53 protein-coding genes, 1 pseudogene and 1 CRISPR repeat array (2 of these 55 cut by a window edge) are annotated in these 57,671 nt (G+C 39.2%); of the genes and pseudogenes, 39 read left to right on the plus strand and 15 right to left on the minus strand.

What is annotated here, in order from left to right; translation table 11 throughout:
• A protein-coding gene (locus H6G73_RS06115) for an ABC1 kinase family protein (RefSeq protein ID WP_190602288.1) crosses the window boundary here: on the minus strand, nt 1-438 show its 5' end (the start). Its footprint begins 1,206 nt before the window's first position; only the first 438 of its 1,644 coding nucleotides appear in the window; the start codon lies at nt 436-438; its stop codon lies beyond the left edge, outside the window.
• Nucleotides 439-895: 457 nt separating this feature from the next.
• Nucleotides 896-1,960, minus strand: a complete 1,065-nt coding sequence (locus tag H6G73_RS06120) for a mannose-1-phosphate guanylyltransferase (protein ID WP_190602290.1) — start codon at nt 1,958-1,960, stop codon at nt 896-898.
• Between the two features lie 116 nt (nt 1,961-2,076).
• On the opposite strand from H6G73_RS06120, the gene H6G73_RS06125 reads away from it, so the two are divergent.
• The 5 genes from H6G73_RS06125 to cysK all read left to right on the plus strand — a co-directional run bounded on the left by H6G73_RS06125 (nt 2,077) and on the right by cysK (nt 8,431).
• Nucleotides 2,077-3,606: an LCP family protein gene (locus tag H6G73_RS06125; protein WP_190602292.1), complete on the plus strand. Its 1,530-nt coding sequence runs from the start codon at nt 2,077-2,079 to the stop codon at nt 3,604-3,606.
• Nucleotides 3,607-3,676: 70 nt separating this feature from the next.
• Entirely contained in the window at nt 3,677-4,183 is a 507-nt protein-coding gene (locus H6G73_RS06130; RefSeq protein WP_190602293.1) for a pentapeptide repeat-containing protein, read from the plus strand.
• A 493-nt stretch (nt 4,184-4,676) separates the two neighbouring features.
• The gene (gene murJ / locus H6G73_RS06135) at nt 4,677-6,287 is read left to right on the plus strand and encodes a murein biosynthesis integral membrane protein MurJ (protein WP_190602295.1); all 1,611 of its coding nucleotides are present in this window, start codon (nt 4,677-4,679) and stop codon (nt 6,285-6,287) included.
• A gap of 677 nt (nt 6,288-6,964) precedes the next feature.
• Nucleotides 6,965-7,450 carry an RrF2 family transcriptional regulator gene (locus H6G73_RS06140; protein ID WP_190602297.1) on the plus strand — a complete coding sequence of 162 codons (486 nt, stop codon included), beginning with the start codon at nt 6,965-6,967 and terminating at the stop codon, nt 7,448-7,450.
• Between the two features lie 18 nt (nt 7,451-7,468).
• Entirely contained in the window at nt 7,469-8,431 is a 963-nt protein-coding gene (cysK, locus tag H6G73_RS06145; RefSeq protein ID WP_190602299.1) for a cysteine synthase A, read from the plus strand.
• Nucleotides 8,432-8,453: 22 nt separating this feature from the next.
• Here the strand turns inward: cysK and H6G73_RS06150 are convergent, their stop codons facing one another.
• Nucleotides 8,454-9,128, minus strand: a complete 675-nt coding sequence (locus H6G73_RS06150) for a cadmium resistance transporter (RefSeq protein ID WP_190602301.1) — start codon at nt 9,126-9,128, stop codon at nt 8,454-8,456.
• An 80-nt stretch (nt 9,129-9,208) separates the two neighbouring features.
• Here H6G73_RS06150 and H6G73_RS06155 point away from each other — a divergent pair, with 80 nt between their 5' ends.
• A complete protein-coding gene (locus H6G73_RS06155; protein ID WP_190602303.1) occupies nt 9,209-9,874 on the plus strand; it encodes a cadmium resistance transporter in 666 nt (221 codons plus the stop codon).
• A gap of 22 nt (nt 9,875-9,896) precedes the next feature.
• On the opposite strand, the gene H6G73_RS06160 is transcribed toward H6G73_RS06155, so the two are convergent.
• Nucleotides 9,897-10,694 carry a sulfite exporter TauE/SafE family protein gene (locus H6G73_RS06160; protein WP_190602305.1) on the minus strand — a complete coding sequence of 266 codons (798 nt, stop codon included), beginning with the start codon at nt 10,692-10,694 and terminating at the stop codon, nt 9,897-9,899.
• A 473-nt stretch (nt 10,695-11,167) separates the two neighbouring features.
• Between H6G73_RS06160 and H6G73_RS24275 the strand changes: the two genes are divergently transcribed.
• From H6G73_RS24275 to H6G73_RS06185, 5 genes are all read left to right on the plus strand, one after another.
• Nucleotides 11,168-11,323: a hypothetical protein gene (locus H6G73_RS24275; RefSeq protein ID WP_206756230.1), complete on the plus strand. Its 156-nt coding sequence runs from the start codon at nt 11,168-11,170 to the stop codon at nt 11,321-11,323.
• An 80-nt stretch (nt 11,324-11,403) separates the two neighbouring features.
• The gene (locus H6G73_RS06170; protein WP_190602309.1) at nt 11,404-12,684 is read left to right on the plus strand and encodes a M16 family metallopeptidase; all 1,281 of its coding nucleotides are present in this window, start codon (nt 11,404-11,406) and stop codon (nt 12,682-12,684) included.
• A gap of 63 nt (nt 12,685-12,747) precedes the next feature.
• Entirely contained in the window at nt 12,748-13,614 is an 867-nt protein-coding gene (locus H6G73_RS06175; protein ID WP_190602310.1) for a fructosamine kinase family protein, read from the plus strand.
• A 29-nt stretch (nt 13,615-13,643) separates the two neighbouring features.
• Nucleotides 13,644-13,970: a DUF433 domain-containing protein gene (locus H6G73_RS06180; RefSeq protein ID WP_190602312.1), complete on the plus strand. Its 327-nt coding sequence runs from the start codon at nt 13,644-13,646 to the stop codon at nt 13,968-13,970.
• The gene (locus tag H6G73_RS06185) at nt 13,963-14,352 is read left to right on the plus strand and encodes a DUF5615 family PIN-like protein (RefSeq protein ID WP_190602314.1); all 390 of its coding nucleotides are present in this window, start codon (nt 13,963-13,965) and stop codon (nt 14,350-14,352) included. Before H6G73_RS06180 ends, H6G73_RS06185 begins: the two co-directional genes overlap by 8 nt.
• Nucleotides 14,353-14,402: 50 nt before the next feature.
• On the opposite strand, the gene H6G73_RS06190 is transcribed toward H6G73_RS06185, so the two are convergent.
• Nucleotides 14,403-15,269 (minus strand): transcriptional regulator, encoded by an 867-nt coding sequence (locus H6G73_RS06190; RefSeq protein WP_190602316.1) that lies wholly within the window; start codon nt 15,267-15,269, stop codon nt 14,403-14,405.
• Between the two features lie 202 nt (nt 15,270-15,471).
• Here H6G73_RS06190 and cas3 point away from each other — a divergent pair, with 202 nt between their 5' ends.
• The 8 genes from cas3 to cas5d all read left to right on the plus strand — a co-directional run bounded on the left by cas3 (nt 15,472) and on the right by cas5d (nt 24,854).
• Nucleotides 15,472-17,649 carry a type I-D CRISPR-associated helicase Cas3' gene (gene cas3 / locus H6G73_RS06195; RefSeq protein ID WP_190602317.1) on the plus strand — a complete coding sequence of 726 codons (2,178 nt, stop codon included), beginning with the start codon at nt 15,472-15,474 and terminating at the stop codon, nt 17,647-17,649.
• A 262-nt stretch (nt 17,650-17,911) separates the two neighbouring features.
• Nucleotides 17,912-18,226, plus strand: coding sequence for a hypothetical protein (locus tag H6G73_RS06200; protein WP_190602319.1), 315 nt, complete (start codon nt 17,912-17,914; stop codon nt 18,224-18,226).
• A gap of 228 nt (nt 18,227-18,454) precedes the next feature.
• Nucleotides 18,455-18,691: a hypothetical protein gene (locus H6G73_RS06205; RefSeq protein ID WP_190602321.1), complete on the plus strand. Its 237-nt coding sequence runs from the start codon at nt 18,455-18,457 to the stop codon at nt 18,689-18,691.
• Between the two features lie 128 nt (nt 18,692-18,819).
• Nucleotides 18,820-19,272, plus strand: coding sequence for a type VII toxin-antitoxin system MntA family adenylyltransferase antitoxin (gene mntA / locus H6G73_RS06210; RefSeq protein WP_190602323.1), 453 nt, complete (start codon nt 18,820-18,822; stop codon nt 19,270-19,272).
• Nucleotides 19,269-19,721, plus strand: a complete 453-nt coding sequence (gene hepT / locus H6G73_RS06215) for a type VII toxin-antitoxin system HepT family RNase toxin (protein ID WP_190602326.1) — start codon at nt 19,269-19,271, stop codon at nt 19,719-19,721. Before mntA ends, hepT begins: the two co-directional genes overlap by 4 nt.
• Entirely contained in the window at nt 19,705-23,055 is a 3,351-nt protein-coding gene (cas10d, locus tag H6G73_RS06220) for a type I-D CRISPR-associated protein Cas10d/Csc3 (protein ID WP_190602327.1), read from the plus strand. Before hepT ends, cas10d begins: the two co-directional genes overlap by 17 nt.
• Nucleotides 23,056-23,130: 75 nt before the next feature.
• Nucleotides 23,131-24,141, plus strand: coding sequence for a type I-D CRISPR-associated protein Cas7/Csc2 (cas7d, locus tag H6G73_RS06225; protein WP_190602329.1), 1,011 nt, complete (start codon nt 23,131-23,133; stop codon nt 24,139-24,141).
• Nucleotides 24,142-24,146: 5 nt separating this feature from the next.
• Nucleotides 24,147-24,854 (plus strand): type I-D CRISPR-associated protein Cas5/Csc1, encoded by a 708-nt coding sequence (cas5d, locus tag H6G73_RS06230; RefSeq protein ID WP_190602331.1) that lies wholly within the window; start codon nt 24,147-24,149, stop codon nt 24,852-24,854.
• Here the strand turns inward: cas5d and H6G73_RS06235 are convergent, their stop codons facing one another.
• The gene (locus tag H6G73_RS06235; protein ID WP_190602332.1) at nt 24,855-25,274 is read right to left on the minus strand and encodes a hypothetical protein; all 420 of its coding nucleotides are present in this window, start codon (nt 25,272-25,274) and stop codon (nt 24,855-24,857) included.
• Between the two features lie 90 nt (nt 25,275-25,364).
• Here H6G73_RS06235 and H6G73_RS06240 point away from each other — a divergent pair, with 90 nt between their 5' ends.
• The 6 genes and pseudogenes from H6G73_RS06240 (at nt 25,365) to cas2 (ending at nt 29,515) form a co-directional block, all read left to right on the plus strand.
• Nucleotides 25,365-25,976 carry a 2OG-Fe(II) oxygenase gene (locus H6G73_RS06240; RefSeq protein ID WP_190602334.1) on the plus strand — a complete coding sequence of 204 codons (612 nt, stop codon included), beginning with the start codon at nt 25,365-25,367 and terminating at the stop codon, nt 25,974-25,976.
• Between the two features lie 51 nt (nt 25,977-26,027).
• Nucleotides 26,028-26,858 carry a CRISPR-associated endoribonuclease Cas6 gene (cas6, locus tag H6G73_RS06245; RefSeq protein WP_190602336.1) on the plus strand — a complete coding sequence of 277 codons (831 nt, stop codon included), beginning with the start codon at nt 26,028-26,030 and terminating at the stop codon, nt 26,856-26,858.
• A 131-nt stretch (nt 26,859-26,989) separates the two neighbouring features.
• Nucleotides 26,990-27,310, plus strand: coding sequence for a four helix bundle protein (locus H6G73_RS06250; protein WP_190602338.1), 321 nt, complete (start codon nt 26,990-26,992; stop codon nt 27,308-27,310).
• Nucleotides 27,311-27,455: 145 nt separating this feature from the next.
• A pseudogene (gene cas4 / locus H6G73_RS06255) lies at nt 27,456-28,105 on the plus strand (CRISPR-associated protein Cas4).
• 10 nt (nt 28,106-28,115) lie between these two features.
• Nucleotides 28,116-29,120: a type I-D CRISPR-associated endonuclease Cas1d gene (cas1d, locus tag H6G73_RS06260; protein ID WP_190602340.1), complete on the plus strand. Its 1,005-nt coding sequence runs from the start codon at nt 28,116-28,118 to the stop codon at nt 29,118-29,120.
• Nucleotides 29,121-29,242: 122 nt separating this feature from the next.
• The gene (cas2, locus tag H6G73_RS06265; protein ID WP_190602342.1) at nt 29,243-29,515 is read left to right on the plus strand and encodes a CRISPR-associated endonuclease Cas2; all 273 of its coding nucleotides are present in this window, start codon (nt 29,243-29,245) and stop codon (nt 29,513-29,515) included.
• Nucleotides 29,516-29,797: 282 nt separating this feature from the next.
• Nucleotides 29,798-32,877: direct repeats of the CRISPR family, unit length 37 nt; unit sequence GTTTTAAAACTATATAATCCCTATTAGGGATTGAAAC.
• 378 nt (nt 32,878-33,255) lie between these two features.
• Here cas2 and H6G73_RS06270 read toward each other — a convergent pair.
• Together H6G73_RS06270 and H6G73_RS06275 are read right to left on the minus strand one after the other, a co-directional pair.
• The gene (locus tag H6G73_RS06270; RefSeq protein ID WP_190602344.1) at nt 33,256-33,972 is read right to left on the minus strand and encodes a pirin family protein; all 717 of its coding nucleotides are present in this window, start codon (nt 33,970-33,972) and stop codon (nt 33,256-33,258) included.
• 253 nt (nt 33,973-34,225) lie between these two features.
• On the minus strand, nt 34,226-35,137 hold the full coding sequence (locus H6G73_RS06275) for a helix-turn-helix domain-containing protein (protein WP_190602346.1): 912 nt from the start codon (nt 35,135-35,137) through the stop codon (nt 34,226-34,228).
• Between the two features lie 327 nt (nt 35,138-35,464).
• On the opposite strand from H6G73_RS06275, the gene H6G73_RS06280 reads away from it, so the two are divergent.
• The 3 genes from H6G73_RS06280 (at nt 35,465) to H6G73_RS06290 (ending at nt 37,740) form a co-directional block, all read left to right on the plus strand.
• Nucleotides 35,465-36,028, plus strand: coding sequence for a leucine zipper domain-containing protein (locus H6G73_RS06280; protein ID WP_190602348.1), 564 nt, complete (start codon nt 35,465-35,467; stop codon nt 36,026-36,028).
• Between the two features lie 88 nt (nt 36,029-36,116).
• On the plus strand, nt 36,117-36,509 hold the full coding sequence (locus H6G73_RS06285) for a DUF2358 domain-containing protein (RefSeq protein WP_190602350.1): 393 nt from the start codon (nt 36,117-36,119) through the stop codon (nt 36,507-36,509).
• Between the two features lie 43 nt (nt 36,510-36,552).
• Nucleotides 36,553-37,740 (plus strand): TRC40/GET3/ArsA family transport-energizing ATPase, encoded by a 1,188-nt coding sequence (locus H6G73_RS06290; protein WP_190602352.1) that lies wholly within the window; start codon nt 36,553-36,555, stop codon nt 37,738-37,740.
• Between the two features lie 165 nt (nt 37,741-37,905).
• On the opposite strand, the gene mtnA is transcribed toward H6G73_RS06290, so the two are convergent.
• Together mtnA and dnaG are read right to left on the minus strand one after the other, a co-directional pair.
• Nucleotides 37,906-38,952: an S-methyl-5-thioribose-1-phosphate isomerase gene (gene mtnA, locus H6G73_RS06295; RefSeq protein ID WP_190602354.1), complete on the minus strand. Its 1,047-nt coding sequence runs from the start codon at nt 38,950-38,952 to the stop codon at nt 37,906-37,908.
• Nucleotides 38,953-39,169: 217 nt separating this feature from the next.
• Nucleotides 39,170-41,077 carry a DNA primase gene (dnaG, locus tag H6G73_RS06300; RefSeq protein WP_190602356.1) on the minus strand — a complete coding sequence of 636 codons (1,908 nt, stop codon included), beginning with the start codon at nt 41,075-41,077 and terminating at the stop codon, nt 39,170-39,172.
• A 122-nt stretch (nt 41,078-41,199) separates the two neighbouring features.
• On the opposite strand from dnaG, the gene H6G73_RS06305 reads away from it, so the two are divergent.
• The 4 genes from H6G73_RS06305 (at nt 41,200) to H6G73_RS06320 (ending at nt 45,097) form a co-directional block, all read left to right on the plus strand.
• Entirely contained in the window at nt 41,200-41,403 is a 204-nt protein-coding gene (locus H6G73_RS06305) for a hypothetical protein (RefSeq protein ID WP_190602357.1), read from the plus strand.
• 46 nt (nt 41,404-41,449) lie between these two features.
• Nucleotides 41,450-42,805 (plus strand): hormogonium tapered terminus morphoprotein TftA, encoded by a 1,356-nt coding sequence (gene tftA / locus H6G73_RS06310; RefSeq protein WP_190602359.1) that lies wholly within the window; start codon nt 41,450-41,452, stop codon nt 42,803-42,805.
• Nucleotides 42,806-42,947: 142 nt separating this feature from the next.
• A complete protein-coding gene (locus tag H6G73_RS06315) occupies nt 42,948-43,640 on the plus strand; it encodes a conjugal transfer protein TrbI (RefSeq protein WP_190602361.1) in 693 nt (230 codons plus the stop codon).
• A 209-nt stretch (nt 43,641-43,849) separates the two neighbouring features.
• Nucleotides 43,850-45,097 carry an S-layer homology domain-containing protein gene (locus tag H6G73_RS06320; RefSeq protein WP_190602363.1) on the plus strand — a complete coding sequence of 416 codons (1,248 nt, stop codon included), beginning with the start codon at nt 43,850-43,852 and terminating at the stop codon, nt 45,095-45,097.
• Nucleotides 45,098-45,368: 271 nt separating this feature from the next.
• Here H6G73_RS06320 and H6G73_RS06325 read toward each other — a convergent pair whose 3' ends face one another.
• A complete protein-coding gene (locus tag H6G73_RS06325; protein WP_190602365.1) occupies nt 45,369-46,733 on the minus strand; it encodes a sensor histidine kinase in 1,365 nt (454 codons plus the stop codon).
• A 291-nt stretch (nt 46,734-47,024) separates the two neighbouring features.
• Between H6G73_RS06325 and H6G73_RS06330 the strand changes: the two genes are divergently transcribed.
• Entirely contained in the window at nt 47,025-47,342 is a 318-nt protein-coding gene (locus H6G73_RS06330; protein WP_190602560.1) for a DUF3155 domain-containing protein, read from the plus strand.
• Between the two features lie 441 nt (nt 47,343-47,783).
• Here H6G73_RS06330 and H6G73_RS06335 read toward each other — a convergent pair whose 3' ends face one another.
• On the minus strand, nt 47,784-48,314 hold the full coding sequence (locus H6G73_RS06335; protein ID WP_190602366.1) for a cofactor assembly of complex C subunit B: 531 nt from the start codon (nt 48,312-48,314) through the stop codon (nt 47,784-47,786).
• A 277-nt stretch (nt 48,315-48,591) separates the two neighbouring features.
• Between H6G73_RS06335 and H6G73_RS06340 the strand changes: the two genes are divergently transcribed.
• Nucleotides 48,592-49,161: a DUF3611 family protein gene (locus H6G73_RS06340; protein WP_190602368.1), complete on the plus strand. Its 570-nt coding sequence runs from the start codon at nt 48,592-48,594 to the stop codon at nt 49,159-49,161.
• Nucleotides 49,162-49,198: 37 nt separating this feature from the next.
• Here H6G73_RS06340 and H6G73_RS06345 read toward each other — a convergent pair whose 3' ends face one another.
• Complete coding sequence (locus tag H6G73_RS06345) at nt 49,199-50,245, minus strand: CsgG/HfaB family protein (protein ID WP_242034127.1); 1,047 nt, start codon at nt 50,243-50,245, stop codon at nt 49,199-49,201.
• Nucleotides 50,246-50,650: 405 nt separating this feature from the next.
• Here H6G73_RS06345 and serS point away from each other — a divergent pair, with 405 nt between their 5' ends.
• Together serS and H6G73_RS06355 are read left to right on the plus strand one after the other, a co-directional pair.
• Nucleotides 50,651-51,931, plus strand: coding sequence for a serine--tRNA ligase (gene serS, locus H6G73_RS06350; protein ID WP_190602370.1), 1,281 nt, complete (start codon nt 50,651-50,653; stop codon nt 51,929-51,931).
• Between the two features lie 116 nt (nt 51,932-52,047).
• Complete coding sequence (locus H6G73_RS06355) at nt 52,048-53,727, plus strand: RluA family pseudouridine synthase (protein ID WP_190602372.1); 1,680 nt, start codon at nt 52,048-52,050, stop codon at nt 53,725-53,727.
• 1 nt (nt 53,728) lies between these two features.
• Here the strand turns inward: H6G73_RS06355 and H6G73_RS06360 are convergent, their stop codons facing one another.
• Entirely contained in the window at nt 53,729-54,820 is a 1,092-nt protein-coding gene (locus tag H6G73_RS06360; protein ID WP_190602374.1) for a nucleotidyltransferase domain-containing protein, read from the minus strand.
• Nucleotides 54,821-55,187: 367 nt separating this feature from the next.
• Between H6G73_RS06360 and rplU the strand changes: the two genes are divergently transcribed.
• Both rplU and rpmA read left to right on the plus strand, forming a co-directional pair.
• A complete protein-coding gene (rplU, locus tag H6G73_RS06365) occupies nt 55,188-55,586 on the plus strand; it encodes a 50S ribosomal protein L21 (RefSeq protein ID WP_190602376.1) in 399 nt (132 codons plus the stop codon).
• Nucleotides 55,587-55,631: 45 nt separating this feature from the next.
• Nucleotides 55,632-55,907, plus strand: a complete 276-nt coding sequence (gene rpmA / locus H6G73_RS06370) for a 50S ribosomal protein L27 (protein WP_190602378.1) — start codon at nt 55,632-55,634, stop codon at nt 55,905-55,907.
• A 64-nt stretch (nt 55,908-55,971) separates the two neighbouring features.
• Here rpmA and H6G73_RS06375 read toward each other — a convergent pair whose 3' ends face one another.
• Entirely contained in the window at nt 55,972-56,397 is a 426-nt protein-coding gene (locus H6G73_RS06375; protein WP_190602380.1) for a hypothetical protein, read from the minus strand.
• A gap of 380 nt (nt 56,398-56,777) precedes the next feature.
• On the opposite strand from H6G73_RS06375, the gene cruF reads away from it, so the two are divergent.
• Nucleotides 56,778-57,671 carry the 5' portion of a gamma-carotene 1'-hydroxylase CruF gene (gene cruF / locus H6G73_RS06380; RefSeq protein ID WP_190602382.1) on the plus strand. Its footprint extends 18 nt past the window's final position, so the window shows 894 of its 912 coding nt (coding positions 1-894); it begins with the start codon at nt 56,778-56,780; the stop codon falls past the right edge of the window.

Genomic DNA, 57,671 nt, shown 5'->3' on the forward strand with positions numbered 1-57,671 from the left:
ATCAATTCCTGGACGTTGTACCTTTAGGGCTACTTCCCGACCATCAGCTAATGTGGCTCGATGGGTTTGAGCAATTGATCCCGCAGCCACAGGTACGGGATTAATGGTGATGAATGTTTCCTCTAAGGGGCGTTTTAGTTGTTGACGAATTAATATTTCTATATCTGTCCAAGGTACTGGTGGGACTTCATCTTGGAGCGTTGACAATTCCTCAATATAGGCAGCACTAAGTAAGTCTGGACGGGTGGAAAGTAGCTGACCCAGTTTGACATAGACCGGCCCTAAGTTGACCAAGATATTTTTGAGTACCGCTGGTGGAGGTAATTGGGGTTCATCGGCATTACCACCAGTTAATAACCTCCGCATATAGTCCCAGCCATTGCGAAGGACTACTTCAATAATTTCTCGTTGTCGGGGAACGGTTTGAGTGAGGAACATTGTGATGAATTATGGGTGACCAGTTATACCAATTAAAAATTAATTAAAAATTCACAATCCAGATTTATTCAGGTTTTTTGGGTCAAATTGGCTGGTAAAGTTGCGAAGAATTACTGTAATATAGGTCACTTTAAGTTTAAACCAAATCCGCAATAAGTATGGGTATCTGAGCAAAATGGGATAGTTAGTAAGGGAATTTTGAATTTTTGAATTTAAATATCGAAAATTTGCTGCTCTTTTCTCACCCTTGCATATGATTAATTTAGATAGAGCCAGTTAGAGAAAGTGAAGGAGAGCAACGGAATCGTCCAGCCTAAACCATGAAAGACTATTCCAGATGCTTCCTGTTCCCTATCACTTGTTACCTTTACCCTGGTACAACTGTCACATAATACGGTAGACAGTCTAGTTATAATAGAGATCAACTCCGTTGAGCCTCTACCAAGGGTTTAAACTTTTACAGTAAATCAGTAAATCGGGGATCGCTTTGCAGGGTTTTGAGGATTTGTTTAATTTCCTGGGTGCGTTCAGCTTTGACTATCAGGGTAACATTGCGATCGCGCACAATCACCACATCCTGTAAACCGATGGTAACAACTACATCATCTGGATTGGAAGCATAAATAATTGCTCCTTGGGTGTCTAGTCCTACATGGGTAGCCAGTTCAATATTCGGGTTATTTTCTTGTTTTAATAATCGAGCGATCGCATTCCAGTCGCCTAAATCATCCCAACCAAATGCCACCGGTAAAACGTATGCTAAACTTGTCTTTTCCATCAGAGCATAATCTATACTCTTTTTAGGCAATTGGGGATAAACATCACTACCTTGTTTTTCTAAAGGCTCGATAATCTCAGGTGCATGGGCATGTAGTTCCTCCAGAACCACCCCAGCCCGAAAGACAAACATACCACTATTCCAGCTAAAACTTCCCGTGGATAGAAAAGTTTCTGCTGTTTCCCGGTTGGGCTTTTCAGTAAAGCGGTTGACATGATAAGCTGGCAGGTCATTAAAGCTACCTATTTTTTCACCTTGTTCAATGTAGCCATAGCCAGTTGAAGGGAAAGTCGGCTTAATACCCAAAGTGACAATAGCGTCTTTACTACTCGCTAACTGGATAGCCGCATCTAAAGTGTGTGCAAACACTTCTTGATCAGCAATCCAATGGTCAGCAGGAAAAAAGCCAATTATAGCGTCTTCTCCATAACGCTTTTTAATTTCTAAACTTGTCCAAGCAACGGCAGCGGCAGTGTCTCTACCCTGTGATTCAATCAGCAAATTTGTCTCTGGTAGCTCTGGTAGTTGTTCTCTCACCCCTTGAGCAATAGGACTAGAGGTAATTACCCATAGATCAGCCCAACCACCTCCGAGATTTAACAGTCGATCGGCGGTTGCTTGTAGTAGGCTTCTAGAACTACCATCAAGGCAAAGAAACTGCTTAGGTCGGTCTTGTCGGCTGAGAGGCCAAAAACGTTCACCTTTACCGCCGGCTAAAATTACAGGAAAAAATAAATTATTCATGTTGTCATACACACCTACTAGAAGAACAATACAAGTGTACAGTGAGCTTTTCCTCTGGCAAGACTTGGAACTTGCTTTGAAAAACCTTTAGGGAGTGGTTGAGTGGGGAGAAAATTGTGATTAAACAAGTTCAATGGTCAGATAATCAAGTTGCACCTCAACAAATGCCTACACCAGAGCAAGAGGTGAGGCCGCAACCAATACAACCAACTGAAAAACCAACAGAAAAATCAACAGATAACCAGTTAACACCGCAAAAAGTCCCAGTCAAGCGGGAAAAAGAAAAACCAACCGACCTCATTAACAATCCTCGGGATGTAGTTGGCAAAATTGGTACCTTGCCTAACGAACTTTACGACCGATTAGGCTTAGTCATGCCTCGTTGGTTGTTGTGGATATTAACTTTTGTTGTGGGAATGATTCTTTCCAGCTTATTAGTATCCGCCTTGGCACTGTGGACTCCCCTGTGGAGTAACTTAGATCAAGCCAACGATGAAGACTTCAGTTCCAACACCAAAGACCAAGTTAAAGTCCCAGGAGACCTATGGACTAAACTTTCTCAGTATCAATTATCACGTCCCATGAATATTTTAATCATGGGTATTGAACCAGTGAAAGGTACTGTAGATGGTTCACCCGAAAGTTTTGCGGGCAAAAGCGATTCCATGTTACTGGTCAGGCTCAATCCCAGTGATAAAACCATCCGGGTGCTATCAATTCCCAAAGACACCATGATTGCCATTCCCGAACAGGGTTTAACCAGGGCATCGGAAGCTAACGCTAAAGGTGGCCCCGTTTTGGCAGCCAGGGTAGTCAGCCGCGCTTTAAACAATGCTCCCATCGATCGCTATATTCGCATCTCCACCAGTGGATTTAGACAATTAGTTGATCAATTAGGCGGTGTAGAAGTATTTGTACCTAAAGCCATGGACTATCAAGACAAAGCTGGTGGCTTGTCCATGAATTTAGTCAGCGGTTGGCAAACGCTCAGTGGTGAACAAGCAGAACAATTTGCCAGATATCGGGAAGAAGGCTTGGGTGATTTACCACGAGTGCAAAGACAACAAGCCCTGATTGCTGCCTTAATGCAACGTCTCAACAGTCCTACCGTTTTACCCAGGTTGCCCCAATTAACTCGCATCATGCGAAAGTATTTTGATACCAACCTGAAAATGGAAGAAATGATGGCATTGGCTAATTTCTCCCTGAACGTAGAACAGGATAAATTCCAAATGGCTATGTTACCTGGAACATTTAGCCGCTTTAGCCAAGACCCCAATAGCTATTGGTTAAATTTAGCTGGTCGAGAAAGTTTGTTAACTGATTATGCTGGTGTCAATTTAACTAATATTAAGCCTGATAATCGTTCAGTTTCTCAGCTAAGAATTGCTATTCAAAACGCTTCCAATCAACCGCAATTAACTGATAAAGTTGTTAGCTATCTCAAAGGAAAAGGATTTACCAAAATCTACACTGTTCCTGATTGGCCCGATACCCAACGCCAAACACAGATTATTGTCCAAAAAGTCTCTAGAGGGACAGGAATGGAACTGCAAAAAGTCTTGGGTTTGGGTCAAGTTGAAGTATCAGCAACCGGAGATTTAGAATCTGACATTACTATTCGGATTGGTAAAGATTGGAAATAGTCAGTTAGTCAGTGGTCAGTAAAATTCAACACCTGACAACTGACATCACCAAACTGATAAATCAGAAGTTATGAAAAAATTTTTGACGCGGATTTTGACTTTAATTGTGATTTTCCTATTGGCTTGGTTTTGGTTAATCATCAATCCCAAGCCAGTTTTTGCTCAACTTAACAGCATTAATTACAGTAGTACAAACTTAGAAAATCGGGATTTTTCCTACGCTGATTTAAAAGGTGGAACTTTTGTCGCAGCAGAAATGCGAGGTACCAATTTTCAAGGAGCAGATTTAACAAATGCTATTTTAACTAAAGGAGTTTTACTCAAGGCTAATTTAGAAGGTGCAAATTTAACAGGTGCTTTGGTTGATAGAGTGACTTTGGATAGTGCTAATCTTAAAAATGCTATTTTCACAGAAGCAACTTTAACCCGTAGCCGTTTTTATGATGCGGACATCACAGGTGCAGATTTTAGTGATGCCTTAATCGACCGTTATCAAGTATCGCTATTGTGTGAAAGGGCTGATGGTGTTAACCCTGTCACTGGTGTGGCAACAAGGGATAGTTTGGGGTGTAAGTAGGATAGTTACAGCTATTTTCAGGTAAATAACCCAAACTTTAATGAAAGTTTCGCGCAAAGACACAAAGGCGCAAAGTAGAAAATAGATTGATTTAGGTTGTAGTCTAAATACATGAAAACTGCTGTAAATTTGACTTCCAGCTAACATCTCTAGCTTGTGCAATTATTAGACAGATTTATTATTAGATAATCTGGATTTCTGTTCATGGAAGATAGATTGAAAATAATTGATCTTATCTTGTATAGATTCTGTATGAATATTATTGGCTAGATAAAACATAGCCAAATGTAATGCTTTGAGTTTAATACTAGCAAGAGAACATAAAACTTTATTGATTACTAAAGGTATCTCTTGTATTAAATCAATACTTTTCTTACAAACTATATTCATCTGGGTTAACAAACCATTTCTTCAAAATTTCCCTAACAGATGTTAAGATTTCAGGTTAAATGTTTTCAAATATGCGCTCTGCAAGAGGTTTCGGGTATTATTCGTGACTGAACAACAAGAAAATCAAAAACCCTCTCGTTCTTTCGCTGGTATTGCTGGTATTGTTGCCGTAGCAACTTTAATTAGTAAAGTATTCGGTTTAATTAGACAGCAAGCTATAGCAGCTGCTTTTGGTGTAGGCCCTGCCGCTACAGCATATAGTTACGCCTATATTATCCCTGGCTTTCTCCTCATTTTGCTAGGGGGTGTCAATGGGCCGTTACATAGTGCTGTTGTTAGTGTTTTAGCCAAGCGTAAAGACGAAGAAGCTGCACCACTGGTAGAAACGGTCACAACCTTAGTGGGTGGTTTGCTGTTGGTGGTGACAGTAGCGCAAATTTTCTTAGCAGCACCAGTAATTGATTTGGTTGGTCATGGTTTAGAACCAACTACTAGAGAAATTGCGATTCGGCAGTTGCAAATAATGGCTCCTATGGCCTTATTTTCTGGTCTAATTGGTATTGGTTTTGGCACGCTGAATGCAGCTAATCAATATTGGTTACTCTCCATCAGTCCTTTATTATCTAGTGTGACTGTTGTCATTGGGATTGGTGTTTTAGCTTTGCAATATGGCAAAGAAATTATTAAACCAGAATTTGCCTTTATTGGTGGAATGGTGTTAGCTTGGGGCACTTTAGCTGGGGCAACTCTGCAATGGGCTGTCCAATTAATTGTGCAATGGCGGTTAGGTTTAGGTTCATTACGGTTGAGATTTGATTTTAAATCTCCGGCTGTAAAGGAAGTAATAGAAATTATGACTCCGGCAACTATTTCTTCAGGAATGATGCCGATAAATGTGGCTACAGATTTATATTTTGCTAGTCCTATTCCTGGTGCTGCGGCTGGTTTTAATTATGCAAATTTGTTAGTCCAAACGCCCTTAGGAATTATTTCTAATATTATTTTATTGCCTTTATTACCTATATTTGCTAAGTTGGCTGAACCAGAAAATTGGCCAGATTTAAAATTACGTATTCGTCAAGGATTGTTATTAACTGCGGTGACAATGCTACCTTTAGGGGCGTTAATGGTAGCTTTATCAGTACCCATTGTGCAGGTAGTGTATGAACGGGGGGCTTTTAAACAAGAAGCAACCCAGTTGGTATCTTCTCTATTAATTGCCTATGGAATTGGCATGTTTGCCTATTTAGGGCGTGATGTTTTGGTGCGGGTGTTTTATGCTTTGGGTGATGGGAAAACACCATTTAAAATCAGCATTTTTAATATTTTACTCAATGCAGCTTTAGATTTTATTCTTGTAAAACCCTTTGGTGCACCTGGTTTGGTATTAGCTACAGTTGGGGTAAATTGTAGTTCAATTTTGATGCTGTTGTGGTTCTTAAATCGCAAGTTGAATGGTTTACCTTTGCGAGAATGGAGTGTACCAATTTTTGGTTTAACTGTGGGTAGTGTGGTTGCTGGGGTTGCGAGTTATGGTACTTTGGTTGCTTGTCGGCAGGTGTTGGGAAATCAGGGTTTAGTTATTTTAATAGTTGAGTTGTGTGTTGCTGGTGCAGTGGGAATTGGGGTGTTTACGGTTATTGCAGGGATGATGAGAATACCGGAGGTTAATGGTTTTGTGGTGAAGATGCGGCAGAAGTTTTTGAAGAGGTAAATCAAGGAATATCACGATTATTTTTTACCCAATCAACAAAATTCATTATAGATGTTTCAGTAGGTTGGGTTAATACCAATTTAAAAAATGATTGTTACAGATGTAGGTTGGGTTGAGGTACGAAACCCAACACTCTAAAACCTTGTAAACGTTGGGTTTCACCTTGTTCAACCCAACCTACGCATCTGTCGCATTCTTTTATGGAATTGGTATAAGTCCTACAACATTAGACATCTGGCATAAATATTTTTTTTGTTTCACCTAGAGTCGCTTCAGAAGAGAACCCAAAGAAGGACTTTTGCAAGAGGCCTATTTTTGATGAAGAAATTCGCCTCAAACACTTGCGGGGTAAGGGAAATAAAACAAAAGCCCTAAAATGCCTGAAACCATGAGGAAATCAAGATTAAGCAGAAAATATTGACAGAGATAATAAAAACGGATGCTGTCGGTATCAGGTTGGATGAGTTTAGCTAGAGGCGCACCCATCCCATCTTTTCATACGGAGACCATTGTATCAATCCGTGATTCCGGTGCAAAATCAAGCAACTTTAAGAATTATTACCTAAATACACCAGCAAGCCGATAGATTTATGATATTTTGTAAGTAATAAGTGAGATGCTATTACATCTGACACTTTAAATAAACTACCTGCGGATAAGAAACGTTAAACCTATCAATGTACAGTAGTATTTTAAATACAGACTTGAATAATAGCCAAAGCTACGCTCTTCTCGATCTATCTGCCAAGGTGGAATATGCGCTCTTAGCACTCTTAGAACTAGCCATCCACCATGACCAAAAAGTCCCTCTGACGATGAATGAGATTGCAGCCAAGCAACCCATCCCAGAGCGATATCTAGAACAAATTCTCACTCACCTGCGTCGTGCTGGTGTTGTGCAGAGTCAACGAGGTTCCAAAGGTGGTTTTTTGCTATTGCGTGAACCCTGGCAGATTACCTTGCTAGAAATAGTTACCTTGGTAGAAGGGGAACGTAAAGAAAAAGAGAGTGCAGAAACTCGAACCATCGAAAAAACTTTGGTGTTGGAAATTTGGGAACAAGCTAACGCTTCGGCAATTGAAGTATTGCGCGGTTATACGCTCCAAGATTTGTGTCAGGAAATAGAAACTCGCACTCAAAACAATCCCATGTATTACATTTAATCACCCAGAGGTATAGTCATGCGAATAGCAAAAAATATTACTGAATTAGTAGGTAGAACACCCTTAGTACAGTTGAATAAAATTCCCCAAAGCATTGGTGCAGTAGCGCGAATTGCGGTCAAACTAGAAAGTATGAATCCCGCAGCTTCTGTGAAAGACAGAATTGGTGTGAGCATGGTGGAAGCCGCAGAAGCAAAAGGGTTAATTTTCCCAGGAAAAACCACCTTAGTTGAGCCGACTTCGGGCAATACAGGAATTGCTTTAGCCATGGTTGCAGCAGCTAAAGGTTACCGCCTAATTTTAACCATGCCGGATACCATGAGCCAAGAAAGAAGACTGATGCTGAGGGCTTATGGAGCGCATCTAGAGTTAACACCAGGGGTGGAAGGAATGCGGGGAGCGATCGCTAGAGCTACAGAAATCGTAGCTAGAACCCCCAATGCTTATATGTTGCAACAGTTTAGTAATGCTGCCAACCCCCAAATTCATGCTCGGACTACAGCCGAAGAAATTTGGAATGACACCGATGGAGAAATTGATATCCTCATTGCTGGAGTTGGCACTGGAGGAACAATTACAGGGGTTTCTGAAGTAATTAAACAGCGTAAACCCAGCTTTCGAGCGGTGGCAGTCGAACCAGTGAATAGCCCCGTTTTAGGTGGAGGAAAACCAGGCCCCCATAAAATTCAAGGTATCGGCCCCGGCTTTATTCCCGCTATTTACCGTTCAGAATTGGTAGATGAAATCATTCAAGTTACAGATGAGCAATCTATTTCCTATAGTCGTCGGTTAGCAAAGGAAGAAGGACTATTGTCAGGGATTTCCACTGGCGCGGCTTTATATGCAGCCCTACAAGTTGCCAAGCGTCCAGAAAATGCCGATAAATTAATAGTCATGGTACAACCCAGCTTTGGTGAACGCTACCTCAGCACACCACTCTTTAAAGACCCAGAAGAAAGCGAATGGTTGACGCAAGTTTAAAAGTTGATTCCTTCATAATTAATCAACTTTTCTTCACCAATACCAGCAAACAAATACAACTAGCCAGGAGCTTAATCGGACTCAAAGCTTGACTTTTCCACACAATTACCAATCCTAAACCCATCAGTACGAAAGGTACAAGATAATTACCATACTTGGTGAAAAAATCAGCTATTTTCCTCTGGTGGGTTAATTTATAGGCTGCATAACACCAAATTGCTAATAAACAAAAGAATACAAATATAATTAAAATAAAACCTGCTAAATTTGTACTAGAAAATAAAGGTATATAAATACTAATATTATCGCTGCCATTAGCAATAGTCACTAGGGCAACAGTGTAGATTTGTGGTGAGAGAAAATGCTCACTAATTGATGTTTTAGATAATGTTATTTCTGAAGTTTCTTCAGGCAATGAACCTAGTTCCTGATTCACCAAACTACTGATACCAATAGCCAAAGGTACTAACCCCAGTAAACCAATCAATTCTGGCGGTAGAATTAGTCCACCTAATAAGCCTGGTAAACTGAGGATTAACAATATAGTAAATCCCAAATATTGGCCGCAGACAACTTGCCAAGACCGAAAATTATCATTGACTTGAGTAAAAAACACCAACAAAATTACCAGGTCATCAATATTAGTAGCACTAAAAGCGGCGACTCCGGTAATGATGGATGTGAATAATTCGTCCATGCTTGAAAATTTTTATCTTGATGCACTTGCAGATTACAAATATTGATATGTTGATAAATGGTATTTAATCAAATTTTACCATGACCCATTTAATTACTGATTTTACTCAAGGCATCATTGCATTTACAGCTACTAATATTGACGATATTCTCATTTTGTTATTATTTTTCTCCCAGATAGACCAAAGTTTTCGCCGTAGACACATTATTATTGGTCAATATTTGGGATTTTCTGCCATTATTCTCCTGAGCTTACCAGGATTCTTTGGCGGTTTATTTATTCAAAAAGAATTCATTGGTCTGTTAGGACTAATACCAATCATAATTGGTGTGAAGCAACTTTTTACTAGAAAAGAAGAAACTACAGAAATTCAAGCTGTTAGTGCAGATTTATTAGACGCATCCTATTCTAACTCTCGATTTTCTTTCTTGTTAAGTGTTTTACATCCAAATACTTATAAAGTTGCGGCTATTACCATTGCTAACGGTGGAGATAATATTAGTATTTACATTCCTCTATTTGCAGGGCAGAACTTTGCTAGTTTAGGAATCACCCTATTAGTGTTTTTCGCAATGGTAGGGGTTTGGTGCGGTATAGCTTATTTATTAAGTCGTCAGAGGGCTATTGCTACTATTTTAAGTCGTTATGGTCAAGCGATGGTTCCTTTTATTTTAATTGCCTTGGGTTTATTAATTATGTATGAAAGAGGAACTTTTAATTTAATTAAATCCCTGATAGGGAAGTAAACGAGTTTTTAATTTTTGATTTTCAAGCTTGGGCAACTAATTTCCAGCTAACCATCATTAAGATGCTATAGATGATAAAACGCAGAGGACGTTGAGGTGCTATCTGGCAAAGTTTCGCACCGATGAGAACTCCGGGTACTGAACCGATCCAAATTGGCACTACTAAACTCCAATTCACAGTTCCTAATGTGAGGTGACCAAAGGATGTGAAAATTAATAAAATTGCTGCCTGAGTAATATCTGTACCTACTAATTTACGTGCATCCAGGCGGAAAAACCCAATCAAAACTAAGGCAAACATCGAACCTGAAGAAACACTAGTCATCCCTACACAAAAGCCTAAAACTGCCCCAAGCACTACAGTGAGAATGCGCCCTAGATGAGTTTTGACATTTAATTTTGGCAGTTCTGGTAAGTTGAATTTGGGAAAAAATGTCATCAACAACATTTGTATTAATGCTGTCAATGTAACGATTAAAATCATTACTCCTAATAACCGCAGTAGGAGGCTATCTATGTCATGTTGTCCACTGTTTCTGAGGTGGTGTAAAGCTGCTACACCCAGTAATGAACCAGAAACACTACCCATGGCTAGCCATTTGACTATTTCCAAATCCAAGGTTTTTTGTTGCCAGTGTTTCACTCCACCTACTACCTTCATTAAAGTGGCTGCTACTACATCAGAACTAATAGCAATAGATGGGGGCACTTGAAAGAAAAAAATCAACATGGGTGTGATGAGAGAAGCACCACCTATTCCCGTTAAACCAACGATGATACCAATGACAAAGCTGAAAAAAGGTAGTAACAAGTAGTCCATATACATATCTGGTAGTAGGTTTTAGCTGTGTTGAGTTTGAAGATAAAGCTTCCTCGCAGAATATAATTACTACTCAAGGGTGAGTTTTTCTGCCTTGTGAACAGCCAGGAAGTAATTTTTAAATCGTAAAACACTAAAATCCGATTGACTTACTGTATTTTATCTTAAATCTGCCAAAAGTCTAGTGTCAATTGATATAAATTGATCCCCAGTTTTGTGCTTTTCTTGTGAGGTAGATTAGCCAGAAATCTTCTTTATAGAAACTACAGTTATGGGCGTTTGTATTAAATAGCTGAATTATTTATTGTAATAACTTCGTGTAATTCACCATGTTTATATTTTCCAGTAGGGGCGGGTTTACCAATGTCTTGGTTGATGGTTGATGATATCTGTGAACCCGCCCCTACTATTTCTGTGGATGTATGGTCTAGGGGTAGTTTTACCAATATCTTGGTTGATGGTTAATGATATCTGTGAACCTGCCCCTACAATTTCTGTGGATGTATGGTCTAGGGGTAGTTTTACCAATATCTTGGTTGATGGTTAATGATATCTGTGAACCTGCCCCTACAATTTCTGTGGATGTATGGTCTAGGGGTAGTTTTACCAATATCTTGGTTGATGGTTGATGATATCTGTGAACCCGCCCCTACAACTGCTATCCCGGCTAATATAAAGATGTATCGTCGCCCTACACTCCCTAAGACCCATGACATCAACTGTGCTAAAGTTTCCCCGCCTAAATGCTCCCCAGCTACACCAGTTGTCTAACGGTTTAACTATTATTGCCGAGCAAATGCCAGTGGAAGCAGTGAACCTGAGTTTGTGGACAAATATCGGTTCTGCTGTGGAGTCTGATGATATTAACGGTATGGCTCACTTTTTAGAGCATATGATTTTTAAGGGAACACAGCGATTAGTTAGTGGTGAGTTTGAGCGACGAATTGAGGAACGAGGGGCGGTAACTAATGCTGCGACTAGTCAGGATTACACTCATTACTATATAACTACTGCTCCTAAAGATTTTGCAGAATTAGCACCACTGCAAATAGATGTGGTTTGTAATCCCAGTATTCCTGATGATGCTTTTGAACGGGAAAGGTTGGTGGTTTTAGAAGAAATTCGCCGTTCTGAAGATAATCCCCGGCGGCGTATTTTTCGCTGGTCGATGGAAATGGCCTTTGATAGTTTGCCTTATCGCCGTCCAGTATTGGGGCCAGAATCGGTAATTGCTCAATTGCAACCTCAGCAAATGCGCGATTTTCATAACTATTGGTATCAACCACAGTCAATTACAGCTGTGGCTGTGGGAAATTTACCTGTGGAAGAATTGATAGATGTTGTGGCAGAGGGATTTACTAAATATCGACAACCAGGAACACTGCACAGGGAACAGAGAAAAGCTCATCCTGAAGCTGCATTTACAGAAATTGTCAGACAGGAATTTGTTGATGAAAGTCTCCAGCAAGCTAGGTTAATTATGGTTTGGCGAGTACCTGGGTTGATGGAACTTGATGAAACCTATGCTTTGGATGTGATAGCGGGAATTTTGGGACATGGACGGACATCTCGACTGGTGCAAGATTTGCGGGAAGAACGGGGGTTAGTGAGTACAATTTCCGTCAGCAATATGAGTCATCTATTGCAAGGAACATTTTATATTTCCGCTAAGTGTGGAGTAGAAGATTTAGCAGCGGTGGAAGATGCGATCGCTCAACATCTTCGCACATTACAAACTGAGTTGGTGAAGGAATCAGAAATTGCCAAGATGCAGCGACGGGTAGCAAACCGATTTATTTTTGGCAATGAAACCCCAAGCGATCGCGCCGGTCTGTATGGATACTATCATTCTTTGATTGGGGATTTAGAACCAGCCTTTAATTATCCAAACTATATTCAGTCCCAGGATGCTGTTGATTTAATGCAAGCAGCAAAGCAGTATCTTTCTCCAGATGCCTATGGTGTAGTTGTGGTCAAGCCAGGTGAGTAGAGTTGGGGTTTATCTCTGGGAAATTGGTAATCTAGTTTTGATAACCAACCACTGACAAAATATATGCTTTGGACTGAAATTGATACTCATATTAGTGATGTCACAGGTGACAAATTCCGCTCAACACAGCATCTTTCTGTTAGTGGTGGATGTATCAATCAAGGTTATGCAGTCAGTGATGGTAAGCTGACCTATTTTGTCAAATTAAACCAAGCCTCCCATGTAGCAATGTTTGAAGCCGAAACATTGGGTTTACAGCAGATGTATGCAACTGGCAGTATCCGTGTGCCTAAACCTCTATGTTGGGGCATCACAGGTAATTCTAGTTACATTGTCCTAGAATGGTTGCAAATGGGAGGTGGAAACAACAAATCTTGGCAACAGATGGGGCAGAATTTGGCAGCAATACACAAAGCGACCAGTGACAAGGGTTTTGGTTGGGATATGAATAACACCATTGGTTCTACGCCACAAATCAATCCTTGGACTGATGACTGGGCAGAATTTTATTGTCAACACCGTTTAGGTTATCAATTTCAGTTAGCAAGACGACGGGGTGGCAATTTTCCTCACCAAGAACAGTTATTAGCAGCTATCCCCGAATTATTAGCGGGTCATGAGGTGCAACCTTCCTTAGTCCATGGGGATTTATGGGGTGGGAATGCTGGGTGTACTGTAGACGGGGAACCAGTGATTTTTGACCCAGCCACTTATTATGGTGATAGGGAAGTAGATATTGCCATGACTGAGTTGTTTGGGGGTTTTCCGGCTGCATTTTATCAAGGTTATGAAGAGGTGTTTCCTTTAGATCATGGGTATGAAAGGCGGAAAACTTTGTATAACCTTTATCATGTTTTGAACCATTTCAATTTGTTTGGTGGTGGTTATGGTTCCCAAGCTAATCGGATGATTGAGCAGATTTTACGCTAGATACAAGATTGCACAAAGCAGAGAAGCAAATGAATACTCAATTGGTCGATTCATTAGTGCAAATTATTACTTCCCTGAGTACGGAAGAACGTCTATTACTACAAGAACGCCTCAACAGTATGGCAATTCAAGTTACTCCTGATGTATGTGGTGGACAGCCACGTATTCGTAACAGCCGTATTCCTGTGTGGACTTTGGTAGAATTCCGTCAACAAGGCGCAGATGATGAGGAATTACTGCGGAACTATCCTGGCCTGACTAGAGAGGATTTAACGGCAGCATGGACATACTATGCACAGCATCAGGAAGAGTTAAATAATGTGCTAACTGCTATGAATCAGGAGGATAATGCTTAAGTTCTACTCCAACGAGAATTTTCCAATGGATATGGTGATAGAACTGCGTCGGCTTGGCTATGATGTTCTAACTTCTCAAGAGGCTGGACAAGCTAACCAAGGTATTCCTGATCAAGAAGTGCTGGCTTTTGGCAATCAAATTGAGCGAATAGTCATTACTCTCAACCGTGATGACTTTATCGACCTACACCATAAGGGTATTTCTCACCAAGGCATAATCATTTGTAAAACTGATAGAGACTACACAGGACAAGTACAAACTCTGCATCTTTATCTACAACAAGTAGAAAATCTGAAAAATCGTCTCATTCGAGTGAAAAAGCAGAACCAACGTAAATCCAGCCAGCAGGTGTTTATAATTCAAGAATATAAAGGCAACTAAAGTAACTATTTGATTAATTAGGGTAGGTTTAATAGCCTACCCCATAGAATTTAAGTCATGGTTTCGATATCGTATAATTGGCACAGACTGCGGATTTTCTGCTGAAGGAGCGATCGCACATTTTCCGGTGAGACTATCTCGCAGTCGTCCCCATAACGCAACACTTCCCGCACCAACCAGAAGGGATTTGATACTCGTCTCACCACTTGGCGGACTTCTCCTATCACTTCATTGCTGATGTCATTGGGTTTTGGTTCATAGGCTTTAATCAAACCACGATAAAAGTGTAAGTACACTTTTAGGTTATCTAGCCCTTCATGTCGCCATTGTCCGTTTATTGGTACAACACCTTTAATTTTATCCAGGCGCAAACAGCGATTGTGTATCAGTTCTGGAAAGTCTGTATTGGCAACATCTTCGGTGTCATCTTCATCGCACCAAATATTTAAGTAAAAACGCTTCTCTTCAAAAGTGATTTCGGCATAACGCACAGTAAAAGACAAATCTCCAAACTGAGGATTTGCATAGAGTAAGTGAAAAGGTTGTTGATTTTGGCGGAATTGGTCTGCCAGAATACGCCATGCTTCCGTCGGTTGGCTGACTTGCTGGAGTATTTGTTGACGTATGGGAAGCTCAAGTTGTCCGCGTTCTAGTAATAGGCTAGAGATAGTTTGCGCTTGTTCAATAAAACCTGAGTCCTTTAGCAGTCCTATAGCTTGCTGGAGTGCTACTACTTGCGTTGAGTTTAAGGTAAAGGGTTCACCGACTTCAAACTCATGTTGAGCGATCGCTACCAATAATCCAGATACACTGGGAGACTTACCCCAGAAGATACGCAATTTGCGGGCGATTTCTTCTAGTTGTTCTTTTGTTCCAGAGGGGATTGACAGTGTAATTGTCTCTTTTTTTCTAGACATTCACAAAAATGTAATTACAGTATTGACATGCAGGGGTATTTACAGTTATTGTATCTGTATTAAAGATTTCAGTAACAAAAAAATCAGCTAAACGCATTTGTAATTGCTAATTTGGAATTTACAAGCCAGATTCAAGATAGTTTGTTGAGATATGCAAGATTGCAACCATTAGTTGCAGAAATTGAAGTGAGTTATTAAGGATATGTTAGAAAATTATAGTATTCAACTTAAGTCTGTTTATTCACAAACTGTCCCCACACCTGATGGAGTAACATTACCAGATGGTTGGTCACTTTCTTGGCATCAATTAGAAACTTTAAAAGCTTTGCGTGACCCAAATATTGATGTAGTGTTTAACACTGCCATGACTGGTGATGGTAAAAGTTTAGCTGCTTATTTAGAAGTTCTTCAAGGTGAATTTTCCGCAATTGGACTTTACCCAACCAATGAATTAGCACGTGACCAAGAAACACAGCTTCAAGGATATATTGATATATTCCAGCCAGAAAACCAACCGCGCGTATTTAGATTAAGTGGTGCTGATTTAGAAATATATGCAGAAAATGAAGGCTTAAAAAAAGGGGCGGCACTTTTAACGCTTGCTAGCCAAAGAGAAGCATTATTAACTAACCCTGATATTTTTCATTATTTACATAGAGGTGCTTATATTATTTCTGGCGATAGTCCTGATAAACTATGGAACAAAATTGATAAAGATTTCGACTTATTTATTTTTGATGAGTTTCATGTTTTTGCAGCACCGCAAATCGCCAGCGTAATTAACTCCATGCTGTTAATTCGCTGTACAAATCGCCGGAAAAAGTTCCTCTTTCTCTCCGCGACACCAGATAGAGATTTAATTAGTAGATTAGAAACAGCCGAATTTCGGTGTCGAGAAATAAGCCCTCTGGAGGAAGATAAATATCAATTTCCTGATACTCCAGAACAAGAAACGCAATTAAAAAACCAAGGATGGAGACAGGTAGCACGAGATATTTCACTTAAATTTATATCTTTAGAACCGAGTTTTAAGGCTTCAGAAACTTGGTTGAAAGAGAATAGTAATTTAATTGTATCTCACTTTCAGCAACATACAGGCAGTAAAGGTGCGATTATTCTTAATTCGATTGCAGCAGTCAAGCGGCTGACTCAATTTTTTCAAGAACTTTTAAAACCTTATAATTTAACTGTAGGTGAAAACACAGGTTTATCTAGCAAAGGAGAAAAAGAGCTAAGTCTTGCGGCTGATTTAGTTCTAGGTACTAGCACTATTGATGTTGGTGTGGACTTCAAAATTAACTTTTTAATCTTTGAATCATCAGATTCAGGTAACTTTATTCAGCGTTTAGGAAGATTAGGAAGACATGACGGATATGAAAAAAACGGTCAAAAAGTTAAGTTTGATAATTTTACAGCTTATGCTTTAGTGCCTAACTTTTTAGTTGAGCGTTTATTTCAAACTGAATCACCACCATTACAAGTTAATGGTATTTATGAGCGTCCATTTTTGCAACAAACTCTCAAAGACCAATATCGGAAAATTAATGATTTTCGTGGTTATTATCGCCGTTGGGGTGCTGTACAGTCGTTTTGGCTATGTTATAAATTGAGCGATCGCACCATTCAACAACAGTATGCCCAAAGTCGCGAAAAGTTTCAAGCAGCCTGTGAAAAAGTATTTGATACCAGCTTAAAATCACAAGCCGGACGTATCTCCGCATGGGCTAAAGAATGGAAAGAAAAATCCGGTAAATCAGGAAATCCCATTGCTGATGATGCTGCTAGTTTTCGCGGTTCCAGTCCGTTGCAATGTGGACTATATGATTTAACCGAAAACAACGAAGCGGAAAGATTTAAAACCTATGATTTACCAGGCATTTTAAGCAACTTAGAAATTGAAATGTGGACAGAGGCGGGATTTATACGGACATTGAAAGAAACCGCCGAACGTACCGGACAACCCATAGCCAAAGGTAGATTTGCCCATTGTCTCGCATTTATAAAGTTGCGTTCCTATCGTGAAGAACGGTTGAACTGGAAATTTACCTATTCTGGAGACTTACAACCCATCGCTGATGCTTGGAAAGTACAGGTTTTAACAGGTATAGGAATATGGCAACCGGATAACCCTTGGATAGGTCAAATTGATAAAAAGCTGAAGAAAGAAGGTTTAGTTTGTTATATAATTCGTCGTCCTGTTACAGAAGTGCGGATGCGGTTAAGACTCCCAATGCACTTTCAGCTTTACCCCATCAGCGACCAGTCCAGTGTTCATGATGCTAATACACCCTATTCTATAGCCTTTGGTCAGTCTGCATTGTTGCTGGATACGCTTGCTTATACCTTTAAAAGCAAAGGAGATGAAATATGGATTGCTTGAAATTTCAATCCCTGATAGGGATTTTAGAAAGCTTTGTAAGAAAGCCCAGGAGCAACCGCCATTGCATACATGGATATTCGTTTCAATCCCTGATAGGGATTTTAGGCAACTTAATGGCGTTACTACCTTTGATGATTTTAGCTCAAAATAGTTTGTTTGACATAGCTACCCCTAAGAGGGGTTGAATAACCATGAATAAAATTTATGATTTAGGAGATATACTTTAGTCATAGTTCAGGAGGCATTGAGTATAGGAGATGACATGAACCAAAAAACTTATAGCAAGATAGCTAGTGCTGCAACCTTTTTACTCACCAATCGTGCTACTGAGTGTAAGGATTATCTTGAGCCACCTTTTCGCCTTGCCATCGACATTTTAGAAGTGATGAATGATGGTAAACCTTATAAGCCTTGCGAAATAGCTCAGTATCTAATGATGCAGAATATAGACTATCGGGAGAAAGGCTTAAATCCTAGTACGGTGCGCCAAGTATTACAAGCACTCAGAGCAGGTTCAGTACCTATAGTAAGTGACCGCAAAAAGGGTTGGTATATCAAAGGTCAGTCCCTAACCTAGTTTAACAATGAATTTTGGAGAAGGTTTTTATTGTTTACTTAGTCATTGCAGTAGCAATCACCATTGGATACATGAGATAAGTAATCCGAGTCCTCACCCAGATAGTTCATAACTACGGGCTGACAAGGTGTCATAATTTTCATTTTCCTGGTTCATTACTATTTTTGACTTTTGTTCAGTAAAAATTTTCTCCCAAATCAAAAATCCTATTTTCACGGAGAAATTAACATGAGAACAACCAGAAAAATTACACCTTCAGCATCATCATCTTGTGTACAGTTAGAACTTCCCTTGTATCGGAAACCAATCCTGCATATTAAGAAAAAAGTTCGTGGTAAAAACAGAAAAGGATTTGACTTGTTAGAAGAAGCTGTAAATTGTTTTCAAATTGCACTAGATAGAAATGAAATTAAATCTCCGGAAGCTAGAGATGCCATAAGACAATTTCTATCCTTTGTAAAATAGGATAATTAGTTACCTTGGTGCGTTACCAACACACTAACGCACCAATCAAATCATTTTTGATGATAGCAATAATCTTTATCTATAAAATATAGATTATTATAGCTGTTCACTTTCTGGAGCATCATAAAATGCAAAAAGACACTCCCACAATTACAGAACTTAAACAACTATCCTTACAACTGCCAGAAAAAATACCTTACTTGAAAATGTTAGTTCTCTTTGGTTCTAGAGCAACTGGTAATACCAAAGCTAATAGTGACTGGGATTTTGCAGTTTTATGTGACGAAGAACAACGTCAGACTTACATAGGAAATCATCATTCTTCTTTATTTGAACTACCAAGTTTGGTTGGGCAATTGTTAAAAATAAATTCTGACATTATAGATATTGTCGAACTCAATCATTGTTCTTGGTTAATTGCTCATTTTATAGCCCGTGATGGAATTGTCTTGTTTGAAAAATATTGTGGAGAATTTGAGAAATTTAAATTAAATTCATTGAAAAGTGAAACTGAGTTAAAACAATATCGCCAAGAACAATATCGAATCCTTGACAGAGAATTAAAGAAGTGGGGAGCATGAGTAATATAGACTCGGAAATAATTGTAGCTAGGCTCAGGCTAATTAATAAATATTACAACACATTAGAAGAATTCCGCTCCATTAGCCTTGATGAATTTTTGTCTGATTTTCGTCAACAACTTGTTGTAGAAAGACTTCTGCAATTAATGACTCAAGCCGCAATAGACATCAACGACCATATATTGTCAAAGCTAAACCCTGGGCAAGCTTTCACTAATTTTGAGGCTTTTATCGAATTGGGTCAATATCAAATCATTACACCAGAACTAGCTAAACAAATTGCACCATCGTCAGGATTAAGAAATCGGTTAGTGCATGAATATGACGATATAGACCCAAATCAAGTTTTCAAAGCAATTAGTTTTGCTTTACAGCAATACCCACTTTATGTTAGACAAATCAACTCTTATTTGATTTCATTGGAAGAAGACAATGGCTATAAAAAGTAAAGAATCAGATGAATATCAACAGTTATCGCTCTTAGAAACAGAAAACAGTTCAGAAGAATTTCAATCATCAGAAGATGACTGGTTATCAAGTGAATTTGGCTTTGATAGTGATGGCGATAGAACTATTGAAACCAAAGGACAATTACTCACACTTAAACTATTAAGAGAAGCAATTAAATCGCAAAATACCAATGATCAAGTAATGGCAGATTTTGCCGAGTATGTTTTACCTAATCTGCTGAAAATAGCTATTGGTGTCACGGCTAAAGGTGGTAAATTCTTTGATGAAATAGATGAAAAGCGAGCAGCAGAAGGTAAAAGCAGAGTTAGACGGGATAATGCTGCTGACCAATCTTTAAATACACACTTGCTCAACGGTTTATTTCCAGCAAATTTAATTGAGCAAAGATTAGAAAAGCTCGATACTACTGTTAAACGAGTAGTCAAAGATAAAGAACGACGTTTAGTAATTGCTGGGTTTATTTTACATGACTTTGAAAAGTTCCCAGATGCACCGGAAGATTGTCGCAAGTTACCTTTAGATGAACATAGAAAAATCATTGATGAAAAAGTTAAACAATTAGGACTTGATAAATTTATCAATCCTGATAATCCTGAAGATTATCAAGAGTATCTTGATGATTTATTGTGTATGGCTTACAATGCACAAAGACGCTGGGATACTAACTGGAATTTTTCTGAGTTTGGCTTAAATCCCGTTTTAAAAGACCGGACTATTCAGAGTCTATCAGATTTAACTTGTTTAGCTGATTCTCTCGCTTCAATTATCAAACATCCCCAAGACGCAGAAAATCCAAGACTGAATGAAATTATTCATAGTCTCAGTGATGGTAAATTGAAATTTACTTATCATCACATTGCCGAAAATAGAGGCGTTTTAACCAACGTTGTTAATAATGCTGTCATTGAAGCTCATACTAACTTAAATACTGAGGAAAATAAATATTATCAACCTTTGTTATATCTACCAACTGGTGTAATTTATCTAGCTTTGCGTGATGCTCCCCCTATCTCATCAGCAACTTTACCAGACTTGGTAGTTGATAAGATTAAATCTCTCTGTGCTGGTCAATTGAAGCTCAGACAAACGGGGTTTGGTAGAGATGGAAAAGGGATGAAATATGCTGAATATTACAACCTCTTTTTTGATTCTCCTGGTTTAATGCAAGTTGCTTTAGATGCAACACTGAGAATTTTAAAATCTGGTAAACCATCAGTTGCTAAAAGTCGCAGTGAGAATTTAGTGAAATTTCAAAAGCAGAGTGTTTTATCTGCTGATTACGATTTTAACTTTGATGATGATATACGTATTGATCAAATTGCCGAATTTGGAGATTTAATTACTCGTAAAATTTGGGAAGAAACAGTTGAGAGAATTGAAATAGCTAGAAAAAAAGATAAAAAACTTCCAGAAGTTCCCAAGTTTGATTTAACTCACAAAGTCGCTGAATTTTGGAATTTAACAGAATATTTACCCCAAATCAGAGAAATTCAACTTATCAATGAAAGTTTGAAAGAACAAAAACTCAAAGGTAATACCGGGGGTGTACCTTATGAATGGTATTACCTAGCAGCTAAATATCTGGAGAAGAATCAAGGTGTTGAAGATGTTAGAGAAAATTGTCAACAGGTGATTGATTATTTAACAAATTTAATATCACCAATTCTAACTCAGTATCAATTACCCGATGGTTGGGATGATTTAAGGTTATGGGTAACGAGAGTAGTGATGTTACCTAGCGCGAATAAAGCAGCATCTGTCAAAACGGAAGTTGATAATTTTCTCCATGAGTTAAGTAACTATAACGCTGCTAAAAAGTCAGGGAGAGGTAAACAATTAATTTGCTCAATTTCTCACTCAGCTTACACTGTTACTGAGCAAATGGAATCAGCGGTTTTATTTACTCCCCAAGTTTATACTAATAAGCAAATGTTAGGAGGTTCTAACGCTAAACGCAACATTTCCAGTATTGCAGGAGTGGAAATGATGCTCAGACAAATATTGATGAATCAAACTCAAGCAGTAGGTAAAAGATTTGAAGATGGTAAATATCGCTATCTCTACTTTTATCCAACTTATTACTTCACACCAGAAACTAATAAGTTCTTACAAAAAGCTTACACCAATATTGCTCAAACTCGGTTCGATACTAGCATCCGAAATCATTTCATTAGTAAAGATTTACAGGTTGATTTGGGTAAAGAAAATTATCAAAGTGTGGATAGTTTCTTAATTGATGAAAATTTAGATAGTGAAAAAGACCGCACATTTAAACTTTCCTATCCTGAAGATCAACCTTTAACTTTTTACTTCATGGCTTTACCTCCTGGAAGAGACAGCACTGATACTGAATCTTGGGTAATGCCGAGTTGGTTAGCGTTTGCTTTTCCGATGATTTTAGATGTGAAAACTGTAGTTTCTGAGTCTCCTATTCCTCCATTTAATGACGGTGCAGAATTTGAAGAAACCGTATTTCTTGATAGTGCGCCTCATGCTTTCCGAACTTTGGTGAAAAGAGATAGATTCAGACTTGATTACATTCTCGAAGGTTGGGAAGAGTACGGTATTCAATATCCTGCACCTTTAAATGTATTAACTGCTGCTTACGCTATTCATTTAGATGTCAATGCTAGGCAAGGTAAAACTGGTTATGATGCTAACTGGGGGAAATTTACGGAACTAGCCAAGGATTTTGAAACCAGTCCTCTGTATGTCTTTGCTTATCTGAATAAATGGGTGCGTAACCAAGGAGTGGAAACAGCCAGGCTTGAAAAAATCAAGCTTTACACTTATCATTTTTACCCTTGTTTTGACCCTTATACAAAATTTGATTTTAATCAGGAGAAATTAATTGTGGGAGAAGCGTCTAATTTGAATCATCCAAAGAAATTAACGGAACTGTATCGCCGTTTTTACCGGGCGAATAAAAGGTTTAATCCTAAAGCTAATGCTGTTTTAAAACCGATTGATATTGCTGCGGAAACTATTCTGAAAGCAGATTCAAGTGTGTTTGAGGGTGAAACCTTAACTTTAGCAGTAGCAGCAGAGATTTTTAAACTCATGGATCGGGTACATTCTTCAACTGCTGAAGGACGCTGGATGATGAGTAAACGAGAGGAAGAAAGACAAGCTGTTTTAGATTTTGCTAGATATTTTGTAGAGGAAGTATTTGAGAAAAGTTTTAAAAGCGATCGCGCGCGTTTAGCAGGTCGTCAATTAAACCTGATTCGCGATACCTGTGAATTTCTTTATCGTTTAGAAGATGACAAAGAAAACGCAGATAAATCTAAATCTGACGACGAAGATCCGTAGGGGTTTAGCAATGCTAAACCCCTACCCCACCCAAAAATTTTACTAACTTCATTAACCCTAATTTGGAGAAACATTATGGCATTTTTAAAAACCGTTGACGCTAAATTATTTCAATCTGAAATCCCCTACAAACCAATGGGTAAATATGCCCACTTTCTCACCATTCGTGTGACCGAATCTTATCCTTTATTTCAAACAGATAGCGAACTCAACAAAGCACGAGTTAGAGCAGGAGTCAAAGACAAAAACACCATTAGCCGTCTTTCCATGTTCAAACGTAAACAGTCCACGCCAGAAAGATTAGTAGGTCGGGAATTATTGCGGAAATACGAATTTATGACAGCAGAAGATTGTGAATATAACGTTAAATTTGCAATGGATAATCCTGATTGTATTATTTACGGCTTTGCTATTGGTGACTCCGGTTCAGAAAAATCAAAAGTTGTCGTAGATACTGCATTTTCAATTACAGCTTTTGATGAATCTCACGAAACATTTACCCTCAATGCACCTTTTGAAAATGGGACAATGGCTTCTAAAGGTGAAGATAATTCTAAACCTGGTGAAGTTACTAGCAGAATTAATCAACAAGACCACATTAAACCACAGGTATTTTTTCCCAGCATTGTTACACTCAAAGACCCTACAGAAGCCAGTTTTTTATATGTTTTAAATAACATTATCAGAACTCGACACTATGGCGCACAAACAACCCGTACAGGTCGCATCAGAAACGAATTAATCGGAGTTGTATTTGCTGATGGAGAAATTGCCAGTAATCTCCGTTGGACTCAAGCAATATATGACCAAATGAAGGCTAATAATACACTCAAATCACCAGATCCTTTAGACGAAGATGATGTAATTACTGCTGCTAAAAAGGCAATTGAGAATTTAATGGCAGATGAGTTTATTGTGCATACTGACTTTATTGGTGATGCTTTTATACCTTTGTTGAATGAAGTCAAAACCCTGACTAATAACGAAGCAGGAATTAAATCTATTTTGCAAAAAGCTGATGCAGAAGCTAAAGAATATGCCAATAAACATATTAGCAAAAAGAAAACTGCGGCTAAGGCTAAGTAACAGCCATGACTATTATCTACCGTTGTCAATTAGAACTACACGACAGTCTGTATTTTGCCACTCGTGAAATTGGCAGACTATACGAAACGGAGCCAATAATTCACAATTATGCACTCTGTTATGCACTCGGCTTAGTTGATAACCCTGTTTACTCAACTACCGTTGCTGAAGAAGATTCCTATTGCTATTTCTGTCCTGAACAAGTGCCAAAATATGAGGAACATTTAACCCCACTCAACCAACAGGAAATTTATGTTACTCCGGCTCGTTCTCTCAATCATACGGCTATTCTGAATACATGGAAGTATGCTAATAATAACTACCATGTAGAAATGGAGAAAACCCAAAAGAATATTCCCAGTTTTGGACGAGCCAAAGAAATTGCGCCAGAAAGTCAATTTGAGTTTTTTCTCATCTCTGAAAAACACATCAAATTACCGAAATGGATTCGTTTGGGAAAATGGATGAGTAAGGCTGAGTTAATAGTTAAAGAATTACCTAAACCGAAAAAGACTGAAGGTGTATTCACCTGTTCTCATCCTTTAAATCCTTTGGATGTCATGTTTACTAATCAAGTAATTAGCTATGATGTAGTAAATATGCCGCCAGTTAGTCTAATTCAAAATGTGCAAATGCGAGGGGAATATTACTATTTTGATGATGTCAAAGATGTAAAACTTCCTAAGTTGATGCAATACCGTTTTCGGAGTTAATTACTGACCAAAACCTTTACCTCTTTTTTTCTTTTTAGGAGGACTTAAAGGCATTAATTCAGTCATCAGACTACCACGATTTTGTAACATTAACTTACGATTTCGATCCCGTTGATAAGTTGCTATTTCTTCTGCATGGGGATGATCCGGATCTATTTTGAGATGGGTAATAGATACTACATATTGTGCTTGATCTTCATCTTTGGGATTATCGTTTTTGCTGACTAGTCGGCACATAATCCCACCTTCATCTCCAGAATAAGCTACCCAATCAACCTCAAATTCTTTCTCTGGATTGACTAGTTCTCCCCTTTTTTTCAACATTTTTAAGAATTCTTTCCTTGCCTTGACTTTAATTGGTAAACTGGCTTCTAACTTTTCAGTAAGTGCAGTTGCTACATTTTTATCATCAATTCTCATGTATCTAACCCTCTATGGTATTTTGTTTAAGTTTAAAATTATTACAATCATAAACTGAAATACTTAATTATTCTTTCCTGCTTTTGTACCGTGAAATACTATCAACAACAACCCAACGCCTTCCCCATTAATTACCTTAACGACTTATGGGGAGAAATCAATTCTTGCCCTTACTTTGCTGTCAACAACCTCAACCGCGATTTTGTCAACACCAAAGGTTTTTCTGTAGTATTCCAACGTGAAGGAATCGCAGAAGTAGAAAAAAAATTTCCTTTTTTCAAGCCTTATTTAGATTTGGCTCTTCAGCCTAATTGCAACGCTTTTTATCTTAATCCTTTACTGCTCAAAGAAGGTTCTCGTGTTGACCCGCATATAGATAGGTCGCTCCGTTCCTATTGTAAAACAATTCAACCACCGGCTTATGTCAGCGTTCTCTATGTGCGTGTCCCAGAAAACATGGAGGGAGGAGAATTAGTCTTAAAATCCCACAAACGCCAAGTTGGACAAATTAAACCCCAAACTAATACCCTGCTTTACTTTCAAGGTGATTTAACTCATTCCGTTAATGCTGTCAAAACTCCTGGTAATCGCTTGAGTTTGGTTTGTGAGCAGTATAATTTAGATGAGAGTGAATTAGAAGAAATACCGTATTTTACTTTAGAGTCTAGAGCTACTCAAGCGATAAATAAGAAACGCAAGTAAAAAATTACATCAAGTTTTAATTTCCTCATTGAGAAAGGAAATATCTAAAATATGCCTCATAGCTTAGTGTTAAATCTGCTTCCCCAGTCACCTATCCCACCCCAATATCTAACAGGAAGACACTTACACGCTCTATTTCTCACACTAGTCAGTTCTGTAGATTATAGCTTGGGCGATCGCTTGCATGATGCCACCGCAGATAAAGCCTTCACCCTCTCCCCCTTGCAAATTCACTCTCCACGCTCCCACAGGGGTGCTAGCAAACACACAACCTTGCAATTCTTTCATTCCCAACCTATCCTCCCAGGAACCCCTTGCTGGTGGAGAATATCCCTTTTAGACGACACTCTTTTTAGTCAACTAACGCAACTATGGCTAAATCTCAACCCTGATAAACCTTGGCATTTAGGCCCTGCTGACTTATTTATCACCAGCATACAAGGCACACCCCAGTCTACCCAACCTTGGGCAAATGCTACCACCTATGCTCAATTATATGAACAAGCCGGCGCAGTTGAGAAAACAATTAGCTTGATTTTTGCTACACCAACCGCTTTCCGTCAAGGCAAGTTTGATACCACTCTTCCTACTAGAGAATGTGTGTTTAATTCCCTTCTTTCCCGTTGGCATAAATATAGTGGCATAGAATTTTCAGATATTGCCATCGAATCTATTTTTCCTTCATTTATTAATATTCACACAGAAATAGTAGCTGATTCTCGTAGTAAATTTATTGGCGTTATGGGCGAGATTACATATCGAATTATGGGTGATTTAGAACCAGAAAAAGTTAAGCAAATTAATGCTTTAGCTGACTTCGCTTTGTATGCTGGTGCGGGAAGAAAAACAACAATGGGTATGGGAATGATAAGAAGAAGGTGACAGTTAAGAAGCTGACAGGGAACAGGTGACAGGTGACAGTTAAGAAGCTGACAGGGAATAGGTGACAGAGAGAATTTAGTAATGAAAATTGAATCACATCGAGATTTAATTGTGTGGCAAAAATCTAATCTATGGATATGGTAGTCCAAATTTATCAATTATCTACCGCATTTCCGAATAGCGAAATTTATCGGCTGACATCACAAATTACTCGTGCTGCTTCATCCGTACCTGCCAATATTGCCGAAGGTCACGCACGAGGCACAACAAAAATTGATTTTGCTCATTTTCTGGCTATTGCTAAAGGTTCACTCATGGAAACAGAAACTTTTCTGATGCTAGCAGTCAGACTAAATAATTTAACTCCAGAGCAAGCAAATCCCACGTTATCTCTAATTACAGAGATTAGCAAAATGCTGACTTCTTTGCGCTACCGCATCCTTAATAATTAATGAATTAATCATGAAAGGACTAATAATAATCTTGCGTCTGTAATTCTTTTACTCTTCAGACCCCACGCCCACACCCACGCCTACACCCACCTAATAATAATCTTGCGTCTGTAATTCTTTTACTCTTACCTCTCACCTATTTACTATGACTAAACAAAACACTCTTAATAATCTAACCGCATCTTCTTTACTGTCACCTGTCACCTGTCACCTATCACCTATTACTATCGCTTCTCTCAATCAATATTCATACTGTCCCCATAGATGTTGGCGGATGCACTGTGCAGGAGAATTTCAAGATAATCAATACACAATTGAAGGCACAAGTTTACATGGTAAAGTACATACGACAGGTGAAGGTAAACGGGAATCAACTTGGCAATTTCGCTCAATTTGGCTCAAGTCTGAACAGTATAACCTGAGTGGTAAATCAGATTTAATTGAAGAAGAAAACGGCGAATTTTACCCAGTGGAATATAAGCGGGGACGCAAGGGGAATGGGATAATGATGAATTACAAGTTTGTGCCCAAGCTTTATGTTTAGAGGAAATGACTGGTAAATCTGTAAACATTGGCTATGTTTATTATGCCCAATCTCATCAACGACAATTAGTACAAATTACGCCAGAATTACGCCAAAGCACAATTGACACTATTGCATCTGTGCAGAATCTGTTAATCACAGGAATAATGCCTAAACCTATTTACAGTAAACGCTGTAAAGGTTGTAGTTTATATTCTCAATGTTTACCCGAAGTTCGCGAAAAAATGAGCCGCTATCAAGAAGAAAATTAAGGAGTTAATTATGGGAACACTATATGTCGCACATGATGATGCTTTTATTGGCAAAACTGATGAGAGATTGATTGTCAAAGCTGAGAAGAAAATTCTACAAGATATTCCTTTTATTCAGGTCGAGGGAATTGTAATTTTAGGACGAGCAACAGTTTCACCTGCGGTTGTTGAAGAGATTTTAACCCGCAAAATCGGTTTAACTTTTATCAACCAAATCGGACATTATTTAGGCAGACTTGAACCGGAACATACAAAAAACATCTTTGTGCGTAAAGCTCAATGGAGTGCAGCAGGAGAAACACCCCAATCTATACATTTAGTTAAAGGTTTTGTACGGGGTAAATTGAAAAACTATCGTAATGCTTTACTTCGCGCTCAAAGGGAAGATGCTGGGCTTGATTTGAGTAGTTATATTACTAAATTAGAGCAAGCAATATCACCAATTGAGCAAACAGATAAAATTGCCTCCCTCCGAGGTCTAGAAGGTGCAGGAAGCGCAGCTTATTTCGGGTGTTTTGACCAACTGATTAAACATCCAGATTTTGAATTTTCCAAACGTAAACGCCGACCTGCAACCGACCCTGTAAATTCTCTCTTGGGTTTTGGCTATACCTTGTTACAACACGACATTCAAAACGCCGTGAATATCGTCGGTTTTGACCCCTATCTTGGATATTTGCACTTTGACCATTATGGCAGACCTTCCCTAGCTTTGGACTTAATGGAAGAATTTCGCCCCTTGGTAGTGGATGCAATGGTGTTGTCACTCATCAACAAGCGATCGCTCACACCAGCAGATTTTATCACCGAACCCCTCAGCAATGCCATGAAATTAAACCCAGAGGGTAAAAAAACATTTCTAAAAGCCTATCAACAAAAGAAACTCGCAAACTTCAAACACCCAGTATTAGGACGCAAATGTACATATCAAGAAGCCTTTGAAATTCAAGGGCGGTTATTAGCTAAATATCTCATGGGTGAAATTGAGCAATATCCACCTTTAGTATTGAGGTGACAGGGAACAGGTGACAGGTGACAGTAAAGAAAGCAGGGGAAGCAGGGGGAGAATAAACTTCTATCTATTCCCTATTCCCAATGACAAATGACCAATGACAAATGACCAATGACAAATAACCTATGTTCATAGTTGTCAGTTACGATATACCCGAAGATAAACGCCGGACAAAAGTTCACTCGGTTCTTAAATCTTACGGACAATGGATGCAGTTTAGTGTTTTCGAGTGTGATTTGACTCCAACTCAGTATGCTAAGATGCGATCGCGTTTAGCCAAACTCATCAAACCTGATACCGACAGCATCCGTTTTTATTTTCTCTGTCAATGTTGTCAAGGCAAAGTAGAACGCATTGGTGGTGAACCAGTCAGAGACAACACAATCTTTTTTGCTTAATCTTGATTTCATCATGGTTTCAGGTTCCAAAATGCGCGGATAGGTAGGTGTAAAAATGGAAGCCGTGAGAAAATTGCCTCTATCTCAATCACAGCAACGATTTCCAGCATTTATCCTCTAAATCACATCCGCGCAAAGCCTCAAACCCTTACAGGAAAAGACTTTTTTGATTTTTTATTTCCTTGTACTCTTGCCAACCAACTGGCAAAACCATATAATTTTAATCAGTTCGCACAACCGTACCTTGAAAACTAAATATAAAAATGGTTTCAGCCTACCGCAGTTTTAAAACTATATAATCCCTATTAGGGATTGAAACTACAATAGGACTAAGTATGGCTAGATTGCATGGAACGTTTTAAAACTATATAATCCCTATTAGGGATTGAAACTCCTGTTCTCCCCAAGTTGGGCTAGTGCCTTTGGGGTTTTAAAACTATATAATCCCTATTAGGGATTGAAACTATATATACTACCGATAGTGGTGAGGACTTCGCGTTTTAAAACTATATAATCCCTATTAGGGATTGAAACGGCGCGATAAGCAAGTAACCCGGCCCCCACAATGTTTTAAAACTATATAATCCCTATTAGGGATTGAAACACAGTCAATTAAGGTTACTTCGATAGGGCAATCACCGCGTTTTAAAACTATATAATCCCTATTAGGGATTGAAACTAGAACTTTTTCGGGCTTTGTCAAAAGTCTGAATAAGTTTTAAAACTATATAATCCCTATTAGGGATTGAAACCTGACCATCCTGGATGGTAAAACTGGTTATCGGGGTTTTAAAACTATATAATCCCTATTAGGGATTGAAACTGATGCTAAGGTTTTGGCTGCATTAGCAGTTGCATGTTTTAAAACTATATAATCCCTATTAGGGATTGAAACACCGAGGTCATTTGATAGCATCCAAGCATTATGGATGGTTTTAAAACTATATAATCCCTATTAGGGATTGAAACTCCTCCCAAAAAGTGACTCATTGCGGTCGTGTCGTGTCTGGTTTTAAAACTATATAATCCCTATTAGGGATTGAAACAAAGGTCTGTCAGGAAATCGAGCTTGTCGTTAGGTTTTAAAACTATATAATCCCTATTAGGGATTGAAACATAGACAGCTATTCTCACTCTATAGATGATTCCCGTTTTAAAACTATATAATCCCTATTAGGGATTGAAACTTCTAATCACTTCAACAAACAGGACAAAGGCTCTAGTTTTAAAACTATATAATCCCTATTAGGGATTGAAACGAAGGCTTGCCTAAAATCTCCCCGTCAAACAATAGTTTTAAAACTATATAATCCCTATTAGGGATTGAAACATCGTCCATGCGGATTTCCATCTCTGTGCCGATGGTTTTAAAACTATATAATCCCTATTAGGGATTGAAACTTGTCCACACCGAATCACCAGGGGACGTAACCTGGTTTTAAAACTATATAATCCCTATTAGGGATTGAAACTAGATGAACTAACCGCGAGAGCGGAACATATCAAGTTTTAAAACTATATAATCCCTATTAGGGATTGAAACTTCTCTATGCAGAAAGTTGATTGGCGGTTTTGCTCAGTTTTAAAACTATATAATCCCTATTAGGGATTGAAACATCAACGGCATACCTATCAAATACCCGATAATGTTTTAAAACTATATAATCCCTATTAGGGATTGAAACATTAAGAGGGACGTTACCACCAAAGCCCCACATCAAGTTTTAAAACTATATAATCCCTATTAGGGATTGAAACACTAAATTCTGTTGGGGAGTGTAGTGATATATCTGTTTTAAAACTATATAATCCCTATTAGGGATTGAAACTTTGTCGCTGCCATCGCCCAAGTCATCGGAGAAGAAGTTTTAAAACTATATAATCCCTATTAGGGATTGAAACTCATCAATTGTTAGCAACCAAGGCATCTCTACCCAGTTTTAAAACTATATAATCCCTATTAGGGATTGAAACAAGTCTTTGGCAGATGCTCCAAATTTCCTCATACGGTTTTAAAACTATATAATCCCTATTAGGGATTGAAACTTGCTTATGCGTGGAACAATCTGTATAGCGAATGGCAAGGTTTTAAAACTATATAATCCCTATTAGGGATTGAAACTCGCATCTGGCGGAGTTCGTCACAAGCTTGCAGCTCAAGTTTTAAAACTATATAATCCCTATTAGGGATTGAAACGAGCCTGAGAAGGTTCCTCCTTGAGGAGTTACATAGGTTTTAAAACTATATAATCCCTATTAGGGATTGAAACACACCTTCGCTACTTGGGCGATCGCTTCAGGAGTTAGGTTTTAAAACTATATAATCCCTATTAGGGATTGAAACTGATTTATTACAAACTGAGTATGTATAGAATGATTTCTGTTTTAAAACTATATAATCCCTATTAGGGATTGAAACGTGCCTCATGTTGGTGAACTCAACGTGAAGGAAGTCGTTTTAAAACTATATAATCCCTATTAGGGATTGAAACTTGTAAAACCCTTGTGTGGTAAGGGTTACAGAAGAGTTTTAAAACTATATAATCCCTATTAGGGATTGAAACCCAAGTGGTAAAAATAATGCTTCCTCTCGTCCAGCGTTTTAAAACTATATAATCCCTATTAGGGATTGAAACTGGTTTGAGGTGAACTAACCCAGTCAAACCAAAGTGGTGTTTTAAAACTATATAATCCCTATTAGGGATTGAAACCAAGTCAAGCCAGATACCGCACCAATTAACAGAGATGTTTTAAAACTATATAATCCCTATTAGGGATTGAAACAAACGTGCCGTCCGTGAACTCAAAAATTTAGCTAAAGTTTTAAAACTATATAATCCCTATTAGGGATTGAAACATCCTCATCTAATTGAAGTTCTTCGATTTCATCCTTGTTTTAAAACTATATAATCCCTATTAGGGATTGAAACTTCATCAGCCCTTTTACCAGAAGCTCATCATATCGTTTTAAAACTATATAATCCCTATTAGGGATTGAAACTCTTTCTGGGCAATGGCCAGATGATAAATATCACGTTTTAAAACTATATAATCCCTATTAGGGATTGAAACAGAAGCCGAAATAGCCGAAGCCAAAAAAGCTCTAGGTTTTAAAACTATATAATCCCTATTAGGGATTGAAACCTCACAGAGACCACCTGCGAGCAACCTGTATTCCCGTTTTAAAACTATATAATCCCTATTAGGGATTGAAACTCTTAAAGTTAGCACTCTTGGAATTTTTAAAGGAGGTTTTAAAACTATATAATCCCTATTAGGGATTGAAACGAGCGATTTCGCTTACAAGAACCTGGGAACAGGCTAGGTTTTAAAACTATATAATCCCTATTAGGGATTGAAACCTGGACAGAGACACAAATAAAACACGTATTTTTAGTTTTAAAACTATATAATCTCTATTAGGGGCCAGACATCTTACAAAAGTTCTTCTTTGTGTTCTCTTCTTTGCGCCTTTGCGCCTTTGCGTGAAACAAAAAAATATTATTGCAACACAAAATCAATATTTCCATTAACAACCCAATAGGCTATTTTCTTATCTGTTATACAGCTAAATTTTATCATCATAAAAACTTAAGCCTTGTGGACACAATATCCGCACCACAAGACTTAATATCAACTAAATACACAACGACTTAACGCACCAATAAATATCCGCTGGCACATTAAACCAATTACCTTTCAAAATCCCCAATCATTTTCCAGAATATAACATAATTAACTTACCCCAAATCAAACAACAATATTTCCGCTTTGATATTAGTGGTAATTTCTAAATCTTCCGCTCCATTAACTTGTACCCCATCACCTGCCCTTAATTCCTCACCATTCAAATTAGCCACACCTTGAGCAATTTGTAACCAAGCATAACGAGTAGATGGTACATGATATTTAATCACATCACCAGATTCTAAAACCGCACCATATAAATCAACATCTTGATGTATAGTTACAGCCCCATCTCGTCCATCTTTAGCTGCAATGAGACGTAATTTTCCTTGCTTTTCTTCTAGAGGAAAAACTTTTTGTTCATACCTGGGAGTTAATCCTTGTTGGTTGGGAACAATCCAAATTTGTAACAAGTGTAAATCTTCAGTATCAGAATGATTAAATTCGCTGTGAGTAATTCCAGTTCCTGCACTCATCACTTGAACTTCACCAGGACGAATTACAGACCCTGTACCCAAGCTATCTTTATGTTCAACCGCACCTGATAAAACATAGGTGAGAATTTCCATATCTCGATGTCCATGGGTAGGAAATCCAGCACCAGGAGCAATGCGGTCATCATTAATAACTCTCAAAGAACGGAAGCCCATCCGATTCGGATCATAGAAATGGCTAAAGGAAAATGTATGATAACTATCAAGCCAACCTATTTGACTCCGACCCCGTAAGTTTCTATCATGAATTAGGTAGTTAATTGTGTTGTTAGTCATAATCTTTGATAGAGATAGATATTAATTAGGCAAAGAAAAATTGTGTAATCTTGGAAAAAGTCAAAGAATTGGTAATTGCTAGAACCAATTCCCTGAACCTAACAATTATCTTAGAAGATATACACCTAAAAATGAAAGTACGCACTAAAAAGTAAGCTACTTACCAAAAAGTAACTATGGTATTTCCCTATGATTTATATAGGCATTTAGTTACGCTTCAGAGCCAAGATTTAGCCACAGAAAAATCTTGATTCTAAATTTTCACCTGTTCTCTGTACACCTTGGGTGTTGTACCGACAAATTTCCGAAACACGCTAGTAAAGTGACTTTGATTTTGAAAACCCACTAGTCGAGATATTTCATCAATGGTTTTCTCGGTATGAGTTAATAGTCTTTTCCCTTCTTCAATGCGACAGTTTAATACATACTGGTGGGGTGCAAAACCAGTTGACTGCTTGAATAATCGAGAAAAGTGATACATACTCATATCTACAAAAGCAGAAATATCTGGTAAAGATAAATCTGTTTGTAAGTTTTCCTGAATGTAGGAAATAGCTTTTTGTAACTTCCGTTGTGATAAACCTTTACCCTGAGAAGTATTGGTAGTGTTCGCACTAAATGTAGAATAATGCCTAATTAAATGCATACACAGGGCATTGGTTAGTGATTGAACATAAATACGCGTACCTTTGCCATCAAATTCCAGTTCTGATTTGAGTGATAATCCAATTTGCTGAATTAAGTGATCAGGTGTAGCGAAATGAGGAAGTAAATGAATATTGTGAAAATCTCCTGACTCAAAAGCAGTACGTTGAAAGAAAGCAGGTTCTATGCTCAACAGTAGAAATTCTCCCTCTTTATCCCATCGAGAAAGGTGATCAGTCTTGGCTGGGATGATAATAACATCACCACTATAAATCGATTCTGTTTGGAGTTTACCGTTTAATATTCGCTCGGCCTTGGTGTTCTTGGCATCAAGACTAATAACTACGATATGCTGTTGAAAGAAGTGTTCAGGAGTTTCATGGCTGGGCTGACGATGATACTCTAGATTCACCCCATGCCAACTAGCATTGTAACTAGAGAGTAAGGGCGATCGCGGTACAATGTCTGCACAGGAATGTTCGTGAACACAGTCAACAGTTAAACGTTTCTCTTGTCCCATCGTTTTCACGTCAGAGAGATAAATATAATTGTTGTTTAGGTGTCAGTGTACATATCCTAGACTATTCTCAAGAAAAAACTTCGAGTAAGAAACAATTTGCTACTAAGCAATTCAGATCCAAAATCCATTATGTTCTGGGACTAGAAGCTGCAAATCTCCCATTGTAATCATCTGAAACCCTTGCCAATACAGGGAATTTTCCATTGTTTCAATCTGGTAGTTTTTGATTTCACCAAGTATTGACAAGGCATGAATGTATTTGCAAGTTTATGTTTCACTTCGTGAACCTGAAAGCGTTACCCTAGATGCTAAAGTTCACAAAAAATTATGACACCAGAAGCAATCGCCGTCACCCTCACAGAGTTATTTGGTGCAGAAGCAGTACAAACCATTGCACCAGGTTCTTGGCAAGTAGAAAATACCGATTATCGCCTCTTAGTGTTGCTCTCAGAAGATCATACATGGCTGAGAGTTTTATTACCCATTTTGCCTTTACAAGAAGCTGAAGCCTTTTTAACCCAATTCCTAGAGGCTAACTTTGATGACACCCAGGAAACACGTTACGCTGTATATGATGGGGTATTGTGGGGGGTATTTCAACATAATAGCGGCACTTTAGTGAGTGCAGACTTGAGTCATGCGATCGCTCGTCTCATTTCTTTATATCAAACTGGTGTCAATGATGTCTTCAACCGTTTAGTAGAAACTCGGATGCGGCAAATCATTCAAGTCGCAAAACAACAAGGTCAAACATTACAAGCCACCATGCAAAACCTAGAAAGATTTTACGCAGAAGGCTTATTAGGGGAAATCAACCAAACTTCCGCCTTGCGTGAACAAATGCTAGCAGCTTGGCAAACACAGTTAGAACGTCTTTGGCATGAACTGTAATTTACAAGCCCCCCACAATCTTAATGAAACTTCAATACCAACAAGATACACAGACCCATTGGCCCATCACCGTTATCTTTCATCACCTATGACCGACATCCTTGATATTCTCCAACAGGACTATCAAAGATTTCCTGTTAATCAAACCTATAGTATTTACGCACCAGACGTTTACTTTCAAGATCCTGTTTTTAAGTTTCGTGGTATCAAGCTTTACAAGTTGATGATTCAGTTCATCCACACCTTCTTCCTAAACGCCAAAATGGAATTACATAACATTCAACGTCAAGGAGACATAATTAAAAGTGAATGGACATTAAACTGGACTTCTCCACTGCCTTGGCAACCCCGTATTTCTATTTCTGGTTGGAGTGAACTGTCTCTCAACCCTGAAGGATTAATCATTTCCCACAGAGATTATTGGCATAGTTCCCAGTTTGATGTGGTCAAACAGCATTTCTTTTCCGTCAAGAGTCGATAATGTAAATAAATGTAAATAAAATTCAGGCAGGACAGAACCATACATGCGAGTAATCTTAATGACTGGGAAAGGTGGCGTAGGTAAAACCTCCGTTGCTGCCGCTACTGGACTTCGCTGTGCAGAACTAGGCTATCGAACCCTAGTTTTAAGCACAGACCCTGCTCATTCCTTAGCAGATAGTTTCGACCTAGAACTAGCACACGAACCCCGCAACATCCGTCCTAACCTTTGGGGTGCAGAACTAGATGCCCTCAAAGAACTAGAAGGCAACTGGGGTGCAGTGAAACGCTACATTACCCAAGTATTACAAGCGCGGGGTTTAGAAGGAATACAGGCAGAAGAATTAGCTATCTTACCAGGCATGGATGAAATTTTCGGCTTGGTCAGAATGAAACGTCACTATGATGAAGGAGACTTTGACGTTTTAATTATTGACTCTGCCCCCACTGGTACAGCATTGCGTCTATTGAGCTTACCAGAAGTCGGTGGTTGGTATATGCGTCGGTTCTACAAACCATTCCAAAATATTTCTGTAGCCCTCAGACCTCTAGTTGAACCAATCTTTAAACCCATTGCTGGCTTCTCTCTCCCTGACAAAGAGGTAATGGACGCACCCTATGAATTTTATGAACAAATCGAAGCCCTAGAAAAAGTATTGACCGACAATACCCAAACCTCAGTGCGTCTAGTCACCAACCCAGAAAAAATGGTGATTAAAGAATCTCTCCGTGCTCATGCCTATTTGAGTTTATATAATGTCGCCACAGATTTAGTGGTAGCTAACCGCATTATTCCCAAAGAAGTGGAAGATCCATTTTTCCAAAGATGGAAAGAAAATCAAGAACAATATCGCCAAGAAATCCATGAAAACTTCCACCCCCTCCCAGTGAAAGAAATTCCACTCTTCTCAGCAGAAATGTGTGGTTTAGCAGCCCTAGAAAGATTGAAAGATACTCTCTACAAAGATGAAGATCCAACCCAGGTTTATTACAAAGAAACCACTATCCGCGTTGTACAGGAAAACAATCAATATAGCCTGGAATTATATTTACCCAACATCCCTAAAAGCCAAATTCAACTCAGTAAAAGTGGAGATGAATTAAATATCACAATTGGTAATCATCGCCGTAACTTAGTCTTACCCCAAGCCCTAGCCGCACTTCAACCAGCCGGTGCAAAGATGGAAGAAGATTATTTAAAAATCCGCTTTGCTGATGGCGTAAAAGTGTAAATACAGCCAATTAAATTTTCATGGCTTCAATTTAGAGATGATATCTAGCAGGGAAGAGGAAACCCAAAAAAATACGTTAGAAAGTGTCTTTATCCCTGCTGAATACATCTCTATCCAAGAAATCATCACCAGATTTCTGACAAAAAAGAGATACTACACCAGAACTTAACCCACCGTTCCTGTAGAATAAGCACAGACAAGATTACCCGGTGCAAAAGCACCATTTTCAGTAATAATCGCCGTAATTAACTCTGCTGGTGTCACATCAAAAGCTGGGTTATAAAATTCCACACCAGATGGCGTAAGCACCGTATCACCAACTTGGTAAATCTCCACTGGGTTTCGTTCTTCAATGGGAATTTGACTACCATCCGCTAATTCAAAATCTACAGTAGATAGAGGTGCAGCTACAAAGAAAGGTATATTGTGAGCCTTGGCAACTATAGCTAAACTATAAGTACCAATTTTATTAGCAGTATCACCATTAGCAGCGATTCTATCTGCACCCACAACCACAGCATGAATTAAACCTTGCTTCATGCAATGGGCAGCCATATTATCAGTAATCACAGTCACAGGAATACCTTCTTGCACACATTCCCAAGCCGTGAGTTTTGCACCTTGTAAGCGAGGACGGGTTTCATCGGCAAACACCCTGGTTAACCTTCCTTCTCGCCAAGCAGAACGCACCACACCCAACGCCGTACCATAACCAGCAGTAGCCAAAGCGCCAGCATTACAATGAGTTAATAAAGTCAGCTTTTCTGGAGTTTTTGGTAAAGCTGCCAAACCGTGATCACCAATGGCTTGACATGTTTGTAAATCTTCCAGTTGAATAGCTTGGGCAGTTTCCAGCAAAGTTTGTTTGATTTCGGCCACTGTGCCTAAAATTTCATAGGCGGTTTTCAGCATTCGCCCAATAGCCCAAAATAAATTTACTGCGGTTGGTCGAGTGGAACGTAATAAATCAGCAACTTGTTCTAATTTTTCTAAAAAGACTTGGCGGTCATCAGTTTCTATTTCCCTAGCGCCCAAGTACATCCCGTAGGCAGCAGCTACACCAATAGCCGGCGCACCTCTGACAATCATAGTTCTAATAGCTTCCGCCATGTCCTCACTGCGGTGAATTTCCACCGCAGCATACTCATTTGGTAAGCGGGTTTGGTCGATGAGTACCACTGAGTCATTATGCCAAACTACGGGATAAAGCATAAAAATTTAAAAATTCCCCATTGAAGATTCAATATGCAAATATTGTGATTCGCACCTAGTCCATAAGTCAAATTATTTTTCTTCAATTGATGGTAAATCGTCTCATGTTGTAGGGGTTTAGCAATGCTAAACCCCTACGAAAAATATGGTCTTTCCCTTGACACATATTTGCTGTTTTATGTCACTGTGTAAGTCCTAGATTGATAAGAACAACGAATTAAATTAGTTCTGTGAAAGAAAATTGACGTTGCTTATCTAATTCTTGCAGGCGCATTTTTTCGGTGTAAAATGCTTGATAATAGGATTGCCAACGTTCTGGCTCTAGTTGAGGGTCAGTTTTTTCCCACATTTCTAAATAGTGACGATAGCGTTTTTCGCGAAAGACTCTTTCTAAACAAGCTAATGAAGCTTGAATAACTTGGGGAGTACGGATAATTTCTTTCTTGCTTTTTTCACTGAGATGAAATAAATGAGAAACAAATTCTAATTCTTCACCTGATTCTAAATAAATGTTTTGTAAGCTAGAAATTAAGTTAGATTCATTGACTGTAAATTCAGATATTGTTTGCCACAAAAAGCGGTGATGGGAAAGGCTAAATTCTAAGTTGCGTGTTTCTAGCTCGTGGATAATTTCTTGACGATGGGGAGGACAGTGTAGATATACACGCAATAATAACGCCTCAGCTTGTTCTAATAGACTACGTTCAGTGGTGATTAGAGATAGCTTTGGCGTTGTTGGTTCCTGCTTGCGTACCCGTAAACTTGAGGGTTGAACGGTTGCAGGTGATATTTGAGTTAGTAGATTTTCTACTCGTAGGGGTATTAATCTAGCGTCCCCTAAGCTGAGTATTTCTGCACAGTAGGAAATATAGTAATTTAGTGTATCACTATTAACTATATTTTTCAATAGTTTTACTAGCTGTTGGGAGACTTGTTGAAATTCTGTGGCTTGGCGGAGGTCTTTATTTTGTATAGTTTGCTGAATCTGCCAATCTAACCACAGGGGTGCATTGACTAATAGTTGCTGATAGTCTGTGGCTGTGTGAGTATGTAGGTATTCGTCAGCGTCTTTACCGTTGGGGAGGTTCAAAATTTTTAACTGGACTTCACCTTTATAGGCTAGAGTGGCGATTTCCCCAATGGCACGTTCGGCTGCGTTGGTACCGGCTTTATCTGCGTCGAAGTTAAGAATTAGTTGTTTGGAGTCGGTGTAGCGTAAAAGCAGGCGGACTTGTTCTAAACTTAAAGCTGTACCCAAGGATGCAACGGCGTTGTCAATCCCAGCTGCGTGGAGTGCGATCGCATCAAAATATCCCTCCACTACCACTGCTCGATCATCTTGGGAAATACCATTTTTAGCTAAGTCTAAGGCAAATAGGGTTTTTCCTTTATTGAATAATTCTGTTTCCGGGGAGTTGAGATATTTCGGTTGTTCATCGGTCAAAGTTCTCCCACCAAAGGCAATTACCCGTCCTTGCACATCGCGAATGGGAATCATCAAGCGATCGCGAAATACATCATAATAACCGCTTCCTTCCTTGCGTGGTTTAATTAAACCTGCTTTTTCCACCAGTTGGACTGGATAGCGTTTATTTTCTACCAAATAGCGGTACAGGGTTTCCCAACCTGCTGGTGCATAACCTAAACCAAATTGCTGGATGGTTTCTGCTTGGATTTGTCGTTGATGTAAATATTCCATTGCCCTGTTGCCTAAAGATTGGCGCAGAGCATGTTGATAAAATTGGGATGCAGAAGCCACCACTTCATATAATTGTTCCCGCAAAGACAACTGACGCTGCAATTCCTGTCTTTGTTCAGGTTCCAAGGTTTTAATCGGGACTTGATAACGCTTGGCTAAATCTAGAACCACCTCTGTAAATTGGCGTTTTCCCACCTCCATCAAAAACTTAATTGCATTACCCCCTGCTTGACAGCCAAAGCAAAAGTACATTTGCTTGCTGGGACTAACTGTAAAGCTAGGACTTTTTTCTTCATGAAAAGGGCATAACCCCACAAAATCTTTCCCACGCTTCCGCAATACCACATACTCCGAGACCACATCAACAACATCGGCCCGGTGTTTCACTTCTTCAATCGTGTCTGGGTGTAAACGAGGAATTTGCATTTGGTTAGGAGTTCAGGAGTTCAGAAGTTCAGAAGTTCAGGAGTTCAGAAGTTCAGAAGTTCAGAAGTTCAGAAGTTCAGAAGTATGCCTCCGGCACGCTGCGCGAACAAAAGGTCAGGAGTATGCTTACGGCACGCTACGTGAACAGAAGTTTAAAAATTCAAGAATTAAACAGTAATGGTATGAATTATTCTGTAACTCCTGCAACTACTGTAACTCCTGCAACTACTGTAACTCCTGCAACTCCTGTAACTTCTGCAACTTCTGTAACTTCTGTCTTCTTCCCTGTGTCACCTATTATATTGTTGTTGCGAATTCAAGAATAACGGCTAAAATTGCATACGCTAAAGCTTAACAACGGGAATTTGAGAAATGGGAAGGATTTTTATTTCTGCGGCCCACGGGGGTAAGGAAGCAGGGGGAATTGATCCGGGTGCGATCGCTGGTGGTACAACTGAAGCTAGAGAAATGATTTTGTTACGGGATTTAATGGTCACGGAACTCAGGGCACGAAACATAGAAGTTTTGGGGGTTCCTGATGATTTAAGTGCGGCCCGAACTATCGATTGGATTAATTCTCGCGCTCGTCCTAAGGATGTGGCAATAGAAATTCATGCTGATGCGGCCAATAATCCTTCTGTACGTGGGGGCAGCATTTTCTATATTGCGAACAATGACCAGCGTAAACAACACGCGGAATTGGTACTGACTGGCTTGTTGCGTCGTGTTCCTCAGTTACCTAATCGCGGTGCCAAACCAGATACAGATAGTGGTTTAGGTAGTTTAACATTTTGCCGACGAACTGCGATCGCTTCTTTATTGCTACAAGTGGGTTTTATCAGTAGCCCCGATGACCGTACCTTACTTCAAAGTCGTCGTCGGGATTTTGCATTAGGAATTGTCGATGGACTTGTAGCTTGGAGTCGAGCTATTGACCCTAGTCCAGATACCACACCAGAAGCTAACTACCCGCAAATTAATATTAACATTAACGGTCAAAATTATTTTGAACAAGGAATATTAATTAATGGTAATGCTTATATTCCCATTGATTTAGCAGATCGCTTACGCATAGACCTATCAACAGCACCCCAAGTCCGCCGGCTTACCTACCGCCGCATTGTTTATATTAAAGCGATTGAATTGAAAGATTTTAATATTTCTGTCAGTTGGGATAGTTCTACCCGAACTTTGAATTTACGGTCAATTTTGACAGTTTGTGCTGGACAACTCAATCAGATTATTGCTAATGGTCATACTACTGAATTACAATTGCAACTTTTCCTCCAAAAGAATAATGAAAATGGTCTGATGAAATTCCCAGACCTGCCGAAACTCTATCGAGAAGAGGGTGCAATTGAAGGGGTAAACTATGATATTGCTTTTTGTCAAATGTGTTTAGAAACAGATTTTTTACGCTTTGGGGGAGATTTAAAACCTGAGCAAAATAACTTTGCCGGCTTAGGGTCAATTGGTGGTGGTTCAGAGGCAGCAACTTTCCCCAGTGCTAGAATTGGCGTGAGAGCGCATATTCAACATTTAAAAGCCTATGCAAGTTTAGAACCTTTAGTTAAAGAAGAGGTAGATCCGCGATTTCGATTTGTAACTAGAGGCATTGCCCCATCAATTGAACAACTATCCGGTAGATGGTCGGCAGATTTAGATTATGGTGCGAAAATTATAGCCATGTTAAAGAGATTATATCAATCTGCCAAGTTAATTGATTAAGCAAGGAACAATTATATATAGCCCCCGTCATCGAGAGCATGACCATCTACAATCATGTCAGTTTGATGTTGGTAAAAAAGTAGAAACTATCTCAGTAAACCCACGTCATTCTACCCATCATTCATAATTTGGAATATAACCTATGAGTCGTCTTATACGTTGGCAATCTGGCACAGCTACACTCATGGCTATGGCAATTACCAGTAGTGTAGTTACACCTTTATTCACATTGCGTCCTGTTCAAGCTCAAGGATTCAATCTCAATCAATCTCGGTTTGTGACAATTCCTGCCAATGTGACTTTACCTGTCACCTATGAAAAAGAAAAAGTTATCGTTAAGCCAGGGGAAAATTTAGCTTTAACTTTGAGAATTGCTGAGGATGTGATTGACAGGAATCGCAATATTTTAATTCCTGCAAATACAGAAGTTGTTGGTGAATTACAGGCAGTTAATTTAGATGATGGTTACTATAACAATAATAGTAATCAAAGCCGTAAAGGTGTACGTTTTGTTGCCAAAGAATTAGTATTTTCTTCTGGTCGTCGTCAATCAATTAGTGCTAATTCCCGGACTATTACAACCACAGAAAAAATTAGCACAGGTGCTGATACAGGACAGGTTTTAACTGATGCAGCTATCGGTGCAGGTGCGGCCAGTGTGATAGCTTTAATTACCGGCAATAGGAAAATAGAAGTTTTAGAACCTGTAGCTGGTGGTGCGGCAGGAGCCTTAGCAAGTGTGTTATTACGGAAAAGAACTGCTGAAGTCTTCGTTTTAAGACCAGAACAAGATTTAGACATTACCCTAACTTCGAGTTTAAGACTGAACCGTTAGTAGATTAACTCAATGTCATTGGTGAATTTAATTAATTGCATAGAGCGATCGCCTAAAATTACAGACAAGCGATCGCTCCATTTGTAGATATTGAGAATTATGGCAAATTTGTAATATTTTTGACAAAAAAATATAAACTTTGGAAACTGTTGATGGCTCTCAAAGTCTTTGGAAATACCAGGGAAATCATACTAACACCATAAAAATCAATGTTGACTCGAAACTTTTGTCAATCAAAAACAGCTTTCGTTATGGCCTTGGGTGTTGCAGTCGGTAGTGTATCACCCTTCCTCACCATTACACCTTCTCTGGCTCAAACCACCTTTACCGACGTTCAATCTAGTTATTGGGCCTCGCAATTCATTCGCGAGTTATCCCAGCGGGGTATAGTTGCAGGATTCCCTGATGGTAGCTTCCGTCCCGAAGAACCAGTGACCCGCGCTCAATTTGCTGCCATGTTAAACAAAGCTTTTACCAAAGCAGCAAAGCGGTCAGCTATTAATTTTACTGATGTTGCTAGCAACTATTGGGGATATAGTGCGATCCAAACAGCCTACACCACTGGTTTTATGTCAGGATATCCAGGGAACAAGTTTAAGCCCGGTGAAGCCATTCCCCGTCAACAGGTTTTAGTTTCCCTCGCCAACGGTTTAGAATATACCGCCAGTGGTAGTGTCACCAATATCTTACAATTTTACAACGATGCCAATAACATCGCTGATTATGCCCGCAGTCCCATAGCTGCGGCTACAGAAAAGAAAATAGTCGTCAATTATCCCAACGTTAAATTTCTCAACCCTACCACCAGTGCTACCCGTGCTCAAGTAGCAGCCTTTATTTATCAAGCATTGGTCAGCACAAACCAAGCCACAGCTATTAACTCACCTTACATCGTCACTCTGCAAGGTACTACTACACCACCAGTGGCAACATCAGTCACTATTCCTCAGGGTACGGTGATTCCAGTCAAGTATGAAAAAGCGAAAAAAATACTAGTCACTAAAGAAGAAACAGCACCTCTCACCTTGACAGTTGCCCAAAATATTATCACCCAAGATAAACGCATCTTAATTCCTGCGGGTAGTGAGGTGGTTGGTCAACTGAAACCTGCTCAAGGCGGTTCTCAATTTGTGGCGCAGAAATTAGTATTAACTACAGGTGAAGAGTATACCCTGAGTGCCACCTCTAATGTGATTACCAAAACCGAAACCGTCACTAAAGGCGCTAGCACTGGTACAATCATTCAAAATACCGTTTTGGGTGCAGGTGCAGCCGCAGCCGTCGCAGCAGTCACAGGCGATCGCGCCATTGCTACAGAAGAGATTTTAGGCGGTGCAGGAATTGGTGCTTTAATTAGTCTATTTTTAGGCAAAACCAGTGTTGAATTAATCGCCATTGAACCCAATACAGATTTACAAATGACCATCAATCAAAACTTACCAATTTCTCTCAAATAATACCATCTCAATTGGTGATTATAGTCTAATTTGCACATTCTTGCAGATGTCTATGCTAACAGCCTTTCATTGCCTCAGTTTTAGTTAATATCCTCAACGCTCTGTACGTTGCTATAACATCAAACCAATCTGTCGTGGAGCGGGCATCTTGCCCGCATTTCTTTGCCAATTTCAGCAATTATTTTTGATTTTTAGAGACCTAGATAAGGTAGTTAGGACATTAACTCAAACTACAACCTAGAAATCCAAATACTTTTAGCACTTTCACCTGTCACCTATCACCTGCTTCTGCCTGTGGTAACCAAATAATAAATGTTGTTCCAGGGCTTTTTGGTGTAGTAATCACCGAATGAATTGCTGGACTCAAAACTTCTATTTTTCCCTGCATTTGTTCTATTAATTGTTTCGCAATCGAGATACCCAAACCAGTTCCCGGAATTTCCGTCTGTGCTTGCACTCCCCGATAATATCTTTCTCCTAAATGTTGTAAATCTTCTGGAGGAATACCAGGGCCAGTATCACTAATCACTATCCCTTGAAAATCTCCTTTTTCTTGCCCTACTTGCACTAAAATTTTTCCACCAGATGGAGTATATTTCAAAGCATTATCAAGAATGTTACTTAACACTTCTCGTAAAGCTTTTATGTTCACTTTTACTAATGGTAACTGAGGCGAAATATCAGCCAGTAATTGTAAATTTCTCTCTTGGGCAATAGCCTGAGCAGATGTTAATAATGGTGTTAATAAATCTGTAATGCTACAATCAATAGCTTGTTCACCAGAACCTGGTAATAATAATGCTGGTTTGGGTTCTTTGTGGATAGTTGCTTCTACAACCACTTCCGATTTAGGTAAAGAAACAGGTGCTAAATCTGCTGTTGTCAGGTCAATGACTCGATCAAACTGTTGCAATAATTCTTGCAAGCGATCGCTCTCCCGCACAATACTACTAGCCACATCACGGTTAGCATCCGTTGGTCGCAGTCGTTTCAGCAACAACTTTCCAAAAGTTCGTAGTGCAGTTAACGGGTTCCGAAACTGGTGCAACAGATTATCCAATAAATCCCGCTGTTCCTCTTGTAGAATTTGCTGTTCCTCTAACTGGTGCTGCAACCAAGCTCGTCTTTGGTCCAAAATGCAAGCTATGGCTAGGGTTTTTACGATCCTTTGAATTTCATTTTGTTCTCGTTCATTCCACGGACGGTCATCTCTCCTAGTCACCAATAAGCCCATCATCACACCCTCATAAATCAGGGGTAATACAACTTGAAATCCATTGAGTAAGTATTCCTGATGTAAATTTGGTTGACCAGCCTCTGTATTTTCCGACTCCCGTGAGGACTGAGAAGATGCTAAACTATTTGAGGAGAACTTCCCTACATCATCAGGTAATGCCAAAACACTAGCAACTGGTATAGGCTGATTTAAGGTAGCTTCACCCAACTCCCTACCACTAATTAATCTACCTGTTTCTGGATAAATCACCACAGGCACTAACAGCGCCTCTTTCGTTGGTGTTTCTACTAACTCTTGAGTTAGATAAACAACACTTAACGAAGCTCCCATTCCTTGAGCTAGGAGCGTGATTTGTTCTCGACACAAAGCAAGAAAATCAGAACTGGCAGACATTAACATTGTTTAGGTATGGCTCATGATGAGAGATTGTCAAAAAAATCAATAAAATACCAAATCTCACTGCACTTATTTAATAAAGCTTAACTCAATATTTGCAGTAATTGTCGGCTCTAGAGCCTTATCTACCCTGTTGGTGGGTGTTTCTCCCCTTTTCAAACTCTTACTTATGTTGTATCGGAAGGTAAAAAACCATTGATTTTTTAGATTAGAACTTATATAATTACGACGGGTTTTGTAGCTATGACTACAATCTACAGCTACATCTATAGCTTGAAAGAGGAGGAAAATAGGTTGGCAAGGAGACGTAAGAGGAAAAGTCGTCGTCGCCAGGAAGGACGGCGTATTTTAGAGCATGTGCCTCAATATAGCATCGAAAGCGGCGAAGATAAACCTGTGACAGCAGCAAGAAAATTTATTCAAGCTGAAGGAATATTGCCACCCGCATTGCTACTAGTAAAGCGCAACGAACACACAACAGACCGTTATTTTTGGGCAGAAAAAGGACTGTTTGGCGCTCAATACGTAGAAGAGAATCATTTCTTGTTTCCCAGCCTCAGAGTTTTAGAATCTGGTTCTGTACCTGAACCTCTAGCTTTGGCAAGTCGGTAAACTACTAAATCCTCATCTGACGCATTGAATGTGACTTCTGACTATGACATTAATTAACTGGCAAAATTGCTCAGTTTATGCAAAAATTCCATTTTTTTTAACTTTGTAGCTGAACTTGCCAGTAAAGCTTCTCCAAGTAATTGGACAATCAACTCCTATCCATCCGTTGCGGTTGCACGAGTTGGTGTCTAGTAATATCACAGCAGGGAGTAGCAACAGAGCCTACATGATCCAAAAGCAAAGCAGTGACGTTGGCTTTTGTGTACCTTTGGATAGTGAAGCAGGTCTGTCAGCCGATCTAAACTTTCCTAGACAACGGCACATTGTCAGGAAAAATAGATGCAAAATCCTGGTTGTACCTTCTCCCTTCTGTCATTTTCCCTACACAGTCAGTCAGAAGTACGCATTTTACCTCTTAGTGATGGTCTGAGCAACCAACAGTCAATTAATCAAGCTTAACTGTAATGCCCTTTGTAACTCAGCCAGTTCATCACGATGGGCAATTACAGTAATTGTGCTTGGGGAGGTTTGCTCCTTGGGGATAGGTTCCAGTTTGAGCGAAACCTTCTCAAGTCTTCCTGCTTTTTGCCAGTAAAACCAACCGCTCACAGGTGCAAGCAGGATTAACAACAAAAATAACTGTCCGATATTCGGAAACACTAGCGATAATACCAGTGATAAGCACAGAAGACCAGTCAATGCCAGTAGTGATAAAAATATTGCCAAAAACCAACTGGGTCTGACAAATCCTTCAAAAGTCACTTCATTATTTTTTTGATCTACGGCTGTTACTCTGTAAGAACGGGACTGAAAATAGTCTTTCAATTCCTTCATCAAAGCAGCTTCATCTTGTTGAGAAGTTAATTTAGCTACCTCTGTACGGTCTTTAGTGGCAGCACGAATAAAGAACCACAGCCCGACTAATAATAGCAAAGTGAGCAGGAAAGTAGATGGTAAAACAGCTGAATCCATAACCTTGTTGACTGGAGGAGACTTATCATAATCAATTATTGGTCAAATTGACCTCTAGTTGATGTACTCTTGCCAAAGAGTAGGGTGTAAAAAGTGAAAAATTAAAAATTGAAAATGAGTACAAGACTGAAGCAAAACCTCAGCAAGTATGGATTTGAGATTATTTCTCAACCTGATTCTTAGAGTAGTTCAGGTTGAGATTTTGAGACTTTCGATTTTCAATTGAGTATAATCAACACCCAAAAACCTTGAAGAGTCTATTCACTGGCTTAACTTTATGACACAAAACCCCGAAAACTCCTCCTCCAATCTCCGAGCGATCGCTGAAATGTTTCGTTTAACAGGTTGGATCAGTTTCTGGATACAGTTAGTGCTGGGAGTGATTTCTGGCATCATTATCTTGCTATTTGGCATCTTTAGTCAAAGAGCAGGTAGTCCTAGCAACAACCCAGGTACAGGGTTTGGAGTGTTTTTGGCTATTTGTGGACTAGTAGTTTTAGGTGCAGGTATTTATTTAGCTTATCGTTACACCCGCATTGGCAATCAACTTCAATCTTCCAACCCCAACAATCGTCCTCGCAAGCTAGAAACCATACAAATATTGCGCTTAGGACTCTGGATAAATTTAGGAGGAACACTAGTCACGTTGATTGGGGCCCAAGCTATAGTCGGAACATTAGTAGCTAGGTCTATATCTCCCCAAGCTATCAGCACACAACTATTTGACCCCAATCGCATTATCAGCGGTTTAGATATGCTAGTGGTTCAAGCTAACACTAATACCGTTTCTGCTCATGTTGCAGGGTTACTAGCATCACTGTTATTACTCAACCGCATTACCAAGTAAGAAGATAAAAAATACAGCAAGTACATTGCTTACCATCTTATTGAGCAGGTTTAGCAATATCCCCAACTTTAAATTTCCCACCAGAGATAATTTTGCCCACACTAGAACTATCATCAGCTTCCACTATCTCAATCACACCTAGTGGTTGTGTAATACTACGGATAACTTTTCCAGTAGCTGGATCTTTTACTTGTTTTGTGACTCGCTCAATCGACAGTTTAATTCCTGTGCGATAACCATCGGATTTACCTTTATTTAAAACAACACTATTTCCCGTCACGTCAGCAACCACAGCATTTACAGTGGGTGCTGCTTTTGGTAAAGCAGCTAATTTACTAGATTTAGCATTTAATTCAGTTACCACTTGTTCAATAGCTTTCTCAGTGGCTAATGTCAATAACTTACCTTCATTACTAGTAGAAGAACCACCACCAATTCCTAGTATGGAAACTTGACTGTCTGACTGACTTTGATTGCCATTTCCTTCTGCTACAAATAATATTTCCGCTGTATTTGTATTCACAACTCGAATATTCAATTTTACATAGGCATCTGTATCAGTAGAACCTGCACCAATGCCCAGAAAGCCACCACCAGAACGTCTTTGTTGTAAATCAAATTGAGTAACTGAGCCAATGACGATCGCATCTACACCTAATATCCGGCCAATTTGAGCCGCTGTACTAGCGTCTAATCGTCCAGAAGCACCTAAATTCTGTTCCCGCAGAATGGCATCTAATTGACTGCGTTCCACAACAACAAAATTACCGTCTTTAACTAATCTATTAACTAAGATATCGCTAACACCTTTACTGCCACCTTGAATAATTGATAATAAACTGGGATTACTAACACTGCTAAAATCAAAATCAAGTACAGCTATTCTGACCTTTTCATTAGCAGCTATTTTGAAGTTAGTTAAGGAATGACTCTTCTGAGGAAAATTGACAGCTTGACTTTCATTGGCATTTGCAGACTCTACACCAAAACCAACTAAATTTAGAGCTAAACATGAAGTTATAAACGGTAAATATAAGCTCGATTTTAAACCTGGATTGTTATAGGAGTGGCTCAATTGATGCATCTATTTATCCTCACTTAGTGAACTTGCGGTACGGAGCAAATATACCAAAAAATTTTTGCTACGGTAAAGTACAGTTATAAATACATATTGGAAAATCACATTTCCGTAAACGCTCACTTTTATTCGTCATTCCCAATTAAAGGCAGAAAATATTTGGTTCTTTCTATAGTCTCTCGGTCATGGATAGTATAAATACATAAATTATCAGTATAATTTTTAACTGATTTATCGTTTTCACATCTTCCACAGACTGTAAATACGAATGAAGTGAAACCAGTGGATTTTTGGAAAAACCCTCACTCCTCCACACAATAATTATTTAATCTGACTAATGACTAATGACTAAAAATCAGGATATGCTGATGTTTTGGCAGAAAGATATAGGCGAAAAATTGAGTAAAATCTGTGCTAGATATTAAGCAAATACGGGAAAATCCCCAATTCGTTCAAGAACGCTTGAATAGTCGTAGTGGTAAATATGACATCCAGCCAATTTTAGAGTTAAATCAAAAGCAACGGGAACTAGAAAGTACACGTAATCAACTTCAGGCCCGTAGCAATGAAATTGGTAAACTCGTTGGTCAAAAGGTCAAATCTGGTGTTAATCCCCAAGATCCAGAAATTCAAGCCTTAAAAGATGAAGGTAATTCCATTAAAGCGCAATTAAGTGGACTGGAACCCCAAGAGAAAGAATTCAAAGCTCAAATTGAGGAGTTGGTGTTAGCACTGCCTAACTTACCTAGCGATTCTACACCCTTTGGTCAAAGTGAGGAAGAAAACCAAGAAGTCAGACGCTGGGGAGATGAATATATTCCCCAAAACCCAAATATCCTCCCCCATTGGGAAATTGGTGAAAAGTTAGGTATTCTCAATTTTGAACGTGCGGTCAAAATTGCCCAAAGTCGGTTTGTCACCCTGGTTGGTGCAGGTGCAGCTTTGGAGAGGGCATTAATTCAGTTTATGCTGAAGACACAAACAGAAGCTGGCTATGTAGAAGTTAGTCCTCCGTTATTGGTAAATACTGATTCTTTAACTGGCACTGGCCAGTTACCAAAATTTGGAGAAGATAGCTTTAAATGTGCTGATGATGATTTGTGGTTGATACCCACAGCAGAAGTTCCTGTAACTAACCTTTATCGGGGGGAAATTCTGAATGGGGAAGATTTGCCAATTTACCACTGTGCTTATACTCCCTGTTTTCGTCGAGAAGCAGGAAGTTATGGAAGAGATATGCGGGGTTTAATTAGGTTGCATCAATTCAATAAAGTTGAGTTGGTAAAACTTGTTCATCCTAGTTCTTCTTTTGATGAATTAGAGAAATTAGTCGGCAATGCGGAAGCGATTTTACAGGCTTTAAAATTGCCATACCGGGTGATTAATTTATGTACAGGTGATTTAGGTTTTGGGTCAACAAAAACCTATGATTTAGAAGTTTGGTTGCCTTCTGCTGGGAAGTATCGAGAAATTTCTAGCTGTTCAAATTGTGGTGATTTCCAAGCGAGAAGGGCAGATATTCGTTTTAAGGAAGGTAATAAGAAAGGAACGCAATTTGTCCATACTCTCAACGGTTCTGGTTTAGCTGTGGGTAGAACAATGGCAGCTATTCTGGAAAATTATCAGCAACCAGATGGCACAATTCAAGTACCAGAGGTGTTACAGGTTTATTTGGGTAGGGAGGTTTTGTGATTTAGGATTTTTGTAGAGACGTTTTCAGGGTACGTCTCTACTATGAAAAAAAAGTTATTTATTTTTCACATCACGTAAATTTATTAATTCTTGGCATAAATACCCAAGTTGCTGACATGAATCTTCTTCATACCCTGTCAGATTTCCTAGACTCCAAGACCATAATTTCTCCTTCAACTCCTAGCTATTACTACCAAGGAAAATGTCCCCAAACTGGTGAACTATTAAAGCTACCACGCACAACTTTAGCAGAAGCCATAGCCCAAGGTTTAATGGCACAATTACAAGAAAATAACCTTTATTCCCATGAAGGAAAAATGTATGGAATTTTAATAGTTGAGTTAGTAACTGGTGAACAAAGAGTAATTAAAGCTTTCTCAGGATTATTGAATGGTTGCAGTATCGTTGATGGTTGGGTTCCACCTATTCCCGGTAGAGAAGAAGTAGCTTTATTGGAAGCACAAACTTTAGCAGCATTAGAAAATATTAAACAAGAACTTATTCACCTGCAACAACTACCAGAACGACAAAAATATGCAACATTAACAGCCGAATTTTACCAGGAATTACAAACTATCGATATTCACCATCGTCACAACAAACAACAACGCCAAGAAAAACGCCAGCAACTATGTCAAACACTCACAGGTGAAACCCTTTCTTTAGCCATAGCCCAACTGGAAACAGAAAGCCAGAAAGAAGGAATTGCCCGCCGTCACCTCAAACGTCGTCAAAATCTTGTTTTAAAGCCTCTCCAAGAGCTAATAGCTGCCGCAGATACAAAGATTAGAGACCTCAAACAACGCCGCAAAGAACTATCTCGACAGTTACAAGCTCAAATGCACGCTGCCTACAGTTTAACTAATTTTTCTGGGCAGTCTTTATCATTGCAGGAATTACTACCCGCAGGAACACCCACGGGTACAGGTGACTGTTGCGCTCCTAAGTTATTACATTATGCTGCCACTCATCAACTAAAACCTATCGCTATGGCTGAGTTTTGGTATGGCCCTTCATCTGTACAGGATAAAGTACAGGGTGAGTTTTACGGTGCTTGTGAGGAAAGGTGTCAACCGTTGATGGGGTTTTTGTTATCGGGACTGCAATCTCATTATTTTCTCAAAGGAGAGGAAAGTCATCTGCGCTTTTCTCCTACTCAGGAGTCGAGTGGTAATGAGGAAATTATTTATGAAGATGAATGGCTAATAGCGGTGAATAAGCCCCCAGGCTTGCTGTCTGTACCAGGACGCTATCATGATAATCAAGATAGTGTTCTCAGTCGCTTGCGTCTTCGCTATGGTGGAGAATTAATGGCTGTGCATCGATTAGACCAAGAGACTTCAGGAATATTACTTATAGCCAAAGACAGTTTTAGCTATTCTCACCTGAGTCAACAGTTTCAACAACGAAAAATTCACAAGGTTTATGAAGCTATTCTGGCCGGTAATCTCAAGGTAAATACAGGTGTAATTAATTTACCTTTGTGGGGAAATCCAGAAAAACGACCTTATCAACAAGTTGATTTTCAATATGGTAAACCGAGTATTACTCAGTTTCGAGTGATAGAACGAGTAGACAATTACACTCGTGTGGAATTTATCCCGTTAACGGGACGCACTCACCAATTGCGAGTTCATGCAGCTGATCAACAAGGACTAGGTATAGTGATTTTAGGCGATCGCTTCTATGGTTGCAATGCTGGTGTCACACGATTACATCTCCATGCGCGAGAACTGACCTTTCAACATCCCCATTCCGGGCACAAAATACATCTCCACACCAAAACGCCATTCTAAATCATTCCCATCCCTGCATTTCTACTAATTCCATACACAAATTATTAATTAGCTCTAAATCTGGTCGATGAGGTAAATTTGATTGTTCATAAAACACATCCATTTGTTTGACTAAATCATCAGCCATACTCATCACCTGTTCATAGCTATATTCTCCCTCCCGAATTGCTTGCAAATCCTCAATATCACCAGCAATTCTCCGGTCTACAATTATTTCTCCACGCTGCAATATTTCCAAACCACTCCGCAGCAGTCGAATACAGTGCATTCCATGTTTCAAATCAAAACCTGACTTTCTTTCCATTTCAGCCCTAGCGGGATTACGATTTTCTTGCCAAGACAGATAAGCCTTCCACTCCCGCAAGGCAATTTGATAATTTTGACTCTTTTTTAATAACCGAATAAAATCTTTCCGACTATGAGTAAAATTCTGTGTATATGCTAAAGCCTCATCTGGTAAAGCATATTGTTTCAACATTCCTTTAAAATCAATATCTGCCGTCAACAGTTTATATAGTTGCTCAGATTCTTCCAGAAATTCTATTTTTCCTCTAATTAATATATAAAGATATTCCAAAAAAGCATTTAACTCATCTTTAGATAAAGGCTCTTCATCTTCAATGCCAAAATCAGCAGGAACAGGTTTCTTACTAGGTGGATTTAATAACCACTTGCGATGGGTTTCCATTTTCTTAATTTGAGCAAAAGCATAACCAGCATAGGTATGTTTAACTTTCTTGCTCAAAAATATTTGGCGGTGACTGATTAAATGCTGTCCCACAGCAGTTAAAACAGGGTAATTTTCTAACCACAACAATTCTAAAACATTCGGATTTGCTCCTGCTAATAAATTAATAATTTTCCTTAACTCATAAATCACCGTATCTTGATTATTATCCAAAAAGGGTAAAATACCTGGTTCATGCCAACCAGTATCTTTTTGTTCAATCTGATCAAATCCCAAATAATAACGTTTGGGAGCAATAAACACTCCCCGGTAATCATAATCAGAATCAGGACGATTTAACCCATAACCATGACTACCTGCTAACCCGATGAAAATGGTTCTTGCTTCTACTGCTCGTCTTTCCATGGCCACCAGTTGATACTCGCATTATTCACAACTTTAATTTTTGCCTTCCTGTCTGTAATCTGTACGTCTCTGGAGTAAAAAAATAAAAATCTGAGCAAATCTAACTTGCTGCTCAGATTCTGGAGTTTAGTTCTGTGTCCTGATTATCTACAACAGCAAACCCGCCCATTCCAGTCAACGCCAGCAAAATTTTTATTTTTTACAATTCTTGACTGATAAATTGCAAACAATATATGATGTTAGATTGTCTGTCTAATTTCCGCTCGGATCAGGTAGACACAATTGAAAAGCTGGCAAAAGCAATTAACTGCGTCTCTACAAGAGATTAACTCCAGCTACCTGTACGGCAACCTGCAAAAAAAATTCCATGACCTACGCAATTATTGAAACTGGTGGCAAACAACTCAAAGTAGAAGCAGGTCGTTTTTACGACATTGAACTACTCCACGCCGAACCAGAAGAAAAAGTTACAATAAACTCTGTATTACTTGTGCAGCATGATGGTGAAGTCACCATTGGCCAGCCATTAGTAACTGGTGCCACTGTAGAAGGAACAATTTTGAGACATTTGAGAGGTCGCAAAGTTATCGTCTACAAGATGAAGCCTAAGAAGAAAACCCGCAAAAAACGGGGTCATCGTCAGGAAATCACCAGACTTTTGATTAACTCTATCACTCTCAACGGTACAGTTTTAGTTTCTGAAGACGCACCAATCTCTGTCACTCCCGCTGTGGAAAGTGCCGCAGAAGAAGCTGCTGCGGAATAATTAATCAATAATTAAACAGAAACATAAATTCAGCACGAGGAAATCATGGCTCATAAGAAAGGAACAGGTAGTACACGCAACGGTCGTGACTCTAATGCTCAACGACTAGGTGTAAAGCGTTTTGGTGGTCAAGTTGTGCGTGCAGGGAATATTCTGGTACGTCAACGGGGAACCAAATTCCACCCCGGTAACAATGTGGGTATTGGTAATGATGACACCTTGTTTGCCTTAGTTGACGGTGTAGTTACCTTTGAAAGAAAAGGTAAGTCTCGCAAAAAAGTTAGCGTTTACCCCGCTGCAACTGAAGCTGTAGCTAGCTAATTTTTCACTCAGTTGTCAATGGTTTGAGTTGAATTTAACTTTGCTATTGACAACTGAAGCAAGATTATACTAATTGATTCAGGAATGCACCGCCTACCAAGCCAGCAATAGAAGTGATAGACATCAAAGTAAAAGCCAGACTTTCCTTGACTCCAGCAGATTGAAAGTCTATTTTGACAAGAATTGTCGCTGCTATCATTAGCAAAGTATCCAAAAATACCTTAAACCAGGCCAGCATCAGAAAAAAGAGAAATGCTGCTGCTACAGTAGCCCCAAAAGCTCTGATATTAGATTTGAGGAAGATGCTGTAATATTGGGCTAATTTTGACCAAGGAGTAGTCAAGCCGAGTAGCAAGATTAAGATAGCAACTAAAATTACTAGCCAAATAACCCAAGAGACATGGGTTTCTGATATTACCCAGCCTAAAGTACCATAACTTAGCAGCACTAGTGCTAGGGAAAACCAAGGAATTATTTTGAAAATGGACATAGGTTGGTATTCCCAAGACTGGGTACAGCTATTTCTACCCTCAGGTATAGGAAATCAAAGGCCATATTGAACCTAACCCAAGATAGAGGCTGCCCAATCTGTTTGTTTTGTTTAGTGAGTATAACTCGTGTGTGAGCAAGGACTAGTTAGACCTTGAGAGCATAGTTGCGAGTGAAGTGAGACGGATGCAGATTTTTCTAGCCTTTAATCTCAGTTTAACATCATCTTTTTTTCTCACCCAACCTATGGGCAATTAAACTCTCCCGAAAAAAGCTAACAAGTTTGGTGAGAATTACGGTAGAAATAAGTTAAATATGATCTTAAACATTTGTAAACTGTTAGCAGTCGAATAGCCGCTTGTCACATCTGAAGGACTGACCATGAGACAACTTGTTATTGCTGAACGCGTATGCCTAATAGGTCATATCGTGTCTATGGTATTTGGACTAGTAGGGATATTGCTAGTTATTCCTAACCCCGAAATTATTTCCAGCTTATCTGAAGTTGGAGAACAGGCTATGCAAATGAGTATGGCTGGTGGTGGGGTAGTGTATATGATTTTGGGTGCGGCTGGGGTGTTCCTGTATGCCTACCGAACTTTGGGTTTAGGTCGCGCTTTGGCTTTTCTATTACCTTCTGTGTTGATTTCTTTAACCAGTGAATTATTAGGGACTAGCACAGGCTTTCCTTTTGGTCACTACAGCTATCTGAGTGGCTTGGGTTACAAAATTGCTGGTTTAGTACCCTTCACAATTCCCCTGTCTTGGTTTTACTTGGGATGTGTGGCTTATGTACTAGCACGAGTTGGCTTAGAAGTTGATAGAAAACCCTCTTTGTTGCGGCATATTGGTGCAATTGGTTTGGGTGCTTTGCTGCTGACATCTTGGGATTTTGTCCTTGACCCTGCCATGAGTCAAACTTCTCTTCCCTTCTGGTACTGGCACAAACCAGGTGCTTTCTTTGGAATGCCCTATCAAAACTTTGTGGGCTGGATGGGAACTGGTATGGTGTTTATGTCAGTTGCTGCCCTATTGTGGAAAAATAATCCCATTAAATTAGAACGTTTTCCGCTGACCGTACCTTTAATAGTTTATTTAGGGAACTTTGGTTTTGCCACAGTGATGAGTTTAGCGGCTGGTTTCTCTATCCCTGTTTTACTAGGTTTAGTGCTTGGTGTCACTCCGGCTGTAGTCCTGTGGTTAAAGGGTTCTAGTGCATCTGCTACTCCTCTTGCTGTTGAACCAGTAGCTAAGGAAGTGTCAGTTGCTAGCGTT

This window comes from Richelia sinica FACHB-800, assembly GCF_014698825.1.
In the GTDB taxonomy this organism is placed as follows: Bacteria; Cyanobacteriota; Cyanobacteriia; order Cyanobacteriales; family Nostocaceae; genus FACHB-800.

Bases quoted from the DNA above. Each gene is read 5' to 3' on its own strand.
- H6G73_RS06120 (WP_190602290.1), bottom strand. From the start codon at position 1,960: ATGAATAATTTATTTTTTCCTGTAATTTTAGCCGGCGGTAAAGGTGAA.
- H6G73_RS06130 (WP_190602293.1), top strand. From the start codon at position 3,677: ATGAAAAAATTTTTGACGCGGATTTTGACTTTAATTGTGATTTTCCTA.
- H6G73_RS06140 (WP_190602297.1), top strand. From the start codon at position 6,965: ATGTACAGTAGTATTTTAAATACAGACTTGAATAATAGCCAAAGCTAC.
- cysK (WP_190602299.1), top strand. From the start codon at position 7,469: ATGCGAATAGCAAAAAATATTACTGAATTAGTAGGTAGAACACCCTTA.
- H6G73_RS06150 (WP_190602301.1), bottom strand. From the start codon at position 9,128: ATGGACGAATTATTCACATCCATCATTACCGGAGTCGCCGCTTTTAGT.
- H6G73_RS06155 (WP_190602303.1), top strand. From the start codon at position 9,209: ATGACCCATTTAATTACTGATTTTACTCAAGGCATCATTGCATTTACA.
- H6G73_RS06160 (WP_190602305.1), bottom strand. From the start codon at position 10,694: ATGGACTACTTGTTACTACCTTTTTTCAGCTTTGTCATTGGTATCATC.
- H6G73_RS06170 (WP_190602309.1), top strand. From the start codon at position 11,404: ATGACATCAACTGTGCTAAAGTTTCCCCGCCTAAATGCTCCCCAGCTA.
- H6G73_RS06175 (WP_190602310.1), top strand. From the start codon at position 12,748: ATGCTTTGGACTGAAATTGATACTCATATTAGTGATGTCACAGGTGAC.
- H6G73_RS06180 (WP_190602312.1), top strand. From the start codon at position 13,644: ATGAATACTCAATTGGTCGATTCATTAGTGCAAATTATTACTTCCCTG.
- H6G73_RS06185 (WP_190602314.1), top strand. From the start codon at position 13,963: ATGCTTAAGTTCTACTCCAACGAGAATTTTCCAATGGATATGGTGATA.
- H6G73_RS06190 (WP_190602316.1), bottom strand. From the start codon at position 15,269: ATGTCTAGAAAAAAAGAGACAATTACACTGTCAATCCCCTCTGGAACA.
- cas3 (WP_190602317.1), top strand. From the start codon at position 15,472: ATGTTAGAAAATTATAGTATTCAACTTAAGTCTGTTTATTCACAAACT.
- H6G73_RS06200 (WP_190602319.1), top strand. From the start codon at position 17,912: ATGAACCAAAAAACTTATAGCAAGATAGCTAGTGCTGCAACCTTTTTA.
- H6G73_RS06205 (WP_190602321.1), top strand. From the start codon at position 18,455: ATGAGAACAACCAGAAAAATTACACCTTCAGCATCATCATCTTGTGTA.
- mntA (WP_190602323.1), top strand. From the start codon at position 18,820: ATGCAAAAAGACACTCCCACAATTACAGAACTTAAACAACTATCCTTA.
- hepT (WP_190602326.1), top strand. From the start codon at position 19,269: ATGAGTAATATAGACTCGGAAATAATTGTAGCTAGGCTCAGGCTAATT.
- cas10d (WP_190602327.1), top strand. From the start codon at position 19,705: ATGGCTATAAAAAGTAAAGAATCAGATGAATATCAACAGTTATCGCTC.
- cas7d (WP_190602329.1), top strand. From the start codon at position 23,131: ATGGCATTTTTAAAAACCGTTGACGCTAAATTATTTCAATCTGAAATC.
- cas5d (WP_190602331.1), top strand. From the start codon at position 24,147: ATGACTATTATCTACCGTTGTCAATTAGAACTACACGACAGTCTGTAT.
- H6G73_RS06235 (WP_190602332.1), bottom strand. From the start codon at position 25,274: ATGAGAATTGATGATAAAAATGTAGCAACTGCACTTACTGAAAAGTTA.
- cas6 (WP_190602336.1), top strand. From the start codon at position 26,028: ATGCCTCATAGCTTAGTGTTAAATCTGCTTCCCCAGTCACCTATCCCA.
- H6G73_RS06250 (WP_190602338.1), top strand. From the start codon at position 26,990: ATGGATATGGTAGTCCAAATTTATCAATTATCTACCGCATTTCCGAAT.
- cas1d (WP_190602340.1), top strand. From the start codon at position 28,116: ATGGGAACACTATATGTCGCACATGATGATGCTTTTATTGGCAAAACT.
- cas2 (WP_190602342.1), top strand. From the start codon at position 29,243: ATGTTCATAGTTGTCAGTTACGATATACCCGAAGATAAACGCCGGACA.
- H6G73_RS06270 (WP_190602344.1), bottom strand. From the start codon at position 33,972: ATGACTAACAACACAATTAACTACCTAATTCATGATAGAAACTTACGG.
- H6G73_RS06275 (WP_190602346.1), bottom strand. From the start codon at position 35,137: ATGGGACAAGAGAAACGTTTAACTGTTGACTGTGTTCACGAACATTCC.
- H6G73_RS06280 (WP_190602348.1), top strand. From the start codon at position 35,465: ATGACACCAGAAGCAATCGCCGTCACCCTCACAGAGTTATTTGGTGCA.
- H6G73_RS06285 (WP_190602350.1), top strand. From the start codon at position 36,117: ATGACCGACATCCTTGATATTCTCCAACAGGACTATCAAAGATTTCCT.
- H6G73_RS06290 (WP_190602352.1), top strand. From the start codon at position 36,553: ATGCGAGTAATCTTAATGACTGGGAAAGGTGGCGTAGGTAAAACCTCC.
- mtnA (WP_190602354.1), bottom strand. From the start codon at position 38,952: ATGCTTTATCCCGTAGTTTGGCATAATGACTCAGTGGTACTCATCGAC.
- dnaG (WP_190602356.1), bottom strand. From the start codon at position 41,077: ATGCAAATTCCTCGTTTACACCCAGACACGATTGAAGAAGTGAAACAC.
- H6G73_RS06305 (WP_190602357.1), top strand. From the start codon at position 41,200: ATGCTTACGGCACGCTACGTGAACAGAAGTTTAAAAATTCAAGAATTA.
- tftA (WP_190602359.1), top strand. From the start codon at position 41,450: ATGGGAAGGATTTTTATTTCTGCGGCCCACGGGGGTAAGGAAGCAGGG.
- H6G73_RS06315 (WP_190602361.1), top strand. From the start codon at position 42,948: ATGAGTCGTCTTATACGTTGGCAATCTGGCACAGCTACACTCATGGCT.
- H6G73_RS06320 (WP_190602363.1), top strand. From the start codon at position 43,850: ATGTTGACTCGAAACTTTTGTCAATCAAAAACAGCTTTCGTTATGGCC.
- H6G73_RS06325 (WP_190602365.1), bottom strand. From the start codon at position 46,733: ATGTTAATGTCTGCCAGTTCTGATTTTCTTGCTTTGTGTCGAGAACAA.
- H6G73_RS06335 (WP_190602366.1), bottom strand. From the start codon at position 48,314: ATGGATTCAGCTGTTTTACCATCTACTTTCCTGCTCACTTTGCTATTA.
- H6G73_RS06340 (WP_190602368.1), top strand. From the start codon at position 48,592: ATGACACAAAACCCCGAAAACTCCTCCTCCAATCTCCGAGCGATCGCT.
- H6G73_RS06345 (WP_242034127.1), bottom strand. From the start codon at position 50,245: ATGCATCAATTGAGCCACTCCTATAACAATCCAGGTTTAAAATCGAGC.
- H6G73_RS06355 (WP_190602372.1), top strand. From the start codon at position 52,048: ATGAATCTTCTTCATACCCTGTCAGATTTCCTAGACTCCAAGACCATA.
- H6G73_RS06360 (WP_190602374.1), bottom strand. From the start codon at position 54,820: ATGGAAAGACGAGCAGTAGAAGCAAGAACCATTTTCATCGGGTTAGCA.
- rplU (WP_190602376.1), top strand. From the start codon at position 55,188: ATGACCTACGCAATTATTGAAACTGGTGGCAAACAACTCAAAGTAGAA.
- rpmA (WP_190602378.1), top strand. From the start codon at position 55,632: ATGGCTCATAAGAAAGGAACAGGTAGTACACGCAACGGTCGTGACTCT.
- H6G73_RS06375 (WP_190602380.1), bottom strand. From the start codon at position 56,397: ATGTCCATTTTCAAAATAATTCCTTGGTTTTCCCTAGCACTAGTGCTG.